49 protein-coding genes (2 of these 49 running past the window's edge) are annotated in these 57,671 nt (G+C 47.5%); 21 read left to right on the top strand and 28 right to left on the bottom strand.

Going from position 1 to position 57,671, the window contains the following annotated elements; translation table 11 throughout:
- Window positions 1-4,650, top strand: partial view of an Ig-like domain-containing protein gene (locus tag B9A32_RS04355; RefSeq protein ID WP_212637720.1) — the 3' portion only. It extends 2,655 nt beyond the left edge of the window; only the last 4,650 of its 7,305 coding nucleotides appear in the window; its start codon lies beyond the left edge, outside the window; it ends in the stop codon at window positions 4,648-4,650.
- Between the two features lie 480 nt (window positions 4,651-5,130).
- On the opposite strand, the gene B9A32_RS04350 is transcribed toward B9A32_RS04355, so the two are convergent.
- From B9A32_RS04350 to serS, 4 genes are all read right to left on the bottom strand, one after another.
- Window positions 5,131-5,829: a tetratricopeptide repeat protein gene (locus B9A32_RS04350; RefSeq protein WP_212637718.1), complete on the bottom strand. Its 699-nt coding sequence runs from the start codon at window positions 5,827-5,829 to the stop codon at window positions 5,131-5,133.
- 85 nt (window positions 5,830-5,914) lie between these two features.
- A complete protein-coding gene (locus B9A32_RS04345) occupies window positions 5,915-7,168 on the bottom strand; it encodes a LysM peptidoglycan-binding domain-containing protein (protein ID WP_084067157.1) in 1,254 nt (417 codons plus the stop codon).
- 21 nt (window positions 7,169-7,189) lie between these two features.
- Window positions 7,190-8,683, bottom strand: coding sequence for a threonine synthase (gene thrC, locus B9A32_RS04340; protein ID WP_084067156.1), 1,494 nt, complete (start codon window positions 8,681-8,683; stop codon window positions 7,190-7,192).
- Entirely contained in the window at window positions 8,670-9,953 is a 1,284-nt protein-coding gene (serS, locus tag B9A32_RS04335) for a serine--tRNA ligase (RefSeq protein WP_084067155.1), read from the bottom strand. Before serS ends, thrC begins: the two co-directional genes overlap by 14 nt.
- 170 nt (window positions 9,954-10,123) lie before the next feature.
- On the opposite strand from serS, the gene B9A32_RS04330 reads away from it, so the two are divergent.
- Entirely contained in the window at window positions 10,124-10,711 is a 588-nt protein-coding gene (locus B9A32_RS04330; RefSeq protein WP_084067154.1) for a 5-formyltetrahydrofolate cyclo-ligase, read from the top strand.
- A gap of 30 nt (window positions 10,712-10,741) precedes the next feature.
- Here B9A32_RS04330 and B9A32_RS04325 read toward each other — a convergent pair whose 3' ends face one another.
- The gene (locus tag B9A32_RS04325; protein WP_084067153.1) at window positions 10,742-11,743 is read right to left on the bottom strand and encodes a potassium channel family protein; all 1,002 of its coding nucleotides are present in this window, start codon (window positions 11,741-11,743) and stop codon (window positions 10,742-10,744) included.
- A 226-nt stretch (window positions 11,744-11,969) separates the two neighbouring features.
- Here B9A32_RS04325 and B9A32_RS04320 point away from each other — a divergent pair, with 226 nt between their 5' ends.
- Genes B9A32_RS04320 through B9A32_RS04310 form a run of 3 tightly spaced genes read left to right on the top strand, consistent with a single transcriptional unit; the run spans window position 11,970 to window position 13,618 of the window.
- Window positions 11,970-12,629: a protein-L-isoaspartate(D-aspartate) O-methyltransferase gene (locus B9A32_RS04320; RefSeq protein ID WP_084067152.1), complete on the top strand. Its 660-nt coding sequence runs from the start codon at window positions 11,970-11,972 to the stop codon at window positions 12,627-12,629.
- Window positions 12,630-12,631: 2 nt separating this feature from the next.
- A complete protein-coding gene (locus B9A32_RS04315) occupies window positions 12,632-13,213 on the top strand; it encodes a YqaA family protein (protein ID WP_084067151.1) in 582 nt (193 codons plus the stop codon).
- Window positions 13,214-13,216: 3 nt separating this feature from the next.
- Window positions 13,217-13,618 (top strand): YkgJ family cysteine cluster protein, encoded by a 402-nt coding sequence (locus tag B9A32_RS04310; protein ID WP_139795703.1) that lies wholly within the window; start codon window positions 13,217-13,219, stop codon window positions 13,616-13,618.
- Here B9A32_RS04310 and B9A32_RS04305 read toward each other — a convergent pair.
- From B9A32_RS04305 to lpxC, 7 genes are all read right to left on the bottom strand, one after another.
- Window positions 13,597-14,502 carry a selenium metabolism-associated LysR family transcriptional regulator gene (locus B9A32_RS04305; protein ID WP_084067149.1) on the bottom strand — a complete coding sequence of 302 codons (906 nt, stop codon included), beginning with the start codon at window positions 14,500-14,502 and terminating at the stop codon, window positions 13,597-13,599. The genes B9A32_RS04310 and B9A32_RS04305 overlap by 22 nt on opposite strands.
- 4 nt (window positions 14,503-14,506) lie before the next feature.
- Entirely contained in the window at window positions 14,507-15,007 is a 501-nt protein-coding gene (gene coaD, locus B9A32_RS04300; RefSeq protein WP_084067148.1) for a pantetheine-phosphate adenylyltransferase, read from the bottom strand.
- Between the two features lie 204 nt (window positions 15,008-15,211).
- The gene (rsmD, locus tag B9A32_RS04295) at window positions 15,212-15,781 is read right to left on the bottom strand and encodes a 16S rRNA (guanine(966)-N(2))-methyltransferase RsmD (protein WP_084067147.1); all 570 of its coding nucleotides are present in this window, start codon (window positions 15,779-15,781) and stop codon (window positions 15,212-15,214) included.
- A complete protein-coding gene (locus tag B9A32_RS04290) occupies window positions 15,778-17,145 on the bottom strand; it encodes a sigma-54-dependent transcriptional regulator (protein WP_084067146.1) in 1,368 nt (455 codons plus the stop codon). The genes rsmD and B9A32_RS04290 overlap by 4 nt, the downstream gene beginning before the upstream one ends.
- A 197-nt stretch (window positions 17,146-17,342) precedes the next feature.
- Window positions 17,343-19,583 (bottom strand): sensor histidine kinase, encoded by a 2,241-nt coding sequence (locus B9A32_RS04285; protein WP_084067145.1) that lies wholly within the window; start codon window positions 19,581-19,583, stop codon window positions 17,343-17,345.
- 13 nt (window positions 19,584-19,596) lie between these two features.
- Window positions 19,597-20,178, bottom strand: a complete 582-nt coding sequence (locus B9A32_RS04280; protein WP_084067144.1) for a DUF4390 domain-containing protein — start codon at window positions 20,176-20,178, stop codon at window positions 19,597-19,599.
- On the bottom strand, window positions 20,175-21,056 hold the full coding sequence (gene lpxC, locus B9A32_RS04275) for a UDP-3-O-acyl-N-acetylglucosamine deacetylase (protein WP_084067143.1): 882 nt from the start codon (window positions 21,054-21,056) through the stop codon (window positions 20,175-20,177). The genes B9A32_RS04280 and lpxC overlap by 4 nt, the downstream gene beginning before the upstream one ends.
- A gap of 310 nt (window positions 21,057-21,366) precedes the next feature.
- Here lpxC and B9A32_RS04270 point away from each other — a divergent pair, with 310 nt between their 5' ends.
- From B9A32_RS04270 to B9A32_RS04240, 7 genes are all read left to right on the top strand, one after another.
- Window positions 21,367-22,905 carry a YifB family Mg chelatase-like AAA ATPase gene (locus B9A32_RS04270; protein WP_084067142.1) on the top strand — a complete coding sequence of 513 codons (1,539 nt, stop codon included), beginning with the start codon at window positions 21,367-21,369 and terminating at the stop codon, window positions 22,903-22,905.
- Between the two features lie 106 nt (window positions 22,906-23,011).
- On the top strand, window positions 23,012-23,935 hold the full coding sequence (locus B9A32_RS04265; RefSeq protein WP_084067141.1) for an Hsp33 family molecular chaperone HslO: 924 nt from the start codon (window positions 23,012-23,014) through the stop codon (window positions 23,933-23,935).
- Window positions 23,932-24,591, top strand: coding sequence for a metallophosphoesterase family protein (locus B9A32_RS04260; RefSeq protein WP_084067140.1), 660 nt, complete (start codon window positions 23,932-23,934; stop codon window positions 24,589-24,591). The genes B9A32_RS04265 and B9A32_RS04260 overlap by 4 nt, the downstream gene beginning before the upstream one ends.
- Window positions 24,592-24,806: 215 nt before the next feature.
- A complete protein-coding gene (locus B9A32_RS04255; RefSeq protein ID WP_084067139.1) occupies window positions 24,807-25,118 on the top strand; it encodes a hypothetical protein in 312 nt (103 codons plus the stop codon).
- Window positions 25,119-25,352: 234 nt separating this feature from the next.
- Entirely contained in the window at window positions 25,353-27,206 is a 1,854-nt protein-coding gene (gene iorA / locus B9A32_RS04250) for an indolepyruvate ferredoxin oxidoreductase subunit alpha (RefSeq protein ID WP_084067138.1), read from the top strand.
- 12 nt (window positions 27,207-27,218) lie between these two features.
- Entirely contained in the window at window positions 27,219-27,812 is a 594-nt protein-coding gene (locus tag B9A32_RS04245; protein ID WP_084067137.1) for an indolepyruvate oxidoreductase subunit beta, read from the top strand.
- A 13-nt stretch (window positions 27,813-27,825) separates the two neighbouring features.
- Entirely contained in the window at window positions 27,826-28,443 is a 618-nt protein-coding gene (locus B9A32_RS04240) for a TIGR04211 family SH3 domain-containing protein (protein ID WP_170923697.1), read from the top strand.
- Between the two features lie 189 nt (window positions 28,444-28,632).
- Here the strand turns inward: B9A32_RS04240 and ubiE are convergent, their stop codons facing one another.
- Window positions 28,633-29,334 (bottom strand): bifunctional demethylmenaquinone methyltransferase/2-methoxy-6-polyprenyl-1,4-benzoquinol methylase UbiE, encoded by a 702-nt coding sequence (gene ubiE, locus B9A32_RS04235; protein ID WP_084067135.1) that lies wholly within the window; start codon window positions 29,332-29,334, stop codon window positions 28,633-28,635.
- Window positions 29,335-29,666: 332 nt separating this feature from the next.
- On the opposite strand from ubiE, the gene dnaJ reads away from it, so the two are divergent.
- Both dnaJ and queD read left to right on the top strand, forming a co-directional pair.
- Window positions 29,667-30,770 carry a molecular chaperone DnaJ gene (gene dnaJ / locus B9A32_RS04230; RefSeq protein WP_084067134.1) on the top strand — a complete coding sequence of 368 codons (1,104 nt, stop codon included), beginning with the start codon at window positions 29,667-29,669 and terminating at the stop codon, window positions 30,768-30,770.
- A 19-nt stretch (window positions 30,771-30,789) separates the two neighbouring features.
- On the top strand, window positions 30,790-31,179 hold the full coding sequence (gene queD / locus B9A32_RS04225) for a 6-carboxytetrahydropterin synthase QueD (RefSeq protein WP_084067133.1): 390 nt from the start codon (window positions 30,790-30,792) through the stop codon (window positions 31,177-31,179).
- A 337-nt stretch (window positions 31,180-31,516) separates the two neighbouring features.
- Here queD and B9A32_RS04220 read toward each other — a convergent pair whose 3' ends face one another.
- From B9A32_RS04220 to B9A32_RS04205, 4 genes are all read right to left on the bottom strand, one after another.
- The gene (locus B9A32_RS04220) at window positions 31,517-32,278 is read right to left on the bottom strand and encodes an enoyl-CoA hydratase/isomerase family protein (RefSeq protein ID WP_084067132.1); all 762 of its coding nucleotides are present in this window, start codon (window positions 32,276-32,278) and stop codon (window positions 31,517-31,519) included.
- A 221-nt stretch (window positions 32,279-32,499) separates the two neighbouring features.
- Window positions 32,500-33,627, bottom strand: a complete 1,128-nt coding sequence (locus B9A32_RS04215; protein WP_084067131.1) for a sodium ion-translocating decarboxylase subunit beta — start codon at window positions 33,625-33,627, stop codon at window positions 32,500-32,502.
- A 32-nt stretch (window positions 33,628-33,659) separates the two neighbouring features.
- Window positions 33,660-34,079 (bottom strand): OadG family protein, encoded by a 420-nt coding sequence (locus B9A32_RS04210; RefSeq protein WP_232367036.1) that lies wholly within the window; start codon window positions 34,077-34,079, stop codon window positions 33,660-33,662.
- 73 nt (window positions 34,080-34,152) lie between these two features.
- Entirely contained in the window at window positions 34,153-34,602 is a 450-nt protein-coding gene (locus B9A32_RS04205; protein WP_084067129.1) for a cyclic nucleotide-binding domain-containing protein, read from the bottom strand.
- A 550-nt stretch (window positions 34,603-35,152) separates the two neighbouring features.
- Here B9A32_RS04205 and B9A32_RS04200 point away from each other — a divergent pair.
- The 4 genes from B9A32_RS04200 (at window position 35,153) to B9A32_RS04185 (ending at window position 40,707) form a co-directional block, all read left to right on the top strand.
- Entirely contained in the window at window positions 35,153-36,307 is a 1,155-nt protein-coding gene (locus B9A32_RS04200; protein WP_084067128.1) for a BMP family ABC transporter substrate-binding protein, read from the top strand.
- A 241-nt stretch (window positions 36,308-36,548) separates the two neighbouring features.
- Complete coding sequence (locus B9A32_RS04195) at window positions 36,549-38,066, top strand: ABC transporter ATP-binding protein (RefSeq protein WP_084067127.1); 1,518 nt, start codon at window positions 36,549-36,551, stop codon at window positions 38,064-38,066.
- Between the two features lie 268 nt (window positions 38,067-38,334).
- Entirely contained in the window at window positions 38,335-39,423 is a 1,089-nt protein-coding gene (locus B9A32_RS04190) for an ABC transporter permease (RefSeq protein WP_084067126.1), read from the top strand.
- Between the two features lie 363 nt (window positions 39,424-39,786).
- Entirely contained in the window at window positions 39,787-40,707 is a 921-nt protein-coding gene (locus B9A32_RS04185; RefSeq protein WP_084067125.1) for an ABC transporter permease, read from the top strand.
- A gap of 13 nt (window positions 40,708-40,720) precedes the next feature.
- Here the strand turns inward: B9A32_RS04185 and B9A32_RS04180 are convergent, their stop codons facing one another.
- From B9A32_RS04180 to rpmH, 9 genes are all read right to left on the bottom strand, one after another.
- Window positions 40,721-41,533: a 50S ribosomal protein L11 methyltransferase gene (locus B9A32_RS04180; protein ID WP_170923696.1), complete on the bottom strand. Its 813-nt coding sequence runs from the start codon at window positions 41,531-41,533 to the stop codon at window positions 40,721-40,723.
- 41 nt (window positions 41,534-41,574) lie between these two features.
- Window positions 41,575-41,931 carry a hypothetical protein gene (locus B9A32_RS04175; protein ID WP_084067123.1) on the bottom strand — a complete coding sequence of 119 codons (357 nt, stop codon included), beginning with the start codon at window positions 41,929-41,931 and terminating at the stop codon, window positions 41,575-41,577.
- On the bottom strand, window positions 41,924-42,574 hold the full coding sequence (locus tag B9A32_RS04170) for a YkgJ family cysteine cluster protein (protein WP_084067122.1): 651 nt from the start codon (window positions 42,572-42,574) through the stop codon (window positions 41,924-41,926). Before B9A32_RS04170 ends, B9A32_RS04175 begins: the two co-directional genes overlap by 8 nt.
- Before the next feature lie 80 nt (window positions 42,575-42,654).
- Window positions 42,655-44,034, bottom strand: a complete 1,380-nt coding sequence (mnmE, locus tag B9A32_RS04165; protein WP_084067121.1) for a tRNA uridine-5-carboxymethylaminomethyl(34) synthesis GTPase MnmE — start codon at window positions 44,032-44,034, stop codon at window positions 42,655-42,657.
- Between the two features lie 4 nt (window positions 44,035-44,038).
- Entirely contained in the window at window positions 44,039-45,187 is a 1,149-nt protein-coding gene (gene jag, locus B9A32_RS04160) for an RNA-binding cell elongation regulator Jag/EloR (protein ID WP_084067120.1), read from the bottom strand.
- Window positions 45,188-45,201: 14 nt separating this feature from the next.
- The gene (gene yidC / locus B9A32_RS04155) at window positions 45,202-46,872 is read right to left on the bottom strand and encodes a membrane protein insertase YidC (RefSeq protein WP_084067119.1); all 1,671 of its coding nucleotides are present in this window, start codon (window positions 46,870-46,872) and stop codon (window positions 45,202-45,204) included.
- An 87-nt stretch (window positions 46,873-46,959) separates the two neighbouring features.
- Window positions 46,960-47,172, bottom strand: a complete 213-nt coding sequence (yidD, locus tag B9A32_RS04150; protein WP_084067118.1) for a membrane protein insertion efficiency factor YidD — start codon at window positions 47,170-47,172, stop codon at window positions 46,960-46,962.
- Window positions 47,169-47,522, bottom strand: a complete 354-nt coding sequence (rnpA, locus tag B9A32_RS04145) for a ribonuclease P protein component (protein WP_084067117.1) — start codon at window positions 47,520-47,522, stop codon at window positions 47,169-47,171. The genes yidD and rnpA overlap by 4 nt, the downstream gene beginning before the upstream one ends.
- A gap of 16 nt (window positions 47,523-47,538) precedes the next feature.
- On the bottom strand, window positions 47,539-47,673 hold the full coding sequence (gene rpmH / locus B9A32_RS04140) for a 50S ribosomal protein L34 (RefSeq protein ID WP_084067116.1): 135 nt from the start codon (window positions 47,671-47,673) through the stop codon (window positions 47,539-47,541).
- A gap of 581 nt (window positions 47,674-48,254) precedes the next feature.
- On the opposite strand from rpmH, the gene B9A32_RS04135 reads away from it, so the two are divergent.
- Window positions 48,255-49,673: a diguanylate cyclase domain-containing protein gene (locus B9A32_RS04135; protein ID WP_084067115.1), complete on the top strand. Its 1,419-nt coding sequence runs from the start codon at window positions 48,255-48,257 to the stop codon at window positions 49,671-49,673.
- Window positions 49,674-49,704: 31 nt separating this feature from the next.
- On the top strand, window positions 49,705-52,197 hold the full coding sequence (locus tag B9A32_RS04130) for a GspE/PulE family protein (RefSeq protein WP_084067114.1): 2,493 nt from the start codon (window positions 49,705-49,707) through the stop codon (window positions 52,195-52,197).
- Window positions 52,198-52,207: 10 nt separating this feature from the next.
- Here the strand turns inward: B9A32_RS04130 and B9A32_RS04125 are convergent, their stop codons facing one another.
- A complete protein-coding gene (locus B9A32_RS04125; protein ID WP_084067113.1) occupies window positions 52,208-53,776 on the bottom strand; it encodes an Rne/Rng family ribonuclease in 1,569 nt (522 codons plus the stop codon).
- Window positions 53,770-56,307, bottom strand: a complete 2,538-nt coding sequence (locus tag B9A32_RS04120; RefSeq protein WP_084067112.1) for a TIGR03960 family B12-binding radical SAM protein — start codon at window positions 56,305-56,307, stop codon at window positions 53,770-53,772. The genes B9A32_RS04125 and B9A32_RS04120 overlap by 7 nt, the downstream gene beginning before the upstream one ends.
- Window positions 56,308-56,438: 131 nt before the next feature.
- On the opposite strand from B9A32_RS04120, the gene asnS reads away from it, so the two are divergent.
- Window positions 56,439-57,671 carry the 5' portion of an asparagine--tRNA ligase gene (asnS, locus tag B9A32_RS04115; protein WP_084067111.1) on the top strand. It continues 147 nt past the right edge of the window, so only the first 1,233 of its 1,380 coding nucleotides appear in the window; its start codon is at window positions 56,439-56,441; its stop codon lies beyond the right edge, outside the window.

Here is a 57,671-nt window from a genome sequence, read left to right as displayed (position 1 = left end):
ATCAATGCCCCTGCCGTGGGGGATGTGTCCCTTACGGCTGATCCCACAGCCATACCGGCAGATGGTGCAAGCTCCACCACCCTCACTGCCGTGGCCCTGGATGTGGGGGGCAATCCTGTGCCCCAGGGTACGCCCATTCGTTTTGCCACAGAGACCCTGGGTATTCTGGATCCTAATAATTTGGATGGAGACAGAAACGCCCGTACATTGATCTTGGAAACAGTGGATGACACAGGCACCCTGGCTGTGTCCCTCATTGCTGGCAATACGCCTGGGTTTACACAGGTTACAGCCACTGTGGGTGGCGTTTCCCAGGCTGTGATTGTTACTTTTACTGACATTGATGCCCCTGATGTGGGAAATATCAAGCTTACAGCTGATCCTGAAACTATTCCGGCAGACGGAACCAGTTCTTCCACTATCTCAGCTGTTGTCTTGAGTGTGGGGGGCAATCCTGTACCCCAGGGTACACTGTTTTATTTTTCCACAGATCTTGGCACCTTTTTTCCGGATAATCGGGATCAGGATAATGATCCCCAGACGCTGACCCTGGCCACTGTGGACGATTCCGGTACCTTGATAGCTTCTTTGATCGCCGGAATCACTCCGGGTGATGCCAAGGTCACAGTTGTGGCTGGAGGGGTCTCCCAAAGCACCACGGTGTCCTTTGAAGGTGCTGTAATCCCTGAGGTTGGTAACATTACCATTGATGCGGCATCTGACACCCTTCCTGCGGATGGAAGCAGTTCCACTGCCATTACAGTTACCGTGACTGATGTTGAAAATATGCCCATGCCAGCAGGAACACCGGTGACACTGACAACGACACTGGGTACCTTTCCCGGTGGCATAGATCCAGATGGTGCAGGCCCGATTTCCAGCCGCCGTATTTTCAATATCAGTGGTACTAATGGCCAGATAAACACCTCTTTGATTGCTCCTTTATCACAAACCGGAACAGCTGTGATAACTGCCACGTCTGGCGGTGCATCCCAGTTACAGGAAATTACAATCACAGTGAATGGAAATGGTGAAGTGTCATTGGTGGCATCCCCCACTTCCATTATTGCCAATGGCTCATCCACAGCCACTTTTACTGCAACGGTATTAGACGGTGGTGGAAATCCTGTGGCAGGCGTTCCTGTGGTGTTTAAAAATCTCACAGGTCAGGGATTGACCACGGTGGAAACCAATACCTTTGAAGGAACGGGTATAACCGACACTTCGCTTTTTACCCACAGCGGGGGGGCGTTGACTCTTACAATGACGCACACAGGTTCTTCAAATTTTTGGGTGCAATTGTATGATAATAATGGCAATTATCTCGATCTTCTCAAAAATACAACTGGACGCATAACAGAAGAAACAACGATAAAACAGGCTCTACCGGCGGGCGAATATTATTTGAGTGTTCATGCGGATGGTAATTGGACCATTAAATTGGAAAGTGAGCTTGGCGGCACCGTCGTAACAGATGACTTTGATGAGTTGCCCACATTGCTCACCCAAGCTACCAATGCTGTAGGGCAGGCAATATATACCTATACCAGTACCCGTGTGGCGCAAGTGGTGACAATTGGTATTAAAGCAAATGATGTACTGGCTGATACTTCCATTGAACAGATTGCCGGGAACGCCGAATCTATGTCTGTTTCTGCTTCACCCAATCCCATGCATCCTGGCACTGACACCATTGTGGTTGCCAGGATTGTTGATGCTAACAATAATCCAATTTCCGGGGAATCCGTTGACTTTGCAATCACTGTCAATAACAGTGGAGGTAGCTTGGCTGCCACCAGTGCGGTGACAGATTTAGATGGGCAGGCCAGTGTGATTTATACAGCAGGTTTCACCACTCCGGTAACTGACCGTATTACCATGACCAGCGGAGGATTTTCAGAGGTACAGGATGTGGAAGTGGATGCCAACGCCATTGTGGTGAGTATGGTGACTTTGACTTCCGATGAGAATCAACTTCCGGCGGATGGAAGCAGTTCAACTGCAATAAGAGTTAGTGTCCTGGACACCAATAATACGCCGATGCCTTCAGGAACGCCAATTATATTGACCACCACCATAGGTACTTTTCCCAATGGTGTGGATCCGGATGGTGCTGGCCCGATTTCCAGCAGAGTTATTTTGAATACCGGTGATGCATCAGGTCAAATTGTGACCTCATTAATTGCCCCATTATCGGAAACAGGGACGGCTGTGATAACTGCCACTTCTGGTGGTGTGTCCCAGCGTATTAATATCACTATTGAAGGAAGTGATATCGAAATTGCAGATTCTTTATTTCTGTCCACATCTAAGACATCTATTATAACAGATGGGGTGGATTCGGCCATCATCACCGCTCGTGTACTTGATGTTGGCAGGGTCCCCATAGAAGGCATTACCGTCAGTTTTGCAGCCACTGGCGGTCAGATCAGCACAGCATCGGAGGTCACCGATGAAAATGGTGATGCCATGGTCGTACTTTCCTCTGGTGGTGACAAAACCAATGCCACTGTAACCATCACGGCAACGGTTCAGACTGATGTGATTGCAACTATCCCGATCCAACTTTCCGGCAGCACTGTTGAACTTAATATTGGCACCACTTCATTGCTGGAACCTGACGATGGGGACCCTGATAACATAATTTATGATAAAACGACCCTTACCGTAATTGTAACTGATGGCGGCGGGGAACCGGTTTACAACGCATTTGTTGATACCGGGGAACAACCGGTTTACAAGGCATTTGATGCTGCCGATTTATCAGGTAAGAAGATTGTCCTCGTGGTTACTGATCCTGATGCATATGATGAAAATAAAGATCCAACGGGACCTTACACTGATGTAAATGGAATGCTTGAAATAATGGTTTTTGCTGTGGCGAGTTCAGGGCCAGAGGGTGTCGATTTGACGGTGAAAGCCTTGGAAGATAGCGAAGAATTGACTTTGACGGTTGATGGTGAGCCTTTTCAAATCAAAGATCCAGCAACGAGTTCGATTTCAAAAGATATAGGCACAACGGTGAATATTGAGGTGCAGACTCCCTCAAACAATAAAGTTAAATTTATAACAACAATGGGGTCGTGGAGCCACAGTGACCCCAACGACATTGTCGATGAATCTTCTTGGGAAGGAGAAAAGGTGGTTACCATTGATCCTGATGGGGATGGGATAGTCACAGCTGTGTTTAATACGGGAAATACAGCCGGTGTGGCGACCATTCGCGTGGAAGAGTTAGATTCTGAATCTCCTCCCAATATATTGGCTTTCGATACCCTTTCTGTTGCTATTTCAGCCCCATCAATTGATGCTGCCCGCCTTTCTCTTCAGGTGGCACCCTCGGTTATTGCTCCTTCCACGGGTGGGACTACCAACGTAACTACGCTACAGGCTACGGTGAAAAATACATCCAATCAGGTTGTTTCAAACGCACCTGTGATGTTTACTTTGTTCCGGACCACCGGCGGAGGAGAGGCGATCAACCCGCCCATTGTTTACACCGATTCCACAGGACAGGCCCAGAGCACCTTTGCCTCGGGAACCCTTGTTTCTGATTCCAGGGGAGTGTTCTGTTTAGGGCGCATTGCCGGAGCGTCTGTGGCAGGTCCAGATAATGGTTTCTCTTTTGTTGAGAATTATTATCTTCCAGATAGGATTACCCGTAGTAGCGGTGATTTTGAGGCAGATGGCTTTGTTGCGGGTGATGTGATCACTGTGACCAACTCAACCTCTAATGACGGCACCTATACCCTTGCTGGGGTAACGGCAGACACATTAACCCTTATCTCCGGTGATACTCTTCCGGCAGAGGAAGATGACCCTGCAACGCTTCAGATCACTGCCGGAGCGGTGGCGGTTTCAGATAACGTATTTGAATTTATTTCTGGCGTCTCTTCTGGGGGGGGGGGAATCATTCGCAGTGATAACGGCAATTTTGATACGGACGGTTTTGATGTCGATGATGTGATTCGCGTGAGTGGTTCAAGTAGCAACGACGGTACTTACACCCTTTCTAGTGTGACGGGTGATGCTCTGGGACTTAGCGATACATTGATAGAAGAAGGTTCCGGAGCCTCCCTGGTCATTGGTACTGCCGAGGATACCGACGTGGTCTCAGTGGTGATATCCGGTGATGCCAGTTCCGTTGCCATCGGCGGTGCCACGGTTATTCAATCCTACGACGAAAGCACGTATAAATATCCCATGTCGGTGCTTGTGTCAGATTCCAATGGCAACCCGGTGGCTGGGGCCATTGTGAACTTGAGCCTCTGGCCCACCATGTATTACCAAGGAACTACCGGAGTAGATGGCCCGGTACGAAATGGGGATGGTTTTCCCAATGAAGATCTTAACAGGAATCAGCGCCTGGATGTTGGGGAAGATTCCGACGGTAACGGGCAGATTGATCCTGCAAAGTCTACAGCAGGTAGTGTGCCTGCAACTGTTACCACCGATGAAAATGGGGTGGCTCAGTTTGATTATCTTTATTTGAAGAATTATGCAGGCTGGCTTGATGTTGAAATCAGGGCGACCACCTTGGTGTATGGCAGTGAAACTTCCTCTATTTTGGAGTTTGCCCTTGGCTGGATGGAGGGTGAGAAAAAGAATATTCCAAGTTCACCCTGGGGATCTGGAACATCAACCCCATAAGTATTTTATGGAGTTGGAAGTATAAATAAAAAGGGGCGTCACTCTTATGGGGTGTCGCCCTTTTTTGATTTTATAATTATTGTCTTTGTAATTGAGTGTTAAGGGTTTGTTTTATGCTTTATTGTAATATAAAAGGCGTTTGGGGAGTATGATGGATGGTGCAGTGGGTAATTTTTTCAAGGCTTTTTCGTTGATTGAACTGCCATACGGGAAGCCGTGGAAATTGATTTTTTCGTAATCATGAATTACAGGCAGTTTTTTTCAAAATATTGTCTTGATTAAGGCGTAATTTCAAAGCTGTCGGGTTATACCGCTTAATTCCAACACCCAATGGTTCTATAAATATCTTTTTATTTGAAACTCCCCGCAAATCCATGGAGAGTTTCTATTTCTTTTGTGGCCAGATCGAAATTAGAACAAGGTCCACCCGTGGCGGTTATATAAGTATTACCCAAACAGTGGGCTGCCGATGTAAAATGTTTACTTCAATCGCTGTCGAGCTTCATCAGCCAGATTGCTGTCCGGGGCAAGCTGAATAACCTGTTGCCAGGAAGCCTTTGCCTTGGTAAATTGCCCTCTTATTTCAAGCGTTTTTGCAAGATCTGCATGGAGAACAGTGGCAGAGGGGGTCTTTGAGATGGCCTTTTCCAGCAGTAACCGGGAGTTCTGCGATTGTCCAGTGGTAAGGTAGGTGGTGGCAAGACCATGGATGGCATTTATAAAGTCCGGTTTGCTTCTTAATGCCTTTTTAAAGCTTGTTTCCGCTCTCATGTAATCGTTTTTTCCCAGATAAGCCCATCCCATGTTTGACAGAGGATAGTGGGGGGTGGCATAGAGCAGGTTGCCGCTGGTTTTTTGAAATTGTGCAATGGCAGCATCCCATTTTTTTTGTCTCATAAAAACCACCCCAAGACTGTTCATGGCTGCTGTGTAATTTTTTTTCATCTCAATGGCTTTTTTTAGGTGGATTTCTGCCAGGTTATATTTTTCCCGGGCCATGTATACCAATCCCAGATCATATTGAAGAAAAGGATCGTGCGGCATCATTTTTTCAGCATTGAGTAATTCTTTAAGGGCGGCAATGTAGTTACCCTGGGCCATATACGCTTCGCCAAGGGACTTGGTGGAGGTGGCAATTTCTGTTTGTTCCACCGAGTGGGATGCACACCCGGTTATCATAAAAAATATCAGTAGAATATATAGCGCTCTTTTTTGCATTAATTGCCCCGGCTTTGATAATAATTCGGTGTCTATTGGTTTGGGTTTAGTTTTCATGAACTTGTAACATAATTATACGATTTTTTGCAAGAAAGTGTTGTATGGCAAGATTTAACTTTTGGGAAGTTATAAATAAATTTTTACCATCACCCACAAAAAGTCCTGGAATGGGTATGGATCTGCGGCTGGTTCTGTTCATAAAAACAGGATTTACCACGGTGGAAACGCCCAATGCGTCAAACAGCTTTTTACCCATTGCCTCCATACGATCGCCTGGCAAAATGGAGAGGATGCGAAATCCCTGGTTTTTTAGAAGGGTCAACGCCTTACCATAAATGCTTCCCAAAACGATCAATAGATCCGGCTGGTGATCTCTGGGTATCCGGTGGGCCTTAACAGTAATATTAATGCCATCTGCCAACGGTAAAGTTGTTTCATAGGGTATGAGGTCAAATTTTGATTTTTGGGCAAACATTGCCAGGGCCGAAGGTCTATCCTTGGGGATGGTGGAAACAATGGGGGGATCTGCTACTTTTTTTCCCACTGCGTCCATGTCCATAAACGTGATGTTTGGCCAAATGCCCTTAAGTGATTTGAGGAAATCCGCCTGGGGGAAGTCATGGGGTAGTAAAACAATTTTGGAATTGTTTTTCAGTTGAATGATGGGGGTTGTGTTTAAATTCAGCGGTATATCTTTCTGGCGGGGGCCGGGTAAATAGTAAGTGCCTTTGTTTATTAATTTCCCCTGGATCATGGCCGCATATTGTTCTATTTTTTTCATGTTTCGGGTGGGAGTATTCAGATGACTTTGCATGGCAGGGAGAATGGGCTCTGGCGGGCTTTGTGTGGGGTGTGGGGTTTTTACCTGGGGGGGCAGGGGGAATTTGTTGATATTAATTTTTTTTGAAAGTTCACTCATCTGAAGAATGGGAACAACAAAATTTCGTTTTGAACGGGATGCCATGTCATTGGGGGCTAATTTTTTCAGGGGAATGGAAATTTGTTGCCCCGGACTGATATCATTGGGGTTGGAAATGTGGGGATTAAGGTGTTTAAAAATGGTCATAAAAAGGGGAAGATCCATTTTTGAAAGATTCCCCTTTTTTTTGAAAATTTTATAAATCCAGTCGTTTTTTTGAACCTGGTAGGGCTCACACAAAAAATTCATGCCCTTCCAGGTGCCAACTGTGTAGGTTTTATAAGCGGTTTTCAGAATTCGCGTGTCTGGTCGACAACGATCAGGACACAATATCATGCCTGTGAAAAACAATATGACAAGCAGCCGTCCTGACCGTTTCATGATCACCTTGCGATTCTGATTTTAGAGATTGAGTTCCGATGCAATGCGTTGGGCAATATCGCCGGCAAAGGTTTTAAATTCATCATCACTTAACGGCGCTCCCTGGGCCGGGACTTTTTCCGGGTCCCTGGGTAGCACCAGCCGGGGGGCGTTGATAAGTTCCGGCTTTGAGGTAATACCATACTCTTCAGGAATACTCCGGGTGTAATAAAGATCCTGGAATCCGGAGAATTTCATGGCATGGGCCGTGGCATCCACAATGGCAGTTTCATCTTGGTGGACAATGCCCTGTTCTACAGCACGCGCAAGGCCTGCCAGGCATTCCCCCCCCTGGGTGCAGGCAATGTGGCCATTGCGATTGGCCTCAAGGCCCCAATCCATGATCTCCTGTTCTGTGACCTGGGTGACAAAAACCCGTTTTTCACCGGCTGCGGCATTGTATTTTTCCACAAGCTGCATCACCCGGGGCATGGATACGGGGTTACCGATCATGGCGGCCTGGGCCACACTGGGTTGAACGGTGACAGGCGTAAACACCCTTTTATCTGCCTCCGGTTCCAGGTAGTAGCGATACACCGGATCGGCATGTTTTGATTGAACCCCGATGATTTTAGGCAGTTCATCAATGATACCAACGGCATGAAATTTCATGAATCCGTTCATCACCGCAGAAATATTCCCGGCATTGCCAATGGGAACCACCACCACCTTGTTTTTCATGTCATAGTCAAAGTCCTGGGCAATTTCATAGGAGTAGGATTCCTGTCCCAGAATGCGCCAGGCATTTTTGGAGTTCAAAAGGGCCACAGGGTACTCTTCTGACAATTTTTCAACGATTTTCATGCAGTCATCAAAAACCCCGGGGATTTCAAAAACCCTGGCACCGCTTCCCAAGGGCTGGGACAATTGCTGGGGGGTGACCTTTTTATGGGGCAGCAGCACCGCAGATTTAATGTGGGGCTGCAGATAGGCGGCATAAAGGGCCGCAGCGGCCGAGGTATCGCCGGTGGAGGCGCACACGGCAATGACATCAGAGACCAGATCTTTATTAATAAGATGGTTTATGTAGGACAAAGCACTTGCCATGCCCCGGTCCTTAAAGGATGCACTGGGGTTCTGGCCGTCATTTTTATAATAAAATGCAACGCCTGCCTTTTCCTGCAACGGGGCATTGGCCGCCACCATGGGGGTATGCCCTTCACCAAGATAGAGAATGTCGTCAAGGGGAAGCGTGGGACCAATGAATTCATGGAACCGGTATATCCCCTTCAGGGCCGGAATATTGAGCATGCGTCGATAATCAAAAATCTGCTGCCATGTACTGCCGGAGAGATTTTTTAAATCGTCAAAATTTTTGTTTTCAATGAGCAAAACCTGGCCGCACCGGGGGCAGACATAAAGCAGTTTTTCCATGGAAAACTGCCCGGAACAGCCTAAGCACTGGTAATAAAGTTCGCCTTTGGGTTCCGGTATAAGATGGGGTTGAATGTTTTTGGGGAAATTATCGGGTTTCATTGGTGATAGCCTTTTTGCCTCCCATGTAGGGTATCAGGGCCTCGGGGATTTTAACCGAGCCGTCTGGTTGTTGGTAATTTTCAAGAATGGCGGCAACGCACCGTCCCACGGCAAGGCCTGATCCATTCAGTGTGTGAACAAGTTCCGGTTTTTTCACACCGGTCCGTCGAAATTTAATATTGGCCCGTCGGGCCTGGAAATCCACACAATTGCTGCAGGAGGAGATCTCTCTGTAGGTGTTCTGCCCCGGCATCCACACTTCAATGTCATAGGTTTTTGCCGCTGAAAAGCCTAAATCTCCAGTGCACAGGGTCACCACCTGGTAGGGAAGTTCCAGCCGTTTTAAGATGGTTTCTGCATTGTTAAGAAGGCTTTCCAGTTCCGCATAACTGGTTTCCGGGGTGGTGTATTTCACCATTTCTACTTTGTTGAACTGGTGCTGCCGGATCAGTCCCCGGGTGTCCCTGCCGTGGGAACCGGCTTCGGATCTGAAACAGGGGGTGTAGGCCGTGAATTTAATGGGCAGCTTATCTTCGGTAAGGATCTCTTCACTGTAAATATTGGTCAGGGGGACTTCTGAGGTGGGAATCATGAAATAATCGGAATTTTCCAGCTTAAAAAGATCTTCTTCAAACTTGGGCAGCTGGCCGGTTCCTGTGAGGCTTTTTCTGTTGACAATGAAAGGCGGCAGGGCTTCGGTGTATCCATGCTCATTGATGTGAATGTCGAGCATGAAGTTGATCAGGGCACGCTCCAAGCGGGCACCGCTGCCAAGGTACAGGGGAAAACGGGCACCGGTTATTTTTGCAGCCCGGGGGAAATCCAGAATGCCAAGGGATTCTCCAATATCCCAGTGGGCCTGGATGGGAAAATTAAATTCCTTTGGGGTTCCCACCTGTCTTTCCAATCGGTTATCGTCCTCAGTGAGTCCCTGGGGGACATCGGGGTGGGGAAGGTTGGGCATGGATATCATGAACCGGTGGATCTTTTGCTCCACATCTGACAGGTTCTGATCCAGTGATTTTATGGTTTCTGACACCGTTCGCATCTCTTTAATACTGGCATCGGCATTCTGGCCCGATTTTTTCATGGTGGCAATGTCATCTGATACCACATTGCGCTGGTGTCTTAAGGTTTCAATTTCCTGGAGAAGCTCTCTTCGTTTTTTTTCTGCGTGGGTAAAAGCATCAAAATCAAGGGCGTTTCCCCTTTTACCCAGTGTTTGTTTTATCTGGTCTATATTTTCCCTAACATATTTTATTTCCAGCATTTCAATCCCTGTGTGTGGTCGGTAAAAACTTAATTATTATCAGTTAATTGAATCAATTCGAAAAAAAATATCATGGCCGTGGAAATCCGTCAATCATTATTGAATATTGACAATTGTTTCGGGCTGTATAATATTCCAGGAAACTGTTTTGAGCGGGGAGTGTTTTATATATGCAAGAGACCAAAGATAGCAAGAAAAGTATTTTAACTGGGATATCAGAACGACTGGCAGCCTTCTCTTCAGAAGAGATGGCAAAAAAACAGGAAATCATTGAAGAAAAATTGTTGGAATTTGCCAATTTTCTGGAAGCTGAGCTGGCACTTCTTTATGTGAAACGGGCAAGCGAAATGCCAACGGATAAAATTCTTCGCATCAGCCTTGCTGCAAGAAAGGGCATTGTTTTGCCCTCTTTTTCCGAATCCAAGCACGCCATTTCATTGTTTCGCATTAATGATTTGGATGCGGATTTAAGAAAAAGCTCATTCGATCGCATGGAGCCCAACCCTGATTGTTGTAAAAAAATTTCTTTGGAAGAGATAGATATTGCAATTATTCCAGGGCTTGCCTTTGATGAAAAGGGAGGAAGGATCGGATTTGGGGAAGGATTTTACAATCGAGTGATTGCAAAATTGCCGGAGACCACCCGGAAGATTGCCATTGCCTTTGAAGAGCAGATTGTGGAACATGTTCCCATGGAGTCAAGGAAACACAATCTGGACATCATCATAACAGACCAACGAACCATTTATAAAATATGACTCAGGCATATGCCCTGGAACCATGGTGATTTATTTTGGATTCAGGGCAGCCTCAAATCGTGTGAGATTTTCATGCTGCCCCATGACGATGACGGTGTCTCCTGATTCCATTCTTGTATCAAATGATGGATTAAATATCATTTCGCCGTCTTTTTTTCGAATGGCAATGATAATCAAATCAAAATTTTGTCGAATACCGGAATCCTTGAGCATGATATTGGCCAGGGGGGCATTTTCGGAAACCAGCGTTTCCTCAATTTGGATGGCTTTCTTTTTCCGGGACAGGGCAATGTCCAGAAAACTGCTGACACTGGGGCGTAGCAGCTTTAATCCCATGGACACTGCACCGATATCATAGGGAGATTCCACCCGGTTGGCACCGGCTGCCAGTAGTTTGCTTTTAACATTATTACTGCCGGCCCGGGCCATGATGTTAATGCCGGGGTTTAGCTGCCGTGCGGTGAGGACCAGAAATACATTGTCCATATCCGTTGCCAGGGCTGCAATGAGGTGTTTTGCCTTGTGAATGCCGGCTTTGATAAGAAGGGACTCTTCCGATGCATCTCCATTGAGGTAAAGCACTCTGTCTTTGTCCATTAAGGGATTTAATGCGTCATTTTTTTCCAGCACCACCAGGTTGGGTGCCTGGTCTTTGAGTTGATCGCACAAAATTCTTCCAATGCGGCCATAGCCGCATACGATATAATGGTTTTTAAGTTTACTGATACTGGTATCCAATATTTTTCTCCCAAGGATGGATTTTATTTCTCCTTCAACCACAAATTGCATGATCACACCGGCAAGGTATAAAAAATAGCCCACCCCTGCAAAAATTAAAAAAATGGTGAAAACCCGACCTGCTGTGCTGATGCCGTTTACTTCGGAAAAGCCCACGGTGCTGAGGGTGATGGCGGTCATGTATGCGGCATCAATGAAGCTCCATTTCTCAATGCCCATGTATCCGATGATGCCGATGGCAAAAATGGTGGATGAAATTATAACTGCCAGGGTGATTTGTTGAATTTTATTCATGGTTTGAAATTTATAACGGTTACTGGATTAAAAATCAATACTCCATCCATGGTTTTGATTTTTATTCGGTTTTGGTAAAGGGTATCTGCATTGTTTAAAGGGCGTTTTTATGCAGAGATATCGGTCCATAAAATCAAGGCCGTCACCCCGTTATCCATGGGTTCCGGGCCATTTGAAATTTCATGCCCGGTGGCCCCTTCATAAAGGGTAGAAAAGTTAAGATATCATGAACATGGACCATAGAAAATTTGAGTTTTTAAGACAAAATATGGTGGACAAACAGATTGTGGCCAGAGGAGTCACGGATGCCGCTGTCATCCAGGCCATGTCCAGCGTACCAAGGCATCTGTTTGTTAGTGAGGCCCTGGCTGACAGTGCCTATGAAGATTTTCCCCTGCCCATTGGGGAAGGACAGACCATTTCCCAGCCCTACATGGTGTCCGAGATGACCCAGGCCCTGGCATTAAAGGGGGGAGAGCGGGTGCTTGAGATTGGGACAGGATCGGGCTTCCAGGCCGCAGTGCTGGCACACATTGTTTTTCGTGTTTATACCATTGAACGAAACAATACCCTTTTCATGCGGACGCGTAAGTTGTTTGATCAATTGCATTATCATAATATTGTCACCCGTTGTGGTGACGGCACCCTGGGCTGGAAAGATGAAAGTCCCTTTGATGCCATTATTGTCACTGCAGGGGGACGGATTATTCCCCGGCCCTTATTGGATCAGCTGGCCCCGGGGGGCAGATTGATCATGCCTGTGGGGGGGCTGATGAGTCAGGAGCTTTTACTGGCCAGAAAGGACAGGCAAGGCGTTGTCTCCATTGATAACCTGGGGGGATGTCGATTTGTTAAACTCATTGGCCAGCATGGGTGGAAGGCGTAATTATGTTAAAAAAAATGTATGATTGGGTATTGGGGTGGGCCCAGCGCCCCGGCGGTGCATGGGCTCTTTTTCTTCTTTCTTTTTGTGAATCTTCCTTTTTTCCCATTCCCCCGGACGTTCTTCTCATTGCCCTTGCCGTGGGGGCTCCTCAAAAGGCGTGGCGGTTTGCTTTTATCTGCAGTGCAGGCTCCCTTTTTGGGGGGTGTGTCGGGTACCTCATTGGCTGGCAGTTCATGGCGGTTGCAGGCAACGCTATTATTGAATTTTATGGGGTGGCGGACAAGGCGGACTACATTGCATCCCTGTATCAGCAATGGGATGCATGGGCCGTGGGGATTGCCGGATTTACACCCCTTCCATATAAGGTGTTCACCATTTCTGCGGGTGCCTTTGGGGTCAGTTTCCCGATTTTTTTCATCTCCTCTGCCGTGTCAAGGAGTTTGCGATTTTTTCTGGTGGGGGGCTTGATTGCTTTTTTTGGACCGGGTATCCAGCAGTTCATTGAACGGTATTTTAACTTGCTTGCCACGGCCTTTAGCATTCTTCTGGTGGTGGGGTTTGTGGTCATTGGATATTTATTTTAAGTGATGGAACGAAAAATATTACGCCGGGACGGCTTTGATTTTGGGTTTAACCCAGATGCTTGTAATAATTGCCAGAGCCGATGCTGCCGCGGGGCTTCCGGCAATGTCTGGGTAACTTCCCGGGAAATGGCGGCCATTTGTGAATTCTGCGGCATCAACATCATTGACGGGCTTGAAACGTATTTTGTTAAACGCCATAACCGTTTTTCCGTCCGGGAAAAAGTGCGGCAAGGAGAGTGGCAGTGTGTTTTTTTAGATTCCCTTTCAAGGTGCACTGTCTATCCGGTGCGTCCCCTTCAGTGTCGGCAGTTTCCTTTCTGGTCTCATTTTAAAGCAGATATTTCCGGGCTAAAAGAGGAGTGCCCCGGCGTGGTTGTTAACCCTCATATTTCGGGTGTTTTGTAACAGGCCTTGATGAATTTAATAAAAAGAAGGGCCAGGGGGGAACAGGTACGTTTACTGTGGGTTGTTACAAAAAAGTGCCGGGTAAGATTCAATCCTTCTATTTCCAGGGCAAACAATCGTTTATGTTGAATTTCATCAGCCACGGCAATGGGGGAGAGGATGGATACCCCGGCATGATTCAGTATGGCCTGGATCACAGCGGCTGTGCTGCCAAGGGTGGCAATGACATTTAACCGGTCCGGGTGCATGTCTGCTTTTTTCATGCTGCGGGTGACGGCATCCCAGGTGCCTGAGCCCTGGGTCCTTGCCAGAAACGGCACTGTGGTCAGTTGTTTCCGGTTGATTTCTTTAAGACCTGACCAGGCATGGCCGGCAGGCACAATGAGTTTCATCTCATCCTTTAATATTTTTTCCTGCTGAATCTGCGGGGATGTTGACTTTGCCCCCACAACCCCCACTTCCACATCTCCTTTAAGCACTTTTTCTATTATTCTGGCACTGTTCCGGGTCATTACCGATAAGGAAATGTCAGGGTGCCGGCGGTTAAACGGGCCGATAATTCTGGGGATAATGTACCCTGCAGGTATGGTGCTTCCCCCGATGGTGAGGCGGCCCCTGGCATGGCCTAAAAAGTGGGAAAGTGCTGTTTCTGTTTTTTCCTGGAGCTGTAGCATTTTCATGGCATGTTCATAGAGCAGTTCTCCTGCTTTGGTGGGTACAGCTTCCCGTCCCAGTCGATCAATGAGTCTGCATCCAAAATGGTTTTCCAGGTCTTTTATGTGGCTGCTGACCGTGGGCTGGGAAAGAAATATGGTTTCTCCGGCCCTGGAAAAACTTTTTTCCTTGATTACATTGACAAACACTTTCAGCTGCCATAAATCCATGGTTTCAGCTCTCCGCTGGAGTGAATTTTTTTGTCATTTGTTGCTTTACCGGTCCGGGAACCATCCCAGTAATGTCACCCCCAAATGTTGCCACCTCCTTGATGATGGAAGAGCTTGTGAAGATCCATCTGAGCCCTGTCATGAGAAAAATTGTCTGAACATCCCGGTTCAGTCGTCGGTTCATCAATGCCATTTGAAATTCATTTTCAAAGTCTGATATGGCCCTCATTCCCCGGATGACGGCAACAGCCTCCTTTTGTTTGGCATAATCCACAAGCAGGCCGTCAAAGGCATCCACCTTGAGTCCTTTTTGATTGGGAAGACTCTCCCGGATCATTGCCATGCGTTCTTCCACGGAAAACAATGCTTTTTTATTGGGGTTGTGCAATATGGCCACAATCACATTGTCAAAAAGACGCAGTGCCCTTTGTATGATATCCAGGTGGCCGTTGGTCAGGGGGTCAAAGGAGCCTGGATAAATGGCTGTTTTTTCAGTTTGATTCATGGGACAGGGTTCCTGTGTTGGGGGCCAGTGTCAACAGCCCATGGATGTGACATCAAGTTGGCTGGAATTAAAACTGACCTGTGTGATTGATTTTGGCGCAGGTTCTTTGGGATTGCCCGTCACATCACGTAAGCGGGAAAATTTAAAAAGTACATGACGTATGCAAATGAAAATCCAGAACCCATGATTGTTGATGACTTTGTTTTAATCCTTAACCTGCCCGGGGGCAGGCCTTAAAAACGAAATCAGGGTTTTTCCATATTTCCTTTGGTCATGAATGTCAAGCCCTGTTATTGGATGGGGAAGAGATTCTTTAGTGGAATGTTCTGCTATAACCATGCCGTCTGTTGTCAACAGGTCGGTGAGGATACCACTGCTTAAGGTCTCTTTAAAAAGGGGGCTGGCATATGGCGGGTCCATGAATATGAGTGAAAATTTATTATTTTTGAGTTGTTCCGGTGGCAACGTTTGGGAAATATCATGGCAGATGATGTCACAATGCTCCTGGATACCACAGCGGAGGGCATTTTTTTGAATAAGTTCACAGGCCTGTTTTGAAGCATCCACAAAGGTTGCCCGATCTGCCCCCCGACTCAACGCCTCAAGCCCCAATGCACCGGTTCCGGCAAAAATATCCAGAACGGCGGCACCGGATAGCCGGTTTGAAATAATGTTGAAGACGGCTTCTCTGACCCGGTCAGATGTGGGCCTTATACCGTTGACAGACACCGATTCAAGTCGTCTGCCCTTGTACTGTCCAGCGATAATTCTCATTTTATGTCCTGTTTTTTAGGGGTGGATTTTTCAATGGTATCTTCCACGTAGCCTGGATCAATACCCAGTTTTTCGGCTGCTGCCTGGATGTCTCCGCTTTCAAGGGAGATTTTATTTTTTAAAAAGGCAATCTCAAATTGCTGTGTTGCCTCTTTGAGGTTCTCAATGGCAAACAACCCGGGGCAAGGCTGTGTGTTTTCCCCAACATGGTAGGGGTGGGGGATGTCGTTGGCGAAAATGGTGTCACCGGGTACCATGATGTGGAGCCGTTCCATGAGATTTTTTAATTCTCTCACATTGCCCGGCCAGTCGTAATTGTGCAAAAGGGCCATGGCATCTTTATGGATGGATTTTGCTGAATTTCGGGCATCCTTGGCGCATGCTGAAAGAAAAATTTGGGTCAGGGTGGGGATATCTTCTTTTCTTTCCCGCAGGGGCGGTACATGGACAGGGATCACATTGAGCCGGTAAAAAAGTTCTTCCCTGAAATTTCCTTTTTTGATTTCAGTGGCCAGGTTTTTGTTGGATGCGGCAATGATTCTCACATCGGCATGTATGGTTCTGCCTCCCCCCACTCTCTGGAAGGTTTTACTCTCAATGGCACGTAACATCATGGCCTGGGTGGCAAGATTCATATCTCCGATTTCATCCAGAAAAAGAGTGCCGCCGGAGGCCAGTTCAAATTTGCCTTTGTTTTTGGCCACGGCTTCGGGGAATGCTCCTTTGTCATGGCCAAACAGCTCGCTGTTGATGTTGTTTTCCGGAATGGCCGCGCAGTTGATGATGATAAACGGCCCTTCGGGGCGGCCGCTGAAGTGGTGCAGGGTTCTTGCCACCAGCTCTTTGCCTGTGCCGTTTTCTCCTGTGATGAGAACGGAGGCCTCCGAGGGGGCTGCGTGCATGATTTGCCGGTTCAAAGATTGAATGGCAGCACTGAATCCATTGACTGAATGTTTTTCAATGCTTTTTTTTCTTAAATAGCGGTTTTCTTCTTCCAGACGTCTGAAATTTAAGGCATTATTGATGGTTACGATGACCCGGTCAATGGACAGAGGTTTTTCAAGGAAGTCAAAGGCTCCGGATTTGGTGGCATCCACTGCCGATTCAATACTGCCATGACCTGTGATCATGATCACAGGAAGATGGGGGTACTCTTTTTTAATTTCCTTAAGGGTTTCAATACCGTCCATGCCGGGCATCCAGATATCCAGAAGTACAATATCCGGTGATTCTGTATGGATTTTTTTTAATGCTTCATATCCGTTATATGCATGGAAAACTTCAAAACCGTCATCGGAAAGAATGCCTTCCAGGGAGTCGATGATGGATTTGTTGTCATCAACGATTAATACTGCAGGAAACATGGTGTCACCTATGATTGTAAAGGTTTTTTATATGAAAAAGTGGGTGCTGGGTGCTCACAGCAACTATTTTTTCATTATTTGTTGTGGCTGGTACTTACAGCCATGTGGGTTTTATATGAAATACTCCGAAAATATAAGGCGTATTTCAAACTTTGTTGTGGGCAGACCGAGGTCAGAATAAGGTCTGACCATGGCAGTTATACGTTAACTGGAAGCTCGATAATAAAAGTGGCACCCAAAGGGGCATTGTCCTTTACCCGGATCATTCCGTCGTGGTCGGAGATAATGGAGTTCACAATGGCAAGTCCCAGGCCCATCCCTGATTTTTTTGTTGAAAAGTAGGGTTCAAACAGTCGGGTTTTTTCCTGGTCTGAAATTCCCTTACCTGTATCAGATACCTCAATTCTCACCCGTTTTAAAATGGTATCCAGGGAAACATCAATGGTGATGCTGCCACTTTTATGAATGGCGGACACTGCATTGTCTATGAGATTAATAAAAGCCTGCTTCATCTGCTGCCGATCCAGGTTTAAGGCAGGCAGATCCGGGGCAATGGAAACAATAAAGGAGACATGTTCCAGCCCTTCACGGTACAGGGCCACTGTTTCTATAATTAATGCTTCCAGATCGCAGGGTTTCATCAGGGTGTCGGGGAATTTGGCAAAGGTTGCAAATTCATTGACAAGGTTGCGGATGAGATCCACATGCTGCACAATCATTTCAGTGCACTGATCAAAAATTGTTTCATTGATCTGTTTTGAATATTTTCTTTTTAATCGCTGGGCCGATAATTTTATGGGGGTCAAGGGGTTTTTAACTTCGTGGGCAATGCGCCGGGCCACCTCCCGCCATGCAGCCATGCGCTGAGCCTTTTCAAGCTCTGTGATGTCGTCAAACACCATGACGGCCCCCATGTTTTCCTGTTGTTCGTTTTGCAGCGCATTGAAATGGGCGGCAAAATGTTTCGGGCTTCCATTGATGGTGATGGACAGAGGAAATGCCATGCTGTTCAATGACCGGGGAATTTCATGGCTGATCTTTTCTGCCAGTTTAAGATGATCTTTTTCAAGGGTCTCCCTGAAATTTTTTCCAAGAATTTGATCAGAAGAAATTCCCAGCATGGCTTCGGCAGCTTTGTTGATGGTGGTAATGGTGCCGGAAGCATCCACAGAGATCACTCCGGCAGAGATATTTTTTAATACCACCTCCATATATTGACGGCTTTTTTCGATTTCCAGGTTCTGTTGCCGCATTTTTTTTTCAGACAGGGCAAGCTTCTCGTTACCCATGGCAAGCTCCCTTGTCATGGAATTAAAAGAATTGATAAGAATGCCGATCTCATCATCCGAGGTGAAATCAATCTGATAATTCAAATCCCCCCGGGTGACTCTTTTTGTCCCTTCTGCAAATTTCATGAGCGGAATGGTAATGGATCTGGCAAGATAAAATCCAAACCACACAGCACAGAAAACCGCCAGGAGCGCCACAATGGAAAGGGCCATATAGTTGGACCATTGGATGGGTTTTTTGAGCATTTTTAATTGGCGATAACTGTCTGTGCCCTGGGAAATGGATACAAGACTCTGGGAAATATCCCGGGGCAGCACAGTGGTGGTTACCAGAAATCCCAAGGTTTTTTCCGGTGGGCCGTTAACAGGTATGCGACTGATGGTTCTGACAATTTCTCCGGCATTGATATTTTGAACAATGGACCTGCCGGTTTGATTTCCATGAAAATTTAAAAGCTCATTACTGGTGAGTATGCCAAAATAATGCTGCCCCAGCTCATGGGTAAGGGAAAGGGCAAGACGTTTGGCATCCGGGGCATATATTTCTACGCCATGGAGGTTGAAAGCCCGCTGCAGTACCTGGATATAGCGGTTGAGATCCTTGCTTTTTTCCGGGGAAAGCAGTTCCTGGGACTCAATGTGGTAGGCGGCCCGGGTGGCAAAAAATAAATTTCGATCTTCAATAAAGTCATACACCTGACGGCCCAGGGTCAAGGAGGTGTCAAGGGTCTGTTCCACCGGGACATCAAACCAGAAGGTGAGGCTGCGGGAAATAAAATGGATGGAAAAATAGAAAAGCACCGTTGTGGGTAACAATGCCAGAGTAACAAAGGCCAGGACCAGCTTTGTTTTGAAACGGGTGCCAAAAAGCTTATTCTTTTTTTCGTAATACAGTTTGGCAAGATTTCTGAATACCAGCAGAATAAGGGACAGCAGCAGCAATAGATTGGTGTTGATGAGAATAAACACAAGCACTGCATTGGAAATGGGAAAGTGCTCCCCTATGTCCGTAATACGGGTCTCTGCAAAGGTCAATATTCCCACCAGGACAATGATCATACCCATGAGCCCCAGCTCTTTTTTTAATCGGGATTTTCCCTGGGTGTTGTCCGTGGCGGGTGGTGTATAAAATGTGTGGGGATCGGTCATGGCAAGGGCCGTATTAATAAATAAAATCCATGGTGTACCAGTCCGTTTCAAAATTCCAAAGGGAGAGAAAAAAGAAAACATGGTGCAGATATAATGGCAGTTTTATCTTTTTCATTTCAGCTTTTATGCGGACTTGATATTTTTTTCCCCGGATCAGTTGCCCCATGGGAGCAATGGTGAAGCCGGTGATGGCGGTCATTTTTTTTTTTGCGGTGTCAAAGGATTTAACCAACAGGGTATCCTTTGATTCCCAAGGTCTTGACAGGGAAAAAATTTCCCTGAGGGCATTGTATTTAATGGTGCTGGATACCTTGTGACTGGATATCTTTTTATCAAACCAGCTCTCCCTGGCCCGGTACAATGAAATGTGAAAGGTAAATGTGGTGGGAACGCCGTTGAGAATGGCCTCTTTGATTTTTGTCGTGAACGCATTTTGGACGCTAAAGTAGGTAAGGAGGTTATCCCGGGTATTGGTGACGGTCACATTGTCCAGAAATGCTTTTTTTGCCATGACCGTTGTGGAACAAAAAAAGAGCAGACCAATGCAGGTCATGACAATCAGAAAAATATGGCGGTAATTTGTTTTTTGAATCATGGGATGGCTGCCATTTCAACGGGACGTGTTTCCCAGGCATCGGTTGTTTCCAGAAATTTTTTGATAAATGCATGGTTCAGGGCATGGCCGGATTTGCGGGTGATGATATGGCCCTGGATGGGCATGCCCAAAAGGGAAAAATCTCCCAGGCAGTCCAGAAGTTTGTGCCTGACAAATTCATCTGGAAACCGAAGTCCTTCTTTATTAAGAATTTTATCGTTATCAACCACCACGGCATTGTCCAGGCTGCCCCCCCGTCCCAGGCTGAATTGTTTAAGATAAACAAGATCCTGGGTAAACCCAAAGGTTCTTGCGGGACTGATTTTTTTTCTGAACGCTTCGGCACAAAGGCAGAAGGTTCGTTCCTGGGTGCCGATGAGGGGGGACTCAAAGGTGATGGAGCAGGAGATGGTCAGGCCGGGGGCCGGTTCAATGGATACATATTTGTCGCCATCTGTGACTTTAAGGGGATGGGTTGCCACAAAAAACCACCGGGGTTTATTTTGGGGTGTCACACCTGCCCGGGTCAATTTTTCGCTGAAAATGCGGGCGCTCCCATCCATGATGGGCATTTCGTATCCATCAATTTCCACCAGGGCGTTGTCAATGCTAAGCCCGGTGAAGGTGGCCATTAAATGCTCGATGGTGGAAACAATGGCCCCCTGGTTACCTATTACCGTGGCAAGGCTGGTATCCACCACCATTTTGAACAGGGCGGGAATATCCGGCGTGCCGGGCAGGTCCACCCGCTTAAACCGAATTCCGTGATTTTCCGGGGCCGGATGAATGGTGATGGTGGCCTTTTTACCGGAATGTACGCCAATGCCCGAGCAGGTGAGCTTCCGGGACAGGGTTTGTTGGGGATAGTACTGCACCATATCTGTGTAGGTCCGGCGTCGATGTGACGTCTGGAACGCTCCTTAATGTTTGACTTAAATCAATGGGTATTTAAATGACTGCTTATACCTGATTTTACTGATGAAAGCAAAATAATTGCTAAAATAATCTGCCTGTATTCTTATTTTGCATTGAGTGTGCTATATTTAAAAATTGTATTTATGACTTTGAATACCATAATTAAGTTTTTTTATATGCAATGCTCCGCAGATCAGGGCTCTATTTCAAGCTTTTTGGTGGGCAGAACCGGATTAGAATAAGGTTTGCCCGTGGCCATTATAAGGAGGGAGGGTGCTTGCAAGGATAAACTGCAGTGTTGTTTCCGGCGTTGACGCTTGTTTTGTTGAGGTGGAAGTGGACATATCCTATGGGCTACCGGCATTTAATATTGTGGGGCTGCCGGAAGTCGCTGTGCGGGAGAGTCGCGAGCGGGTCAAGGCCGCAGTGAAAAATTCCGGATACACCTTTCCTCCGGACAGAATCACAGTGAACCTTGCCCCTGCTGATATCCGAAAAGAGGGTACAGGGTTTGATCTGCCTGTGGCCATGGGGATTCTTGCTGCATCCAAGGTTATTTCAGCGGATCTTTGTTCCCGGTACAGCATGGTGGGGGAGTTATCCCTGGATGGCAGGGTGAAACCCGTACCCGGGGTGGTGGCGGCGGCCCTGTCTGCCAGGGAAAAAGGTTTGCAGGGTATTTTGGTACCCATGGAAAATGGAAAGGAAGCCTCTGTGGTCCAGGGAGTGGAGGTGCTGCCCGTGTCCTCTTTGTCCCGGGCCGTTAACTTTTTTTCCGGGTTTGAGAACATTGCGCCCCTTGCCTGTGATTTGAACACTGTTATCGGTGAACTTCATGGGAAAGAAGACGTTGATTTTTGCCATGTAATGGGTCAAAATAATGTAAAAAGAGCTCTGGAGATCGCTGCCACCGGGGGCCATAATCTTCTTATGACCGGCCCACCGGGGTCAGGTAAAAGTATGATGGCAAAAAGCCTTCCCTCCATACTTCCGGAATTGACCTATGAAGAGGCAATGGAAACCACTCGAATTTATTCAGCTGCCGGACTTTTGCGGGAAAATATGCCTTTTATCACCACCCGGCCCTTTCGATCCCCCCACCACACCATTTCTGCGGCAGGACTTGTGGGGGGCGGCCTTCGGCCCCAGCCCGGGGAGGTTACCCTGGCCCACAATGGGCTGCTTTTCCTTGATGAGCTTCCGGAGTTTCGGCGCAATGTGCTGGAGGTGCTGCGTCAACCCATGGAGGACGGCAGGGTTACCATATCCCGGGCCGGTAATCGGTTGAATTATCCGGCCGGGTTCATGCTCATTGCGGCCATGAATCCCTGTCCCTGCGGCTATTTTGGGGATTCCCGCAGGGAGTGTTCATGCACCCATGCCCAGATACAGCGCTATCGTTCCAGGATTTCAGGTCCCCTGCTTGACAGAATAGATCTTCACATAGATGTGCCTGCCGTTTCATACAGAGAACTTTCAGACAAAGAAGTACCTGAGTCCTCTGAAGTGATTCGGGACAGGGTCAAGGCGGCAAGGAAAATTCAACTGGATCGATTTTCCGGGGAAAATATTTTTAACAATGCTGCCATGGGACCCCGGCAGATTAAATCGTGCTGTGTTTTGGACAGCAGAGCATCACAGCTTCTTGAAACAGCCATAACCCATCTGGGGTTTTCCGCCAGGGCGTACAATCGTATTTTGAAAATAGCCCGAACCATTGCGGATCTTGGGGCGTCCGATGAGATATGTGAACAGCATGTTGCCGAGGCCATTCAGTATCGTACCCTGGACAGAAAAAACGGATATGTGTAGTTGTCGCAGGTGATCCCGTTTTTACCTGGGACATGGAAAAAAATAAAATTCGGGCCTGAACATGGTAATGCCAAGCCCTGAAAATTAATAAATCTGGATAAAATTTATGATAAAAAAAGATGTATTTAACGGTGATGTAAAGGCCCAGCTTAAAGCCGCTGCAAATGATCGACTCCATCGTTTCATGATGGCTGACGGAATGATCCGGGGTGCCGTGGTCAACGGCACCAGAATGGTTATGGAAATGCAGGCCAACCATGAGCTTGGTGGGCCGGAAACCCTGGTATTGGGCCAGGCTTATATTGCCGGGGCCCTGTTGACTGCAAATTTAAAAGGAAAGGACAGGATCAGTATAAACGTTCAATGTTCCGGGCCGGTGAAGGGGCTGGATGTGGAGTCCAATGTTTTTGGTGAAGTGCGGGGCAGTTTGAAAAATAACGTTTTCCCCCTTGATTCAATTGTAACAGATTCTGGACTTCCCGCCCTGTTTGGGGCAGGATTCTTAACGGTGACCAAATACCTCGAAGATGCCAAGAAACCCTATTCCGGTCAGGTCATGATGGAATTTGGCACCTTGGCCCAGGATCTTGCCAATTATTTTGTCCAGTCAGAGCAGACCCCCTCGGCCTTTAATTTAAGTGTTTATTTTAATGAGCAGGGCGGGGTGAAAGGCGCAGGCGGACTTTTTCTCCAGGCCATGCCGGGGGCTTCAGACAACATTATTTCCGATGTGGAGCACATTGTGTCAGGTCTTCCCTCCCTGGGGGATGTCTTTGCCCATGGTACCGGAGCCCAGGAGTTGATCATGGGGCATTTTGAATCCATGATGCCCATTTTCCTTGGAAATCATCGGGTGGAGTTTTTTTGTCGCTGCACAGAGGATCGCATTCGGGGTTATCTTTCCCAGCTTCCGGCCGGAGAGATTGCAGATATTTTGGAAAATGGTCCATTTCCCCTGGAAATAAGATGCCATAACTGTAATACCATTTATGGTTTCACCCGTGCAGATATTCTGGCCCTTGAACCGTGAGAATTGCTGTTATTTCCGATATCCACAGTAATAGTCAGGCCCTTTACCGTGTGCTTGAGGATATTGGACAAAACGGTGTGGATGGAACAATTTCCCTGGGGGACACCATTGGATATGGGGATGATCCCTGCGGTGTTCTGCAATTGTTGAAAAACAATAACATTTTGTCCACGCTTGGAAACCATGAGCTGGCATTGCTGAATTCCCGTTACCGGGAAAGATTTCGCGGGGGGGCAAGGGCGGCCATTGAACATCACTTGTCCCTTATCCCCCGGAACGATCTGGATTCCATGGCAACCTGGCCCTTTTTTTTGGTTGAATCCGGTGGCAGGTTTGTGCACGGCCTTCCCCCGGATTCTGTCATGGGTTACCTCTCCCGTACCCCGGAGCATCAATTGGCAGGGATCATGGCCCTTCTTCCCCAGACCGTTTCCTTTGTGGGGCACACCCATCTTCTGGGAGGCGTTGTCTTGGAAGACCGGATGGTAACACGGTTTTCCCTGGGAAAAAAAATTCTATTTCTTGACAAAGCGTGCAGATATATTATCAATGCGGGGAGTGTGGGGCAATCCAGGGATTGGGATGGCCGTGCAAAGTATATCATTTGGGATGTTTTGTCCGGTACGGTGGAGCCTCGCTATGTAACGCTGGTATGAATGCCGTTGTCCACCATTTAATTATGAGCTTGTCAGTCATAGGTTCTTTAATTTACCACCATATAATGTGTTGTTTTTACAAATGAACACATCCCATGTGGTATAAAAATGAGAACTTCGGACTCATGAGTTATGAAAACAGGAAAGTGGGGATCATGCCACACAGGCGGATTTGGTGATGATTTTCAGTTTTTCCTTCTGTTAAGGAGTTTGTTATGTGTAATAACTGTAGTGAACACGCCCATGATCATCATCACCACCCTGAAATTGTGCAGATCATGCCGGTTCAACAACCCCTTTATGCGGTGTACCATGGGCAGGCACCCCTGGAATATGCCGTTGAGAACGGTTTGGGTGGATTAAGCCTTGTTCCGGTGTTGTTTCTGGGGCTGATCAAACACGGTGAAAAAAGCATGGTGGAGGGCTTTTTTGCATCCAATTCTGTTCAGTCCTGTGAGGATATTGAAGGGTTTAAAGGCTATGCCTCATCCCTTTCCGATGCTGAAAAGCTTTACAATAAAGATTAGATCGATTTAACACTCTTTCATGCTTTGTTGTGGGTAGACCAAGGTCAGAATAAGGTTTGCCTGTGGCGGTTTATATGAAAAAGTAGGTGAATCTAATATTTTTTCATGCTTCGTTGTGGGCAGAACCGGATCAGAACGCGGTCCGCCTGTGGCGGCTATATGGCAGGGCCCCGTGGACGACCACGGAGGCAAAACCAGGATCACTATTTGAAATAGTTGAGGACGTAAACGAATATGCATAAGCTGTTAAGTGAAAAAATCAATGAAGACCTTCTGATGCTGGGCAATGAAGCCATTGCAAGGGGGGCAGTGGAGGCCGGGGTGGGGTTTGCAACCACTTATCCTGGAACACCTTCGTCAGAATTGTCGTTGAACCTGTTTCAGATTTCCCGGGAAACAGATCTTTATTTTGAGTACAGTACCAATGAAAAAGTGGCACTGGAAGTGGCTGCAGCTGCTGCCAATTCCGGTGTAAGAACCATGTGCATGATGAAGCATGTGGGGCTTAATGTGGCGGCAGATCCCCTTGTCACCCTTGCGTACATCGGGGTCACAGCAGGGCTTGTGATTCTCACCGCCGATGATCCTGCCATGTTTTCCAGCCAGAATGAGCAGGACAATCGATATTACGGCAAGCTGGCAGGCCTTCCTGTGCTGGAGCCCTCTTCTGTGGAAGAGGCAAAGGAAATGACCCGGGCGGCCTTTGAGCTGTCTGAAGCCCTTGGTGAGCCGGTGCTGCTTCGCACCACCACCCGTATCAACCATTCCAGCGCCTTTGTCACCCTTAAGGAAATAACACCTCCGGTGCCCAAGGGAAACTTTGTCCCTGCACCCATGAGTTATGTGACAGTGCCGGCGGTGTCAAGAAAACTCCATGTGAAACTGCTGGACAATTTGGCAAAGGCCTCTGCACTGTCCGATGCATCTGATCTGAATTTCATCACCGGGCAAGGTCCCCTGGGGGTGATCTGTAATGGAGTGAGTTATCTTTATGCCAAAGATGCCGTGAAAGATCTTGGGCTTGAAGAGCAGGTTAAAATATTGCGCATTGGTTTTTCCAACCCCATGCCCGAATGGATGATCAAGGATTTTATTAAGGGCTGTAAAAAAGTGCTTGTGGTGGAAGAGGGGGAACCCTTCATGGAGGAGGCGGTAAAAGCTTTTGCCCAGGAGGCGTGTGAAACCCTTCCCATCCAGGGCAAGGCAGATGATCTTTTTTCACGGCTTTCCGAGTTTGATCCTGCCATGGTTCGGGAAAATATGGCCCGTTTTTTTGATGTACCATACACCCCTGCAGCGTCTGTGAACACAGCCGATTTGCCGGAAATTCCCCAGCGTCCCCCAAATCTGTGCTCCGGCTGTTCACACAGAGCCACTTTTTATGAAGTAAAAAAGGCGGCAAAGGCCATGGATGTGATGTGTCCTTCGGATATCGGCTGTTATACACTGGGATTTCTGCCCCCTTTGTCCATGGGAGATTTTGTGCTTTGCATGGGCGCTTCGGTGAGCAGTGCCTGTGGATTTTCCAGGGCCACAGACAAAAAAGTGGTGGCCTTTATCGGAGATTCCACTTTTTTTCATTCCGGCATCACAGGTCTTGTGAATGCGGTGTTTAACAATCATAATTTTACCCTGGTGATTCTGGACAACGGCATCACTGCCATGACCGGGCACCAGCCCAATCCCGGCGTGGATATGGATCAGATGAATCTGCCGGGATACAATGCCATCTCCATTGAAAAACTGGTGCGATCCCTTGGGGTGGGCCATGTCACCTTGATTAAACCTTTTAAGGTGAAAAAAAGCATTGCCGCCATTGAGGAGGCCCTGGCCTTTAAAGGGGTGTCCGTGATCATTTCCCAGGAACCCTGTGCCCTGCATGCCAAGGGCTTGAAACTGTTGAAACCCAGGGCCTTTACCGTGACAGACAAATGTCTGGATCATCGGGATTGTATCAATGAAATTGCCTGTCCTTCTTTTTATCTGGATAAGGGACGGGTGCACATTGATGCAGATACTTGTGTGGGGTGTGCCGTGTGTGCACAGATTTGTCCTGAAAATGCCATTATGCCGTTGAAGAAAAAATAGGATTAACACAATATGGAAACCACAAGATTAATTGTTGTTGCCGTTGGCGGCCAGGGAAACCTCCTGGCTTCAAAGGTACTGGGGGAAGCTGCACTTCTTGAGGATGTGCCGGTGCGCATGAGTGAAATACACGGTATGGCCCAGCGGGGGGGAGTTGTTGAGTCTGCCATCGTGTTTGGGGATGCCGGAAGTACCATTATTTCAGATGGTGAAGCTGATATCCTTTTGGGGTTTGAACCTTCGGAGGTGGTGCGGGCCATGGGGCGGTGTAATTCCCGGACCCGGGTGATTACCAATACGGCCCCCCTGCGTCCCTTTACAGTGGCCATTGGACAGGGGGTTTACCCTGATGTTGACGGGATGATGTCCCAGGTACGGGAACGGGTTGCAGACCTCATTGCCATTGATGCCCTGGCACTGGCCCGGCAGGCGGGTAGTCCCATGACCATGAATATCGTGCTGCTTGGGGCATTGATTGCTTCAGGTGCCCTGGGGCTTTCCCGGGAAAGTGTGGAAAAAGCCATTGCCCTGCGTGCCAAAAAAGCCTTTGTGGAGATGAATTTAAAGGCCTTTCGTCTGGGGGAAGGGGCAGTGACCACCGCTTAAAATGGAGGTGTGGATGACGCGGTTTGCAAAATGCAGTTTTATTGTGCTGGTGTTCAGTTTTGTTTTGTTTGTGGGAATTTCCTTTGCAGAAACCGTTTATGTGGGTGGCGTGATGAAAATCACCATGAGACGGGGACCCGGCACCAAACATAAAATCATTGCCATGGTGGCCACCGGGGACAGTCTTAACATCGTTGAGAACGGCAGGGACTGGACCCGGGTGCGTAATTCTGCAGGAAAAGTGGGGTGGGTCTTGACCCGCTTCATCACCCGGGATGTGCCCATGAAACGTCAGGTGGAGGTGCTGGAAAAGAAAAATAAAGATTTGACCCATCTGTTGGAAAAAATCAAACAGGAAAATAGAGATTTTCAGACCACCCGGGAAAAGCTTGCAGTGATCGAGGATGCCTATAATCGATTAAAGAAAAAATCCGCTGATTTCCTTGCCCTTGAAGCGGCCCATGAAGAGATGGCCCAGGCATTTACCCAGCAGAAAGATCGAATTCTTACCCTTGAAAGCCGTTTAAATAAAGAGGATATCAAATGGTTTCTAAGCGGGGCCGGTGTCCTTGTGGTGGGGATTCTTCTGGGGGTGAGTACCCGAAGAAAAAAGCATCGTTCCCTTTTGTGATGCAACGACCCTGCGGGGTCAAAAAGAGTTGAATTTGTTTATGGCCATCCCGGATGGATGGGGATGGCCAAATAGATTCTCTCTGATAAACTGCCACAGGAAGGCTATCCTCTGATCCGGTTCCTATTGCCCATCGGGGGGCGGCTCTGCTGAGGTTGCCTTGGATGTTGCCTTTTCATATAAAAAAAATTATTTGGTTCCCACAAAAAGGGTGACAATGCCCAAAGTCATTTTTTTCCATTGAATGTTATTGAATCCCGCTTTTTCCATGCTGTTTGCAAAGTTGCCTGCCCCGGGAAATTTTAACACCGAGGCCGGTAGATAGTGATAAGCATTTTTATTTTTTGAAAAAAGACCGCCGATGAACGGTAATATCTTTTGAAAATAGGTCATATAAAGCCTTTGAAGACTTCCCTGACGGGGTGCGGAAAGCTCAAGTATGACCACTTTGCCGTTTTTTTTCAAGACCCGGTGAAAATCCACCAGTGCCCCTTCCCGGTCCATGATATTTCGGATACCAAAGGCAATGAACAGGGCATCAAGACAGTTGTCTTTAAAGGGAAGGGCCAGGGCATTTCCGGCAGTAAGTTCAATGTCCATGGTACCGCAGCGGGAAAGGATTTTCTGTTTGCCAAGAAGCAACATGCCCGGGGAAAAATCTGTGCCGGATATTGTCACCTGATCTCCTTTTTGCTTTTTGATTTCCAGGGCCACATCACAGGTGCCGCAGGCAACATCCAGAACCACGCCTCCATGGGGTATGGTACCGGCTTTTACCATCTGCCGTCTCCACATCACATCCTGCCGAAGACTTAAAAAACGGTTCAGGAAATCATATTTTGGCGCAATGCTGTCAAACATCTCTTTAATAAAATCAAGTTCCATATTCATATTGACATTCCTGATTTATGTTTTAGTTTTAAACGTTTATTGGGGATAGACCTGGAGCACCTTTCATGCCAGGCCTCCAATTGCTTTTTAACCTGCTGATTTTCCATGCGTCCTTTGTCGGATGACACAATGACAACAGCGGTTAAAAAGGGATGTCAGTGTTTCCTGATGTATCCGGAATTGTGGGCATTGGGTAACACAATCCATTTAATTTATCAATCATTATGAGAGCCGTTGCAGCCACAATACCGTTTGTTTGGTATTAAACTATTGTGTCAATGGGCTGCACCGTGATCAAGCCCGTTAATTTCAGCAATTGAGACAGGGAATATATGTCAGATAAACGTGATTATTATGAGATTCTGGGGGCTTCCAGGGATGCTTCCAAGGATGAGTTAAAGTCTAAGTATCGCAAACTTGCCATCAAATTCCATCCGGATAAAAATCCCGGAGACAGCGCTGCTGAGGAGAAGTTCAAGGAAGCCTCAGAAGCCTATGGTGTTCTTTCTGATGATCAGAAACGGCAAATTTATGATCAGTTTGGCCACCAGGGATTGGAAGGGGCCGGGTCGTCAGGCGGTGGCGGATTTGAAGATGCTTTTTCCAGTTTTGGGGATATCTTTGAGGATTTTTTTGGTTTTGGGGGTTCAAGGGGAGGGCGGGGTGGTAATCGTGTACAGCGGGGATCAGACCTTCGCTATGATATGACCCTTGATTTCATGGAAGCTGCCTTTGGAATTGAAAAAATTATAGATGTTAAAAAGCTGGATAATTGTGATGTGTGCCAGGGAACCGGCTGTAAAGAGGGAACCTCTCCTGAAACCTGCAGCCATTGTAACGGCACCGGGCAGTTCATCCAGAGCCAGGGATTTTTCAAGGTAAAAACCACCTGTCCCTATTGCCGGGGCAAGGGTAAATCCATTCCCCATCCCTGTCCCAAATGCGTGGGAAACGGCAGAATGGAGATTTCAAAAAAAGTGTCTGTCAAGGTGCCTGCCGGGGTGGATACCGGTGCTAAACTCAGGTTAAACGGTGAGGGAGAAAGCAGCACATCAGGGGGCCCTGCCGGAGACCTTTATGTTTTTATCAATGTTAAACCCCATAAATTGTTTAAGCGGGATGGAAACAATATTATTTGTCTGGTGGACATTTCCTTTGTCCAGGCAGCCCTGGGCGATGAGATTACCATTCCCACCCTTGAAAATGAAAAAGAGCTTACCATTCCCAAGGGAACCCAGTATGGGGATACCTTTCGGTTCAAGGGAGAGGGGATTCCTTCCTTGAGATCCGGCCGACGCGGAGATCAGATTATCCAGGTGGATATTAAAACCCCCACACGATTGTCAAAAAAACAGGAAAAGCTGTTGAGGGAATTTGACAAACTGGATTCGGATAAAATTTCAAATAAGCTGAAACGACTTTTCAGAGGGATGTGATCATCCTGGGGAGAAACCGATGTTTGAATTAAAGGTAAAAACCGATTTTGCCGCTGCCCATCAGCTGACCATGGTGGGAGAAAAATGCGAGAACCTCCATGGACACAACTGGAATGTGGAGGTGTATGTTGCAGGAGAGCATCTCAATGCCGCCGGTGTGCTGGTGGATTTTGGAGACATAAAAAAACATGTGCGGGCCATCATGAAGGAACTTGATCATAAGTTTTTAAATGAGCTGGATGCCTTTAAGGGGATTCAACCCTCCTCGGAGCAGATTGCCATTTATATTGCCAATCGGTTACAAGGCTATTTGAAAGATGACAAGCTTGATGAGACTGTGCGGGTTTCCCGGGTGTCTGCCTGGGAATCGGCTGATGCCTGTGCCACTTATATACCTCCGCAGGATTGATTGAAAAAATGCGGATCTGAGCTCCTGTTCAGATGGGTTTTTTTGTGATTTTATCCATTTTTGAAAATAACTGCCACAGGCACACACTGTTGTGATTAGCGGCTCTGCTGAGGTTGCCTTGGAGGCTGCATTGTATATAAAAACCCACATGGCTGTAAGTACCAGCCAACGAATAATGAAAAAGTAGTTGCTGTGAGCACCAAGAACCTAATACCCAGCACCCACGTTTTCATATAAAAAAAACGTCGTTTCCATTTTAATGGATCGACGTTTTTTTATTGGTGCCCGACAACTGTTTTGTCTGGAACGGAAAAGGGCGGAGGCTCTGCTGAGGGGCCTATGCCATGGAGGCCTGGACCCGGGCCATGGAGGCTTTGACCTCTTTATTCAGAAAAAAGTCCAGTTTCTGATACCGCTCTTTTTCTGATACCCTTTTTTCAAGCAGGGCTGTGGCCTCTCGTTTAAGCTCTTGTTTTAATCGTATAAAGGGGGTTCCCGGGGTATTCATCCATGAGGATACAATTTTTTTGGCCCGTTCCATGAGAGTTGCCGGATCAAGGATTTCATCCACAACATGTTGCGCCAACGCGTCTTCACTGTTGATGAGTTTGCCAAAGTACATCAAATTTCGATAAACCCTGTCGGAGTCAAGGCCAAATTTCATGATGTTGGTCTGTACGGCGGACAGGGGAACACCGATATTGATTTCCGACATGCCCACCTTGGTTTTGGGGTGGTTGGATAAAATACGGTAATCTGCTGCCATGGAAAGAATCAATCCGCCGGCAACGGCGTGACCGTTCATGGCACACACAACCGGTTTTGGGCATTTGAAAATATTTAAAAACACCTGGTCGGCAAAGGCAATAAAATTTCCTGCCTGCTCCAGGGTTTCAAATCCTATAAAGCTGTTTAAGTTAAATCCAGTGGAAAAAAAACGGTTTTGTCCGGTTAGAATCATTCCTTTAATGTCATCGTCACGCTCTGTCCGGTCCACGGCTTCTTGAAGGTGTTCCAGGGTTTCACGGTCCATGGCGCTGGTTTTGTCTCCTGTCAATGTACCAATGAGAATATTGTCTTCAATGCGTGTTTCAAGCATGGATACCCCTTTAAATTTTATTTTTCATATAACCGCCACGGGCGGACCGTATTTTGATCCGGCTCTGCCCACAAGAAAGCTTGAAATACATCCCCGGTTTGCGGGGTATTTCATATAAACGGGCATGTCCTGTCGGACACAACGAATATTGAAAATGCTATCATGCCACCCCCGACGGCTGCCCTGTTCGGAACGAAAACGTCGGGAGCATTTTCAATGGTTTATGACATGAAACTCCAGAGCACACCGGCGGCCACAGCTGATCCGATAACGCCGGATATGTTGGGGGCCATGGCATGCATGAGCAGAAAGTTTGTGGGATCTTCCTGCTGTCCCACCACCTGGACAACCCTTGCAGAATCAGGTACCGCAGAAACACCCGCAGCCCCCAGAAGGGGATTGATTTTGCTTTTTAAGAACAGATTCATGAATTTAGCAAACAGCAGGCCGCACGCGGTTGCAATGCAAAAGGACAGTGCCCCCAGAAAAAAGATTCCCACGGACTGGCTGGTGAGAAATACATCGCCCTGGGTACTTGCACCCACAGTGACACCAAGAAGAATGGTGACAGAATCAATAATGGATGTCCTTGCGGCCACGGCCAGACGCTCGGTTACCACGGCTTCCTTTAAAAGATTGCCAAAGCAGAGCATGCCGAGAAGGGGCAGGGCCGCCGGTGCCAGAAAACAGCACAGAAGAAAAGCAACAATGGGAAAGAGCATTTTCTCTCTTTTGGTAACTTCCCGGGGCTCTTCCATGCGGATAAGACGTTCTTTTCGGGAGGTAAGAAGTCTCATGATGGGGGGTTGGATCACCGGTACCAGGGCCATGTAAGAATAGGCTGCCACGGCAATGGGGCCAATGAGTTTTGGTGCCAGTTTAGCGGTGAGAAAAATAGCAGTGGGGCCGTCGGCACCACCGATGATGCCGATGGAAGCGGCTTCGTTGGGGGCAAAACCCAGGGCCAGGGCACCCAGGAATGTGATGAAAATACCTGCCTGGGCCGCAGCCCCCAGAAGCATGAGCACCGGGCGTGCCAGCAGGGTGGAAAAGTCGGTCATGGCACCGATTCCCAGGAATATGAGCGGGGGGTATAATCCCTGGGTAACGCCAAAGTATAGATAGTGAAGAACGCTGTTATCTTCGTAAATTCCCAGCCCCAGACCATGGAACACGGGAATGTTTCCCATGAGCATGCCAAAGCCGATGGGAACCAGTAAAAGGGGTTCATAATCCTTGGCAATGCCAAGGTATATAAAGGTCATGCCCACAAGGATCATGACGATGTTGCGGTAATCACATAGAAAAAAACCGGTGTTTTGAAAAAAATCTACAAATAGGTGCTCCATAGCGTATGCCTCTGCGTGGATGATTGATGTTTTTAAGAAACCAGTGTGTTAAATCGTGCCATGTCCAAAACATGGTACCCCTGGGTATCCGATACAATGATGTCTGCTTCAAGAAGCGTTGCAAGGGTTGCATGGGGGTGATCAATGCCGCTGATTTGGGCCAGTTTTAAAAGCCGTGGCAGTGAAAAATGGTCATTCAAGGTTTCTGCCAGCAGCTTAAACTGCCTTGAACTTTCCTTTTGCCCCGGGGTGAACGCCACCAGGGGCTGATCCGTTGCAGGGGATTTTTTCTTGAAAAGGGAGAGTTCTTTTCTGTTTTCCCATAGATCCAGAAGTTTATGGAGCTGGGAGATGGCCATGGATAAGGTCACAAGGCCGGTGAACACAATGGTTACGCCCACAACGGAGATTGCCCATCCGTTGTATGCATTGATTGCATCTAAACCGTACACATTTGCCTCCATATTATTTAGATTATCAAAAAATGGCTTGTTTTATGAATATAAAAAGACGCGGAACACCATGTTAATACTGATAATCCATGTCAGGTGTATCCAGTTCCGGTAAGAAGGGGAAGGTGTGGGAACGATAGCTGTTCCATGCCTGCATAAAGCTTGCGGCGGCAGGGGAGTCATTTTGAATAAATTCCAGAAATGATTTCCGCGGAATGACCACGATTTCGCAGGGGGTCAGTGCTGTCACAGTGGAGATGTATATCCCCTTTGATGATAACAGTTCAAGGCCGATGAAATCGCCTGTTTTGTTTAGTACAGCAGATTTTCCATCACTCAATGCAACCAGCAGAGTTCCTGCTTCCAGAACAAAAAAGAAGGTAGCCGTGTCTCCCTGGGTTGCCAGGACTTCACCTTCCTGTACACTCCGTGTCTCCAGGGATTTTCCCATTGCCTCAAGGTCTGTCTCTTCAACGTTTGTGAAGAGCTCGTTTTTTTTAAGGATGTTAATAGCTTTTTTCATTCTCTCCTCATTCGGGGTTGATCATACCATTGTCCGGTTTCATGGCCAGGCAGCTCAATTTTATGATTAAACCACCTCAGTCAATCGTATGGGGAATTGATTTAATACAAAATAATTAGATAAGCATAAAATGCACCATCTGTCGATATAAATTTTTTTTGACCCGGAAAAATATTAATCCATGGAGTTGCATTTATTTGGTAAATTGGGTTTTGTGCGCCACCCCGTTGAGATAAAATCATCCAACCCGGATGGTGCGACTAAGGAATAATAAGGCTGAGTTGATGGATCATAATGGTTGACGACATTGGGAAAATTATCGTAAAATGCACAAATTTATTTTAGACATAATGGTCAGGTTTTTTATATTGGCATCCCATTGATGGAATATTTTTTGATTGATGGAATATTCTTTGAAAATTTGATCATCAGGGAATAATGTTATTGCCGGAAAGGAATGAACCGGGATACACAGTAGTTTTACTGGTATGGCACATGGGATGTCATGGGGAATTCCATGTGAACAACACTTAAACAACAGGAGTATGACATGAATTTGGCCCGACGGATACTGTTCTTTTGCCTTTGTCTGGTTTTTGCTGCGGGAAGTGCCTTTGCCGCTGATAAGAAAATTAAAGCCGGTTTTATCTATGTGGGACCGGTGGGGGATTATGGCTTTTCCTATGGTCACGACCAGGGACGACAATTTGTGCAAAATAAATACCCATGGCTTGAAACGGTTTACATTGAATCGGTTCCGGAATCTGACTCCGCAAGGATCATAGATCGGTTCATCCAGGAACAAAAGTGCGATGTGGTGTTCACCACCAGTTTCGGTTACATGGACGACACTGTGGCTGCGGGTAAAAAATATCCCGATAAAAAATTCATGCATTGCTCCGGGTTTAAGCGGGGGGACAATGTTGGGACCTATTTTGGGGACCTTTATCAGATATATTACTTAAACGGGCTCATGGCCGGTGCGCTGTCTAAAACCCATAAAATCGGTTATGTGGGGGCCTTCCCCATTCCAGAAGTGGTTCGCCACATCAACGCCTTTGCCCTGGGTGCCAAGGCTGCCAATCCTGCGGTGACAGTGGATGTGCGCTGGATATATGCCTGGTATGGGCCGGATAAGGCCAAGGAAGCCACCGAGTCTCTCATTGCATCGGGGTGTGATGCCATTGCATTCACAGAAGATACCCCGGCTGTCATTGAAGTGGGACAGGATCATTGTGAGAAAGGGGAACAAATTTATACTTTCAGCCATTACAGTCCCATGCAGCCCTATGGAAAGGACTCTGTTGTTTCAGGGCAGCTCATGAACTGGGGCGGCATGTATGCCAAAGTCCTTGAAGATATCCATAACGGCACCTGGACAAATGAGGATATCTGGTGGCTTGCTGCAGAGGGTGCTGCCCTTCTCGGCGGCAGTGAGGATGAGCTGATTAACCCGAAATTTGTGGATGATCTTAAAAAGATAGAAGTCAGCACCCAGGATTTGGGTAAGCTTTCTGTGTATGATCTTGTGCTTAAACGCTACGCCCAGATGAAAGAAGGGGTGGATGTTTTTGATCCCTTTGCCGGACCCATCAAAGACAATGCCGGAAACCTTAAGGTAAAGGCCGGGGAACGTGCCTCCAAGGAAGATTTGTTGAGTATTATGTATTATGTTGATAATGTAAAGGGATCTGTTCCCAAATAATAAATATTCGGGCTTGGTTCGGCAGTTTTACACCATAAGTCAGATTCCATGGGGGATGTTTGAATGTGAATCCGATCTTAATTATTTGATCCCCATGGAATGTGTAAGGTGCTGAAAATACGGAATCAGGCGTAACACAAAAAAGGACCGGATGACATGTGCCGGATGAAGGCAATGGGCGTTATAATTTGCCTTTAATCATCCCTGATCAGGTCATTCGGTCCTGTTTTGTAGGAGTCGTATGAAAAAAATTGACACACTTGAAATGAAGGGTATCTCTAAATCATTTCAAGGGGTTTTCGCAAACCGGGGAATTGACCTTCAGGTTAAATCCGGTGAAATACTGGGGCTTCTGGGGGAAAACGGTGCCGGTAAAACCACGTTGATGAATATCCTTTATGGATTGTACCAGCCCGATGGCGGGGAAATTTTAATCAACAAAAAACCGGTGAAGATCACTTCTCCCACGGAATCCATTGCCCATGGGATCGGCATGGTGCATCAGCACTTCATGCTGGTGCAAAACCATTCTGTCATTGAAAACATTGCTTTGGGATACAAGCACACCCCTTTTTTCTTTCCCAAGATACGTATCCGGGAGCAGGTGGTGGCCTTTTCAAAAAAGTTTAACTTCAGCATTGATCCTGCCAAAAAAGTGTGGCAGCTTTCCGCCGGTGAACAGCAGCGGGTGGAGATCATTAAAGCCCTTTTAAACGGGGCGGATCTGTTGATATTGGATGAGCCCACCTCGGTGTTGACCCCCCAGGAAATTGAGGAGCTGTTTCGCATCTTAAAGGACATGAAGGCCCAGGGACACATGGTGATTCTCATCAGCCATAAACTGGATGAAATCATGGATGTGTGTGATCGGGTCACAGTGCTTCAGAAGGGAAAAATTGTGGGTAATGCCGACACTGAAGGAATGAATAAACAATCTTTGGCCCGCATGATGATTGGCAGGGATGTGCTTTTTAATGTACACCGGGAAAAAATTCCCCGGGGAAAAAAGGTGCTCAGTGTTGAAACGCTTAATGTCCTGGGGGATAAGGGGCTTCCCAGTGTGAAGGATGTTTCCTTTGATATCCATGCCAGTGAAATTTTCGGTGTGGCAGGTGTGGCCGGAAATGGACAACGGGAACTGGCCGAAGCCATCACCGGCATACGACGGGTGTCATCGGGAAGGGTTTTTTCCCAGGGAGTAAATATTACCAATATGTCCCCCCGGCGTATCTATGACAGCGGGGTGAGTCATGTGCCCGAGGAGCGCATAAAATTTGGCATTGCCCCGGGGCTGTATCTCTATGACAATGCTATTTTAAAACAGCACCACTTAAAGAAATTTTCCCGGAAAATGTTTCTGGAGTATGGGCGCATTAAAAATCACACCAGTACTCTGGTGGAGGATTACCGGGTGGCCACTCCGTCCATTGATGTGGAAATTAAAAATCTTTCCGGTGGCAATATTCAAAAGTTGATACTGGGGCGGGAAATCAGTGAAGCCCCTGCCCTTCTGGTGGCCTCCCACCCCACCTATGGCCTTGATGTGGGAGCCACGGAATATTTAAGGGAGCAGCTGCTCAAACGACGTAAAGAAGGCGGCGCAGTGCTGCTGTTCTCAGAGGATCTGGAAGAAATTTTTGAACTGTGTGACCGCATTGCCGTGATGTTCCAGGGGGAGTTCACCGGAATTCTGGATTCGGCAGATGATAAACGGGCCGCGGACATCGGTTTGATGATGGCGGGTTCCTTAAGATTTTAAATGTCCTTTCAATGGCGTCATGCAACGCTTTCTTCTGTCATAGGGGACTCAGATTTTATTGATTTATCTTTTAACCATACCAAATTGATATGTTTTATGGATAAAATTTCGGATAAACGGTCAATTAAAAAACTGCGGACTCCCTAAGTTATTCTGTTTTGTGTCACATAATATATTTTTTTGAAATTGAAAATATCCCATGTGGTATGAAAACTTCCTACGCATGAGCAAGTATAATGATTTCATAAAAAGGTCCTGGATAAAAAATATGCTTACAATAAAAATAAGTGATCGGGATCGCATCACACCCATTCAATCCCTTGTCACCAATGTGCTTTCCCTTTTAGCGGCCCTTGGGGCCGTTGGTCTCATATTCCTGGTGTGCGGGGTAAATCCTTTTTTTGCCATTTCAAAGATTTTCATGGGCTCCTTTGGCTCCATGTACGGGTTTAAAGAGACCGTTACCAAGGCCATCCCACTGGTGCTCATCGGTGGGGGGCTGACCCTGGCGTTCAGGGCCAAATTCTGGAATATCGGGGCCGAAGGTCAGCTGCTCATGGGGGCCATTCTCGGAGGCTGGGTGGGGCTTGCCTGGGGGGATACTTTACCCTCCGTTGTAATTGTGCCGTTGATGTTTGCCGCAGGATTCCTGGGGGGGGCGTTGTGTGGTCTGGTACCGGCGTTTTTGAAAATAAAATTTGCCATCAATGAGGTGATCTCCACATTGATGATTAATTACATTTGTGCTGAGTTTCTTACACTTCTCATTGTGGGGCCCTGGAAGGGAAAAACCCGGTTTGGATTTCCCGGTACGGATAATTTACCCGATAATGCCATACTGGGGGTGATTTCAGGCTCAAGGATTCATTATGCCACCCTGGTGCTGGCTTTGATTTCCGTTGTGATCCTCACCATTGTGGTTTATAGAAGCCGCTTTGGTTATGAGGTTCGGGTCATTGGCGAAAATCCCGAAGCAGGGCGTTATGCCGGCATTAATTTTTTTAAGACCAGCATGCTGATCATGCTCATCAGCGGCGGCCTTGCCGGTTTTGCCGGGGTGGGGGAGGTGGCAGGCATCCACCACTACCTTGGATATCCCGCATCCATCTCTTCCGGGTATGGATTCACCGCCATTATTGTGGCTTGGCTTGCCAAACTCAATCCCTTTTATGCCATTGTGTCGGGGCTGTTTTTTGCAGGTATTCTGGTGGGGGGGGATGCCATTCAGATGTCTTTGGGCCTTCCTGCCGCCACAGTGCAGATTGTCAACGGTACCCTGTTGGTTTTTTTAATCATGGGGGATTTTTTCATGAAAAACAAAGTCACGATTCAGCGCAGGGCATCGGTTGAATCATAACCGGAACAAACACTGCATATTTGCTGAGCAGACCGCATGGTGATCCGGCTTTGCCCACAACAAAGCTTGAAATACGCCCTGATCTGCGACGTGTTTCATACAACAGGCGTGCCCTGTGGGACACAACAAATATAGGGTCGTAGACGCGGAGTCAAATGGTATTATACCGCCGCCCCCCGACGGACAATGGGCCCGGACCGGAACTGTAGACAGCTCAATTGTCCGGTTCCTATTGCCCGTCGGGGGGCGGCTCTGCTGAGGTTGCCTTGTAGGTTGCATTGTATATAATTGCCATGGGCAGACCTTATTTTGCTCCGCTCCTGATTTTCGGAGTAATTAATATAAAAAAAGATAGGAATCCATATGGATGATGTAATGATTTCAGTGCTTCAGCGTACCATGGTGGCTGGAACCCCTTTACTTCTGGGAACAGTGGGGGAGGTAATCTGCGAACGGTCGGGGATATTAAATCTGGGGGTGGAAGGGGTGATGTCCCTGGGAGCAGTGGTGGCCTTTATTGTGACCTACACCACGGGTAATCCCTGGTTTGGGCTCATGGCTGCCATTGGTGCCGGGATGGTGATCTCCCTTATTCATGCCTTTGCCTCGGTGACCCTCCAGGCCAATCAGGTGGTTTCCGGACTTGCATTGACCATGATCGGGCTTGGGCTTTCCGGCATGCTGGGCAAACCCTATGTGGGCAGACCCCTTGCCGAAAAAATGAATGATGTGGCCATTCCCTGGCTGTGTGATATTCCCGTTGTGGGGGCTGTTTTTTTCAGACAGACTCCCTTTTTTTACATGGCGGTTCTTTTGGCCCTGGTGGCATGGTTTTTCCTTGAACGAACCCGCTTGGGGATCAAGGTGCGCTCCACCGGGGAACATCCTCGGGCCGCAGAAACCCAGGGAGTGAATGTGACCCTGATTCGATATGCCTGTGTAATGATCGGAGGGGGCTTTTCCGCCATGGCCGGGGCACACCTGTCCACCTCTTACAGCAAATCGTGGATTGAAGGCATGACCGCAGGCAGGGGGTGGATTGTCATTGCGTTGACCATCTTTGCCCTGTGGAATCCGGGCAAGGCCATTGGCGGCGCTTTTTTGTTTGGTGGGATTTTTGTACTCCAGTATCTGCTGCAGCCCCTTGGTATTTCTCCCAATTTTCTGGCCATGCTCCCCTATGGGGCCACGCTCTTGATTTTGATTATCATTGGCCTGGGGGACCAGAGAAAACTCAGTGCACCGGCCCAGTTGGGGGAACCCTATAAAAGAGGTGAACGCTGATAGGCAAAGGCCGTTAACCTGTTTTTACCATGACCGCCCCGGACCAGTTTTTTTCCTGGGCCTGCCATGTGGTTGTAAATCCCCTGGAGCCATACAGCGCCACCAGGGGTGGCAGTTCTTCCGGTCTGATGCCGGACAGAATCAGCACGGCATTGTCCAGGGTGATGCGCCGGAAGAGGTCTGCCATTGATTTCAAGGTGGGGTAGCGCAGATTGGCACAAACCATGGCAAGTGGGGTGGCAGATGCCTTAAGTTCCTCACAGGAAACGGTTATGCCATGGCTCAGATGGTTCAGTGATACATTTTTTTCAGCTTCGGCAGCGGCAACAGGGTCATTGTCCAGGGCAAAGCAGTGGGAGATGCCTGCCTTGACTGCGGCAATGGCAAGAACCCCGGACCCGGTCCCCACGTCCACGGCATGGTGCGGTGTTTCACAGGATTGCAGCAACGGGGTATCAATGAGGGCGTGCCCCATGGCCCGGAGGCACAATCGCGTGGTGGGATGACGGCCTGATCCAAAGGATATCCCCGGCTGAATGCAAATGTGGATGTTATTTTTTTTTTCATCCGGGGTGACGCCCGGAGGAAATAGTGTAAAATGCTTTGTTATTTCAACCGGTTTTGCAAAGGACGGTTCAATGCAGGTGGCACCAAATACATAGGTATAGCTCAGGGTGCCGTTGTCCAGGAGGGTACGGATGGCAGATCTGGCCTGCCGGGTTGATACCCCCCTGTCCCTTGTGGTTTGTTTAATCAGGGCCTGGGGGGTGAGCCGGGTTTCAGCCTCTGTGACGGTGGTGTGGATATATTCAAGAAGGGGGGACAAAAGAGCCTCTTTTCCCGGAGTGATTAAAAAATGGCGAGATCCTATTTAAGTGTTTTTCCCTCTTTTTTCAACAGCGCACTGTACCATTGGGAAAATTCAAACATTCCTCTTATTTTTTCATCATCATTGATGATCCCCAGACACATCTCAAAGGCGCCCTGGGCAAAGGAGTTGGAATAATCGTCATGGCTGGACTGCTGGAGAAATTCACTGATGAGCATCTGGGAGGTGCGTTTGGTACCATCCATTCTGATATCAATGGGGTCCTTGGGGGTTTGAATGGGATCCCAGTTCTCATATCCGATTTTGTTTAGGATCTGTTTTTGACCCCTTTTTCCCATGGCATCAAAAATGGCTTTCTTTTTGGCTTCAATTTCTTCCGGGGTAAAATTATCCATTATCTTCCACTCCAAAAAAGGTTTCGTTGAAATCGGTGATCAAAGCCATGGAAACCGGGATGAGCATCTCACAGGCTTTGACATTGGTTGCCTTTATGGCTGCGGTCATCTCCGCTGAAATGAGCTGGAGCTGGGAGTAGAGGGTATCCATGTTCAATGTGGGATATTTTCCCCCCTGCTCAAACCCGGTTTGACCGCAGATGTGACTTTTTCCGGCTGTGGCCGTGGGAATACCGTAAATTCTACAGGTGATGGGCCGTGATTCATATAGAATGCAAAGATTGTCTTCCCCCAGGAGTGGACATCGAATGCGTTCCTGGGACATGGTGGCCACGATTTCCAGTTCTTCTTTTCCTGCCTTGACAGCCTTATGGGCTTCCCGTTTCATTTTAAACAGTGCCCGGTCAATTGTGGCGGCCTTGTCAATGATGCGGCTTTTTTCTGTGCCGGAAAATTTTTCCCTGAATTTGTGGTTGAGATAAACAGCCTCAATGATGGGAATATCAAATATGGCATAGCAGCAGTCACAGCATTTCTCCTTGCAGGAAACCTCCTTGGGATATTCTGATTTTACCTTTTCAAAAATGCCGTCAATGATGGAGACCAATGCCTCGTATTTTGCAAAATGTTCTTTAAAATCCATGGACGTTTAATCCTTATTATGTGCCGGGGAGGGGTTTATGTGCTGCCCCCCTGAAAGCTGTTTTAAATTTTTTTGTATGCTTATTTTCCAATGCAGAACTGACTGAAAATTTTGTCAAGGATGTCAATGTCTGCGGTATCTCCTGTGATTTCCCCCAGTGCCTCTGCTGCCATTCGAATGTCTATGGCAAGGGTTTCCTCTTCCCTGTGATGTATCAGATTCTGCCTGGCACAGGAAAGGGCGTTTTTTGTTTTTTCCAGGGCCATCTTATGTCTCAGGTTGGGGACCACACCGGTGGGATCTGTTTTGTCCGCAGCAGACAGTGACAGAATCTGTTTTTTAAGGTTCTGAATCCCCCGGCCCCTGCGTGCAGATATCAGCGCATGGGGAATTTTTTGAATATCAGCCGGGATAGTGGGGGTGAAGCCTTCCGGCATGAGGTCCATTTTGTTAAACACAATGATCACCTTTTCATGGCTGGGGACAACAGCATCAATTTCCTGTGCAGAAATTGTTTCCCCGGCGGGTTTCATGAAAAGGATCATGTCGGCCCGGGTGATGGATTCCTTTGCTTTTTGGATGCCGATCTGTTCCACCGGATCTTTGGTTTCATGCATTCCGGCGGTGTCGGAGATCACAAAGGGTACACCGTCAATGTTGATCCCCTCTTCAATGAGATCCCGGGTGGTGCCGGGTATGGCTGTGACAATGGATCTTTCAGACTCCAGAAGGCAGTTCATGAGACTGGATTTGCCCACATTGGGGGAACCGCAGATGGCAAGTTTGATTCCATCCCTTAAAAAATGAGCCTCTTCATAGGTGTTGATGCCCTGCCTGCAGATGGCAATGACCCTGTCAATGTGTTCCAGAACTTGTTTTTCCTGGATCAACTCATCCCCTTCATCGGGAAAATCAATGGCCGCTTCAATTAGGGTTAACAGAGAAATGAGTATTTCCCTGGCATGGGTAATATTTTCTTTCAGTTTTCCCGTGGCCTGGACTGCTGCCATCTTCATTGAAGCCGTTGATCTGGCAGAAATGATGTCAGAAATGGCTTCAGCCTGGGTGAGATCAATGCGGTTATTTAAAAATGCCCGCTTGGTGAACTCTCCGGGTTCTGCCAGTCGAACCCCCAGGAAAATGATGCTTTCCAGAATGGCCCGCATGACCATGGGACCGGCATGGGCATGGATTTCCACCACATTTTCCCGGGTGTAGGATCGCGGTGCCAGCATGGGAACCAAGAGAACCTCATCCAGAACGATGTGCTCCCGGGGATGGAAAATATATCCATGGACAACCCTGTGGGATTCCAGATTGAGGCAATCCATGGGGCCCTTAAGGGTGTTTCCAAACAGTCCGGATATCACAGGCAGGGCCTGATCACCGGAAATACGAATGATGCCGATCCCCCCCATACCGGGGGGGGTGGCAATGGCGGCAATGGTGTCGTGGATCATGGAACTACTTTTGGGTGTTCCTTCTTTTTTTATATGCTCTTTTTTTGGGGAAAATCACAAGTCTTCTGTAATAGCCGTCTCCCATGCTCTGGGTCCTCACCCGGGCATCATCCTTTAACGCCAGGTGAACAATGCGACGATCCTGGGCTGTCATCTGGTTGATGGTGGCCGGTTTTCCGGTTTTCTGGGCCTTGTCAGCCATTTTGTGGGCCAGGGCTCTTAAGTTGTCTTTCCGGGTCTCCATGTAGCCTTCAATGTCCACCTTTAGCCGTACCCGGGACTCGCTGTAACGATTGATAATTTTATCGGTGAGGAACTGCATGGCTTCCAGGGTTTGTCCCCTTCGACCGATGAGTACACCGGAGTTGCCCCCTTCCACTTTTAAAAGCAGGCGGTCTTCATCACTTTGGGCAACCACTGTGGCATCGGATGTAATAAGATCCACCATTTTTTGGAGGGTCTGCCGTCCCAGCTCCATGGCTTCTTCCGGGACATCCACTGCAATTTCGTCCACGTATTTGGGGGGAAAGCCCTCATCCCTGTCATCAACAGGTTCTGTCTTTTCTTTTTTCCGGGGTGGGGTGGTGACTTCCTTTTTTTTAAATTTCTTTTTTCTTGATTTCTCAGGTGGACGGGAAGGCTCCCTGGATTTTTGTGTCTTCTCCGGCACCGGAACCCCAGACGTTTCCCGGGGTTTTTCCACAGGAGCCTCTTGGGGCACGGATTCTTTTTTTAAATCTTTTTCCGGTTTTTTTTCCGATTCTGTGGCTTTGGGTTTGTTCTTTTGCCTGGGGGCCGTTTTCCTGGGGGGTTTTTTCTTTGCCGCAGGAACACTTTTAAATTTTTTGCCGGCCAGGGGCACCTCAGGCTCAGGTATTTCTTTTCCAAAGGCTTCATCCACAATGGACATAACGCCCTGTGGATCTGCTGAATCTTCTTCATGGGAAGATACCTGATCATCCACTGTATTTTTCTTTTCCGGCAGGGTAACCCGTATTCTTGCTTTTTTTACACCGACAATGCCGAAAATTCCGGATGAACCTGAGGAGATTATATCATAAACCAGTTGTTTCTTGGTTACATTTAACTCTGAGCAGGCTTTGGCAACGGCTGCATCAATGTTTTTTCCATCAAATTCCTGGGTCTGTTTCATTATACCTCCGTGGTTTAAGCGAATTTCCTTTGAATGTAATACTGCTGGCCAATGGAGAGAAGATTATTAACAAGCCAGTAAAGAACAAGTCCGGCAGGAAAGTTAATGAAAATAAAGGTCATGAACAGAGGCATGAGCATCATCATTTTAGCCTGGGTGGGGTCCCCTGTGGTGGGGGACATTTTTTGCTGTAAAAACATGGAAGCTCCCATGATGATGGTCAGAACCGGTATACCATAGGGGGCCTGCATAAAAGGAATGGCAAAATCAAAACTCAACAGGCGATCCGGTGCGGAAAGGTCGGTGATCCAGCCCATGAACGGGGCATGTCTCAGTTCAATGGCCTGGTAAAGCATGCGATACAAGGCAAAAAAGATGGGCATCTGGACAAGCATGGGAAGGCATCCGCTCATGGGATTTACCTTGTAGGTCTTGTAAAGCCCCATCACTTCCTGGTTCATACGCTGTTTATCATCTTTATACTTTTCCCTGAGTTCCATCATCAGGGGCTGAAGCCTTTTCATGTCACTCATGGACTTGTAGCTTTTGCTGCCCAAGGGCCAGAAGAGAATTTTAATCAAAAGGGTTAAAAGGATGATGGCAATGCCGTAATTGGGGATGATATCATGGATGAGATTCATACCGATGAGGCAGGGCTTTGCCAGGATGTCAAACCATCCGAAATTAATTGATTTTTTAAGGGTGTTGTCATAGGCGCTGAGGATTTTCAGGCTTTTGGGGCCCATGTAAAGTTCAAATGAAAGGGTTGCCTGCTGTCCCGGATCAATACGGTCCATGGATTTGATATAAGAAGAGGTAATCAGATCCCCGTCCATGGCAAGTTTAAATTGAGCGTCCCAGGGGGTGGCAGGTACCAGGGCCGAGATAAAGTATCTGCCACTGTTGCCCACCCAATCAATTTTGCCGGTGAAGGTGTCCTTTTCTTCAATGTCATCAGAATCAATTTCTTCCAGCTTGTTATTAATAAAGGCCACAGGCCCGTTAGCCCCAAATCGGGCCGCACCGGATTTATCCTGATCCATTCGGTGGGGAAGACAAATTTTAAGGGCATCTTTCAGGGGCATGGAAGAGGTGTTTTTAACGACAACATCCATTTCCACAAGATAGGTGTTTGCGGAAAAGGTGAATATTTTTTCAACGGTGATGCCATGGGGAGAGTCCCAGGAAAATACAATGACCTTTTCTCCATGGTTCAAACGGTTTTGCAAATTGTCTGTGCGGGCAGTAAAAACAGCATCCTCAAGCCCGGGAATGGTTTTTCCTTCAAAATCCACAGAAAATAAGCCCACATCAAGACCCGGGGGAATCAGCTGCTTAAAAGGGGCATCCGTTTCAACTGTTTCACGGTAATTTTTAAGGGTAAAGCTTGTTACTGACGCACCGTATTCAGATATGGAAATGTCATAAAGGGGGGTTTCAACGGACAGCAGCCGGGCATTTTCTTTTTTAAGGTTGGGCTGGGCTACAGCGTTGGCTTCAACTGCGTTTCCCTTAAGTTGTCCTGCTGTGGGGGATATATTCTCAACCGTTGATCCCGGGGAAGTCTCCTGGGCGGTTTCCAGGGGGTCTATTACTTTCTGGTCACTGACAAAAAAGGTGTTCCAGCCAACAATAATAACTATAGAAAGGATAATGGCAATGAATAAGCGCTTTTGCTCTTCCATCTTGTCTCCCGCAATGCGTGATAAATATTATGGTATCTGTTTAGGAATGAAAGGGACAATGGGGAAGAGATCATGGTGTTCGTTTCTTCAGGGGACAGGGTCAAACCCTCCCGGGTGGAAGGGGTGACATTTCAGTATCCGTTTGACAGCAAGGAAAACGCCTTTAAGGCTGCCATGTTTTTTGACAGCCTCAAACGCATATTCTGAACATGATGGATAGAAACGACATGTCGGTCCTGTCAGGGGGGATACCAAGAGTTGATAAACTTTTATAAAGAATAGGATTACCTGCTGGATCATTCAGAGGGCCTTTTGATTTTCTTAAAAAGTCTGCCAAGTTCATCGGGAATCTGACGGTTGGTCAGTTGGGCGGCATATTTCCTTGCAATAATATTGATATCCCACCTTCCCGGCAGAAGGTCCTTATTATGCCTGTAATATTCTCTGACCATCCGCTTGATTCTGTTACGCTCCACCGCGTTTCCCACTTTTTTGGATACAGTGATCCCGATGCGACTTTTTTCCAGGGAATTTTCCTTGAAATTGACCAGGAAGAAACGAGTCTGCATCCTTTTCCCATGTCTGGACAAAAATAAAAATTGGGCTCTTTTCAGGAGCCTTTCGTTTTTTTGAAATACGTACTTGCCCAATGGTCAAGTGCCTCTATCAGGCTGTCAACTTTTTACGACCTTTGGCGCGTCTGCTGTTTACAATGCGTCGACCGGCAGCTGTGGACATTCTTTTGAGGAAACCATGTTTTCTGGCACGTTTGATTCTGCTGGGTTGAAAAGTTCTTTTCATCTGTCAATCCTTATTTTACGGTTGGTTTGTGTTTTCTTTTTGCCACAGCTGCTATCCACAGCTGTGGTATGGTCTGGGGCTTGAAACGGCACGGCCCGGACCATAATAAATCAATGTTGCACTGCTTCTTGCCTTGCATTTTTTGGGGCTTGTTTTAAAACAGCAGGCCACAGCCTTTATTCTCCTTTGGAAAATCATGGGGAAGATGTGCGCTGACAAATTGTCTGCCGTCATAAACATGAAACATTAAATCATTATTGGTCAAGTGTCAAGAATCAATTGATTTTTTCGGTTAAAGCCCGGTGTCCATTGGGTTGGCAGAATAAAAAGGGTTGGTATTTGGCCTTTACCCCATTTTCATTTATTGGGGGCGGGCACCTGATCTTCGTATGCTGCGCAGTTCTGGGTGCACAAATGTGGAAAACTTATTCAAACATTTACAAAAAATGATTGCACTTGCCGTAAAAATAATTTTCTGTATACTGATTTTATGTAAGTGTTCTGCAATGGTGAGGTTGCTGTTCAAGGCTTTATCTCCATGGGGCCAGAATTTTAACAGTCTCTGAGTACAGGGGAACAATATGAATGAAAAATTAACTGTTCTTGTGGGGGAGGATCCTGCGGGTGCGGAGTTGTCCATCCAGGACGGACTGGAAAAAATTGGGATGAGGTGCCTTGCCTGTAGCAACGGCATTGACCTTGTACGCAGGGCTATTTTGAAAAATCCGGATATCATTGTGATGGATGTCGCTTTGCCCCGCATGAATGGATATCAGTGTGCACGGATACTCAGGCATGATTCTGTGACCCGGAATACGCCGATTATTCATCTGGGGGCCAATAGCGGCCCTGTGGATCGTTATTGGAGCAAAGTGTGCGGCGGGAACCTGTTCCTTGATGTTCCCCTGGAAAGTGCAGAATTGCATTCCTCCATCCATGCCCTTGTTCCAGGCGGCGGGGTGCGCCCCAGGCCCGTTACATCGGATAATGTCATACCGGAGATGACGGATCAGTCTATTTTGGGGCTTGCCACCAATCTTCTTGAGCAAGATCTGTTGAAGCTCAATATTCTAAAAGAGATCAACATGGTGGATAGCATGGACAATTCCCCGGGGGAGCTCTTTTCTTCCTTATTTGCCATTATTAACTCCCTTTACCCTTTTTCTTCGGGTTCTGTTTTGTTGGTGTATGACAACCATGTTGAGTTCTATTTCTGCGGTGAGGACATGCCTGGAAAGAAACGCTCATCTGAACTTAAAACCTTGATCCTTGACCAGTTACGGCACCGCCAGGATATTCGTATCAATCCTGATGATATTGTTGATGTAATGATTGAATCTGACATTTCCGCTCCCTCCTCCCCCGGAAATGAGGATGTGTATGTTCACATTGGCGAAAATCAGGGGGCGGTGCGTATCGGGCTTGCTTTTGAAAATATTCACCTGGAAGCCTATAATCGGGATGAGAAATCAATTTTTTATCTTGCCCTGGAGCTTATCCGGGGGGTTATTGAAAAGAAAATTTTTTTTCGCATGAATCAGGAGCTCTCCTTGATTGACATCGCCACCCAGGGCTATTCCATCACGTTTTTCATGGAGGTTCTGGGTCGGGAAATGGAGAATGCCACAAGACATAATTATACCATCACCCTTTTTACCATGCTGTTTGCTAACTTTGCCACCATTAGCAGAGAAATGGATAGTTCGCAATTAAAGGCATTACTCATGTCCATTCAGACATCTATTTTAAGGAGCATGAGAAAAACAGATGTGGTAGCCAGATGGAATCAGGCCAATTTTGCGTTTTTATTGACTCACACGACCTTGGAAGGCTCCCGGGAGGCCATGGTGAGGGTGAAAAAAACTCTTTTGAGCGATCTTGCTGAGTCAGGAATTGACGTTGGCCTGATTAAGCTGATGTTTGGTGCATGTCAATTCAATGCAGTTAGAGATAAAACAGCGGAAAATTTTTTTAAAAATGCTATGCCTCGGAAGCAATAATCATTGAGGCCCTGAAATTAGCTGGCAGGACATGATGAAAAATAAAAAAAACGATAAAAAATGGGAAAAACTTAGACTGGGAGAACTTCTGGTGGCGGAGGGCGTGCTTTCCGAGGAACATAAAAAAGAGGCGCTGGCCATCCAGAAAACTCTTTCTATATATAAAACATTGGGCGAAATTTGTCTGGAAAAAAAATTTCTTTCCCGGCGGGACCTGAATCGGATACTGGCAAAATATCACAAACGGATTCCTCTGGGTACGCTTTTAATGAATCTTGGCATGATCAGCCATCAACAGCTCAAGAACGTCCTGGCGGAACAGAGGCAAAGCGGTGAAAAAATTGGAGCCATTCTTATCAAAAAAGGTATGATCAATGAGAAAGTACTTGTGGATACCCTGGCCACACAAATGGGTATCTTAAAAATTTTTCCAGATTTCCATCTCATTGACCGCAATCTTTTAAAGGGGTGGAGCGAAGATTTTCTAAAGAAAAATCTTATTCTCCCCGCATTTAAAGAAAAGAATGAAGTGACAGTGATCATGGCCGACCCCTTTCATCAGGAACTGATTCAAGATGTGGGGCGCATGTTTCAATGTAAAATTCGTCCAGCCATTGCCACCTCCATGGATATCAAGCGTGCCCTTCATCAACATTTTCAAAAGGTCTCCCTTGATGTGATGCCGCGCATGGCCGTCAAAACCGAAGATAACACCAAAGATCTGGTGGTGGGGGACGAAGGCCTTACCAGTGGCGGCCCGGAGGGGGTGGTGGGGGTGCTGGATTTTATCATTAGCAATGCCATTGCAGAAGGGGCCAGTGATATTCACATTGAACCCAAGGAGTCAAGTCTCCAGATCCGGTATCGCATTGACGGCATTCTTCACCATAAAACCGATCTTCCCGTTTCCATGGCCCCGGGCTTGAGCTCCCGCATTAAAATTTTGTGTAAACTGGATATTTCTGAAAAAAGAAAGCACCAGGACGGCAGACTCCGTGCCCAGGTCATGGAGCAGGATGTGGACATGCGGGTGTCGGTGTATGCCGCAGCCTTTGGTGAAAATATTGTCATTCGTATTCTCTATCGTCAGAGTAACTTCATTGATATTGACCAGCTGGGCATCACCCCTGAAAATAAACGAAAATTTCTTGATCTCATGGCATTGCCGTCGGGCATCCTTCTTGTGACAGGTCCCACAGGCAGCGGCAAGACCACCACCCTTTATTCTGCCATTAATCATATCAATGACGGATCTAAATCCATCATTACTGTGGAGGACCCGGTGGAATATGTCATGGAAGGGGTGGTCCAGGGGCAGCTTAATCCCAAACTTGGGCACACCTATGTGGATTTTATCAAATCCATGATGCGCCAGGACCCTGATGTGATCATGGTGGGGGAGGTGCGGGATACTTTGTCTGCCGAGGCTGTGGTCCAGGCCTCTTTGACAGGGCACAAGGTGTTGACCACCCTTCACACCGAAGATGCCACCGGTGGTCTTTTGCGGCTGGTGGAAATGGGCATTGATGCCTTTCTCATCACATCCACGGTGGTGGCTGTGATGGCCCAGCGACTGGTCCGGGTGCTCTGTCCCCGGTGCAAAAAAACCTATACACCGGATGCGGTGCAATTGGGCATACTGGGGGTGGACACCGATATACCGGGGGATGTGAAGTTTTATAAAGCTGTGGGGTGCAGCTACTGTGATCACATGGGTTATCGGGGGCGCACGGGCATCCATGAGTTGCTGTGCATGAATGATAAAGTCAGAGATATTCTGTTAAGCCATAGCACCGGCAGTGACATTCGTCGGGTGGCCAGGGCCCAGGCGGGATTAATGACCATGCGGGAGGACGGATTCTATAAACTGATGCAGGGAATCACTTCTTTTGATGAGGTTTCCCGGGTGCTTCCCTGGCAGGATACGGAAGATGACCTGGTGCGGTCTTCCCGGGAGATCATTGCCATGGCAGAGGGGGCAAAAAACTCTGAAAGCGGTGATGGGATTTTGGCCCCTGTGGATGCCGAGAAGGTTCATAATGGGGAAGAGGAGGTAACCGGCACAGGAAAAGACGGTATGGTTTTCAAGGTGGCTCTGGATATCTCAGCCATGGATAAATTCCGGGATAAGCTGGTTGAATTTTTTGGTATATACCAGCGCAATGCCGTCCATGGTAAGGATGGTGCTCCCCCGGATGTGTCCAGCGCCGAATGCCGGAGGTTCATTGATTTTGTCAACGGCGCCATGAAACATGCCAGATCCCTTGCGGTATCTCCCTTTGCAGAACTTGTGCTGCGTAAAAAGGGAAGGGAACTGGAAATCGTTGTGGAGTTTCTTGTGCGGGAGCCGTCTCCAAAGCGTAAGGGGGATGATACTGTTTATAAGGGACCCCGGCTGCTTAATTTTATTCGGAAACAAAATAATGCCCATGGTACTGCCAGGGGTGTCCATGGCGGTAGTTCGGGCAGCGGGACATATCGAAAAGTTGTGAAAAAAATGTTGTGGGAACCCCGTTTAATTTAGCTGTTTTTGTTTATTTAACCAATGTTTCAAAAATATGGTATTCTTCAATGTGGTAATGGGGTTCTGGATAGATGGCAATGGGGCTGTTCACTTTTATCTCCAGGGAAGAGATAAGGCCTTTTTCTTCTCCGTGGAGGAGCTGGGCAATCTCTGGATGAACCTTAACCGTGAATTTGTTACCCATCATGTCCGAAGCTTCATTGAGAAGGTCTCTATATATCTTATGGCAAATGGACTTGCCGGACAGGAGCATGCCGTCGCCGTTACAGTAAAAGCAGGGCTCGCACAGGGATCTGGTGAGGTTTTTTCTCACCCTTTTGCGGGTCATCTGCACCAATCCAAGTTCAGACAGAGGCAGGACATTGGTTTGGCTTTTGTCTTTCTTCAGGGCTTCATTGAGGTGTGACATAACTTTTTCCCGGTGTTGGCTTTTTTTCATGTCAATGAAATCAATGATAATAATGCCCCCGATGTTTCTCAGGCGGATCTGGTAGGCAATTTCTTTCACAGCTTCCAGATTGGTTTTAACAATGGTTTCTTCAAAATTGTGCTTGCCCACGTACCGCCCGGTGTTGACATCAATGGCCACAAGCGCCTCTGTCTGCTCAATGATGATATATCCTCCGGATTTAAGCCACACCTTTCTTTTCAATGCCCGGGCAATGTCCCCTTCAATATTATACGCATCAAAAATAGGTTCCACACCGGTGTAGTGCTCCACTGATACCTTGAGATCGGGCATGAGTTTTTCAAGGAAATCGAGTACGTTGTTGTAGCCTTCCCGGGAATCAATGATCAGTTTGTCTGCCTCATCATTTAAAAGATCCCGCACCGCCCGGAAGGTGACGGTGAGATCCCGGTATACCAGGCATGGGGCAGACACGGTTTTGTTTTTTTTCTGGATGTCTTCCCAGGTTTTGTTTAAAAAGGATATCTCCTTTTTCAGGGTTTTTTCCTGGATGCCCTGGGCTGCGGTTCTAAAAATATAACCAAAGGTATCTTCCCTGAAAGAAAGGAGCAGCTCCTTGAGCCGGGTGCGCTCTTTTTCATCAACTATGCGCTTGGATATGCCGATGTGGTCCACGGTGGGCATGAGAACCATGAAACGCCCGGGCAGGGAAATGTGGGTGGTGACCCGGGGACCTTTGGTGCCAATGGGGGATTTTGATATCTGCACCAATATCTCCTGGCCTTCGGTGATGAGGTCTTCAATGGGGCAGTCCGTGGTTCTGGCAGACTTCCATCCGGCAGGGGGGGAGAGTTCCTCTTCTTTGATATCTGAATCATCACTGTCTTCTTCCCCGTCTGTGTCATTTTCCTGCTCAAACCGCTGGGCAAGTTCTGCAGTGGTGTCATCAAGTATATCATCCACGTAAAGAAAAGCGGCCTGGTTCAATCCAATGTCCACAAAGGCGGCCTGCATGCCCGGCAGTACGCGTTGAACCCGCCCTTTATAGATATTGCCTGTGATATTGGATTCATCTCCCCGTTCCATGAACAGTTCAACAATGTTGCCGTTTTCCAGCACGGCAACCCGGGTTTCATGTTCTGCTGCATTGACAACCAGTTCTTTCAACATGGTATTTTGTCCTGTTTTTGTTTAACAATCTGTGCCGCGTGGAGAACGGTGTCAGGAACCTTAAGGGCTTCCTGCAATATTTCCGCCGGCCTGATGATTCGATCCTGATATTTTTTTAATACAATTTCCAGGTGAAAATTGTCAATAATCTTAAGTTTCTGGGTCACTTTTCGTAAATCTGTGGAACGGGTCTTTCCTTTGAAATTACGTTTTTCCACAATGAACTCCGGGGCCGCCATAAAGGTGTCCACCAGGGCAGGGTCAATGGTATGACCGGGCAGGAAGATGCGATAGCTTGTGGGGAGGTCCTTTGCTTTTTTATTGATTCGGGCCACAGGGATGCAATTAATAATGGTTATTCCCCGGGGGAGTATCTGGTTGAGTTTTTCCACAATTTCCATGGGATCTGTTTTAATATGGGCATGGATATTGAAAAATTCCTCTTCACTTTCCATGCCCACGGGAAGGGGATTGTCAAAGGAGAGCTTCATGGCAGGGGAGAACCCTTTGGAGTATTTTACTGTGATACCAATGCGGCGTATGGCCCGCCGGATGATTTTTGCCAGCTCCAGGTGGCCAAAATGCCTGGCATCTCCCAGGCGTGAATAAAAACAGCGGTATTGGGTAAAATGTTCTGGAAGGTTGTCCCTGGAGGGGCCTTTGTCTTCCATGGTGTCCGGTTCCATGTCAGTGGCAAGGGGAGCATGGAGCACCGGTTGTATCTTTTTAAAATCACAGATGCCGCAGCCGGTGCAGTCGGCTTCCCTGCAATCCGGTGTCAGCTGGGGAATCAGTGCACGCTGGAATTCTTTTTCCATGAATTTGTCTGAAATGCCGCAATCAATGTGGGCCCAGGGAAGGCGTTCTTTGGGGGTGCGCTCCCGGGTGGTATAAAACAGCGGATCAATACCCTGTTTTTCAAAGGCTGCCATCCAGGTATCAAAATTAAACATGTCCGACCAGCCATCCAGCCGGCATCCCATTTCCCATGCCGTCACAAGAACCCGGCTGAGCTTTCTGTCCCCCCTGGCCCATATTCCCTCAAGTACGCTCATGTCGGGATCCTGCCACTTGAGGTTAATGCCGGGGTGTCTGAGGTTTGCCTTTAAAAACAGGAGGTTCTCCCGGGATTTTTCCGAAGGGATCTGGCTGCAGCGCTGGAAAGGTGTATGGGCCTTGGGGATGAAAGTGGCAAAGCTGACATTGATCTGGCTTTTGCCTTTACCGTTTATTTTAATTCCGGCAAGCTGCCGGGCCATGTCACAGATGCCCTGGATATCCTCCTGGGTCTCCGTGGGCAGTCCGTTCATGAAATAGAGCTTGATGCGCCGCCATCCCAGCTCAAAGGCGCTGTTCACAGTATCAAAAATATCTTCCTGGGTGATGTTTTTATTGATCACATCCCGCAGTCGCTGGGTTCCGGCCTCCGGAGCAATGGTAAATCCGGTTTTTTTCACCTTTTTGATGATTTTCATCAACTCCGGTGTCAATCTTCCCGCCCGAATGGAGGGCAGAGAAATGGCTGTACAATGGTTGGGATTCACCGAAAGAAGTTTGTCCATGAGGGTGGCCAGATCTCCATAATCTCCCGTGCTCAGGGAAAGCAGTGAAACATCGCTGTAACCGGTTTCTTTTAAAGAACGCCGGGTGATGTCCAAGAGCTCCTTTGTGGATCTCTCTCTCACCGGGCGGTAGATCATGCCTGCCTGGCAGAATCTGCATCCCCTGGAGCAGCCCCGGGCAATTTCCAGACGAAGCCTGTCATGGACCGGTTTTCCAAAGGGGACCACCGGAGCGGTGGGAAGCGGAGCCGTGGAGATGTCCGGCAGGATGGCTCTTTTAATCCGTCGGTAATCAGGGTACTCAGGGGTCATCTGCTGAATATTCTGTTCGTCATAATGTACCTTGAAAAAAGAGGGCACATAAATTCCCTGGAGGGTGGAAAGTTTCTTTAAAAGTTCGGTTTTATCTCTGCCCCCCTCTTGTTTCCACTGGATCACGGTCCGGGACAACTCCACAATGACCTCTTCTCCGTCACCAATGACAAAGAGATCAAAAAAATCGGCCAGGGGTTCCGGGTTAAAGGCACAGGGGCCACCGGCGATGATCAGGGGAAAGGTGTCATTCCTCTCTTTGGCATAAAACGGAATGCCGGAAAGATTAAGCATTGTTAGGATGTTGGTGAAATTAAGCTCATATAAAAGGCTGAATCCAATGATGTTAAATTCTTTTAGATCCACCCCTGATTCCAGGGAAAACAGGGGAAGACCTTTCTCCAGAAGCGCTTTTTCCATGTCTGGAGCCGGGGTAAAAAAGCGCTCTGCAGCAATGTTCTCCTGCTCATTTAATATGGTATAAAGGATCTGCATGCCAAAATGGGAGGTTCCAATTTCATAAAGATCAGGGAATGCCAGGGCAAAGGTAAGATCCATCCGGGTCAGGTCTTTTTTAACGGCATTGACCTCGGAGCCAAGATATCTGCTGGGCATCTCCACAAAGGGGAGGACGGCTTGTATATTTTTTGGGTTCATGATAGAGAACTTTTAATAAATCCATATTGTTTGATTATTTATAGCAAATAAGAATTATTACATTTTATCTTGGATAAAGCAATGGTAAAATGACGGCCTTGTGAATGAATATCAACTAAGAGGGAGATGCAATGCAGCGAGTAAAAATAAAAGAGCTCCTTGGCAACACCACTGCCATGGATAAGGTGCTGGTAAAGGGGTGGGTGAGAACCAGACGTGACTCAAAAACCTTTTCCTTTATGGAGCTTAATGACGGTTCCTGTTTGAAAAATATTCAGGTTATTGCCGATGTCTCCCTGGATAACTATGCAGAAGTTGTAAAGCTCACCACAGGTTCAGCCATTTGTGTTGAGGGCAGACTTGTGGCTTCTCCGGGAAAGGGGCAAAAATGGGAAATCCACGCAGATCACATGGACATTATCAGTATGGCCCCCGAGGATTATCCCTTGCAGAAGAAACGGCATTCCGATGAGTTCTTAAGAACCATTGCCCATTTAAGGCCCAGGACCAATAAATACGGAGCCATGTTTCGTATTCGATCGGAAATGGCCCTTGCCATCCATCAGTTCTATAGAGAAAAGGGGTTTCGTTACCTCCATGCCCCGGTGATCACCGGGTCCGATTGTGAAGGGGCAGGGGAGATGTTCCGGGTGACCAACCTTGACCTTGCCGGTGTGGCAACCTCCGGAAAGATGGACCCCTCTGATGACTTTTTTGGCCAGGAGGCTAATTTAACGGTGTCCGGCCAGTTGTCTGCCGAGATGTTTGCCCTGTCACTGGGGGATGTGTATACCTTTGGCCCCACCTTTCGGGCCGAAAATTCCAACACCAGCCGCCATGTTGCCGAATTCTGGATGCTGGAGCCGGAAATGGCCTTTTGTGATCTTGACGGTAACATGGACCATGGCGAAGAACTTATCAAATACCTCACCCGCCATGCCATGGAACAATGTGAAGAAGATCTGTCTTTGTTCACCAAGTTTGTGGATAAAGGCCTTTCTAACGTGCTTTCTGTTCTTGTGAATGAGCCCTACGAACGCATCACCTATGCCCAGGCCGTGGATATTTTGTTGAAATCGGGAAAAAGGTTTGAGTACAAGGTTGAAAGCGGCATTGATCTTCAATCCGAGCATGAACGCTTCCTTGCCGAAGTGTATTTTAAAAAGCCGGTGTTTCTCACCCATTATCCCAAAACCATCAAGCCTTTTTACATGCGGGTCAATGATGACAATGAAACAGTGGCTGCCGTGGATCTTCTGGTGCCCCGCATTGGAGAAATCATTGGCGGCAGTCAGCGGGAGGAGCGTCTGGATGTGCTGGAAAACCGTATGAATGAGATGAATCTACCCGGGGAAGCCTATTGG

It is taken from the genome of Desulfocicer vacuolatum DSM 3385 (assembly GCF_900176365.1).
GTDB classification, from domain to species: domain Bacteria; phylum Desulfobacterota; class Desulfobacteria; order Desulfobacterales; family Desulfobacteraceae; genus Desulfocicer; species Desulfocicer vacuolatum.
Note: the sequence above shows the minus strand (reverse complement) of the source record. Positions and strands in the feature narration are given on the sequence as shown.

What these genes read in the sequence shown, in the direction of transcription:
- B9A32_RS04220 (WP_084067132.1), bottom strand. Translation starts at nt 32,278, where the DNA reads ATGCTTGAAACACGCATTGAAGACAATATTCTCATTGGTACATTGACA.
- B9A32_RS04315 (WP_084067151.1), top strand. Translation starts at nt 12,632, where the DNA reads ATGTTAAAAAAAATGTATGATTGGGTATTGGGGTGGGCCCAGCGCCCC.
- B9A32_RS04205 (WP_084067129.1), bottom strand. Translation starts at nt 34,602, where the DNA reads ATGAAAAAAGCTATTAACATCCTTAAAAAAAACGAGCTCTTCACAAAC.
- rsmD (WP_084067147.1), bottom strand. Translation starts at nt 15,781, where the DNA reads ATGAGAATTATCGCTGGACAGTACAAGGGCAGACGACTTGAATCGGTG.
- B9A32_RS04130 (WP_084067114.1), top strand. Translation starts at nt 49,705, where the DNA reads ATGATGAAAAATAAAAAAAACGATAAAAAATGGGAAAAACTTAGACTG.
- B9A32_RS04245 (WP_084067137.1), top strand. Translation starts at nt 27,219, where the DNA reads ATGGAAACCACAAGATTAATTGTTGTTGCCGTTGGCGGCCAGGGAAAC.
- B9A32_RS04280 (WP_084067144.1), bottom strand. Translation starts at nt 20,178, where the DNA reads ATGATTCAAAAAACAAATTACCGCCATATTTTTCTGATTGTCATGACC.
- serS (WP_084067155.1), bottom strand. Translation starts at nt 9,953, where the DNA reads ATGCTGGAAATAAAATATGTTAGGGAAAATATAGACCAGATAAAACAA.
- B9A32_RS04325 (WP_084067153.1), bottom strand. Translation starts at nt 11,743, where the DNA reads ATGAATAAAATTCAACAAATCACCCTGGCAGTTATAATTTCATCCACC.
- B9A32_RS04215 (WP_084067131.1), bottom strand. Translation starts at nt 33,627, where the DNA reads ATGGAGCACCTATTTGTAGATTTTTTTCAAAACACCGGTTTTTTTCTA.
- yidC (WP_084067119.1), bottom strand. Translation starts at nt 46,872, where the DNA reads ATGGAAGAGCAAAAGCGCTTATTCATTGCCATTATCCTTTCTATAGTT.
- B9A32_RS04170 (WP_084067122.1), bottom strand. Translation starts at nt 42,574, where the DNA reads ATGGATTTTAAAGAACATTTTGCAAAATACGAGGCATTGGTCTCCATC.
- queD (WP_084067133.1), top strand. Translation starts at nt 30,790, where the DNA reads ATGTTTGAATTAAAGGTAAAAACCGATTTTGCCGCTGCCCATCAGCTG.
- B9A32_RS04190 (WP_084067126.1), top strand. Translation starts at nt 38,335, where the DNA reads ATGCTTACAATAAAAATAAGTGATCGGGATCGCATCACACCCATTCAA.
- B9A32_RS04290 (WP_084067146.1), bottom strand. Translation starts at nt 17,145, where the DNA reads ATGTTTCCTGCAGTATTAATCGTTGATGACAACAAATCCATCATCGAC.
- B9A32_RS04135 (WP_084067115.1), top strand. Translation starts at nt 48,255, where the DNA reads ATGAATGAAAAATTAACTGTTCTTGTGGGGGAGGATCCTGCGGGTGCG.
- B9A32_RS04285 (WP_084067145.1), bottom strand. Translation starts at nt 19,583, where the DNA reads ATGACCGATCCCCACACATTTTATACACCACCCGCCACGGACAACACC.
- B9A32_RS04255 (WP_084067139.1), top strand. Translation starts at nt 24,807, where the DNA reads ATGTGTAATAACTGTAGTGAACACGCCCATGATCATCATCACCACCCT.
- B9A32_RS04125 (WP_084067113.1), bottom strand. Translation starts at nt 53,776, where the DNA reads ATGTTGAAAGAACTGGTTGTCAATGCAGCAGAACATGAAACCCGGGTT.
- B9A32_RS04330 (WP_084067154.1), top strand. Translation starts at nt 10,124, where the DNA reads ATGCAAGAGACCAAAGATAGCAAGAAAAGTATTTTAACTGGGATATCA.
- jag (WP_084067120.1), bottom strand. Translation starts at nt 45,187, where the DNA reads ATGAAACAGACCCAGGAATTTGATGGAAAAAACATTGATGCAGCCGTT.
- B9A32_RS04305 (WP_084067149.1), bottom strand. Translation starts at nt 14,502, where the DNA reads ATGGATTTATGGCAGCTGAAAGTGTTTGTCAATGTAATCAAGGAAAAA.
- B9A32_RS04310 (WP_139795703.1), top strand. Translation starts at nt 13,217, where the DNA reads ATGGAACGAAAAATATTACGCCGGGACGGCTTTGATTTTGGGTTTAAC.
- lpxC (WP_084067143.1), bottom strand. Translation starts at nt 21,056, where the DNA reads ATGGTGCAGTACTATCCCCAACAAACCCTGTCCCGGAAGCTCACCTGC.
- mnmE (WP_084067121.1), bottom strand. Translation starts at nt 44,034, where the DNA reads ATGATCCACGACACCATTGCCGCCATTGCCACCCCCCCCGGTATGGGG.
- coaD (WP_084067148.1), bottom strand. Translation starts at nt 15,007, where the DNA reads ATGAATCAAACTGAAAAAACAGCCATTTATCCAGGCTCCTTTGACCCC.
- B9A32_RS04350 (WP_212637718.1), bottom strand. Translation starts at nt 5,829, where the DNA reads ATGATAACCGGGTGTGCATCCCACTCGGTGGAACAAACAGAAATTGCC.
- B9A32_RS04120 (WP_084067112.1), bottom strand. Translation starts at nt 56,307, where the DNA reads ATGAACCCAAAAAATATACAAGCCGTCCTCCCCTTTGTGGAGATGCCC.
- rpmH (WP_084067116.1), bottom strand. Translation starts at nt 47,673, where the DNA reads ATGAAAAGAACTTTTCAACCCAGCAGAATCAAACGTGCCAGAAAACAT.
- B9A32_RS04175 (WP_084067123.1), bottom strand. Translation starts at nt 41,931, where the DNA reads ATGGATAATTTTACCCCGGAAGAAATTGAAGCCAAAAAGAAAGCCATT.
- B9A32_RS04345 (WP_084067157.1), bottom strand. Translation starts at nt 7,168, where the DNA reads ATGAAACGGTCAGGACGGCTGCTTGTCATATTGTTTTTCACAGGCATG.
- B9A32_RS04240 (WP_170923697.1), top strand. Translation starts at nt 27,826, where the DNA reads ATGACGCGGTTTGCAAAATGCAGTTTTATTGTGCTGGTGTTCAGTTTT.
- dnaJ (WP_084067134.1), top strand. Translation starts at nt 29,667, where the DNA reads ATGTCAGATAAACGTGATTATTATGAGATTCTGGGGGCTTCCAGGGAT.
- yidD (WP_084067118.1), bottom strand. Translation starts at nt 47,172, where the DNA reads ATGATCCAGCAGGTAATCCTATTCTTTATAAAAGTTTATCAACTCTTG.
- B9A32_RS04320 (WP_084067152.1), top strand. Translation starts at nt 11,970, where the DNA reads ATGAACATGGACCATAGAAAATTTGAGTTTTTAAGACAAAATATGGTG.
- B9A32_RS04185 (WP_084067125.1), top strand. Translation starts at nt 39,787, where the DNA reads ATGGATGATGTAATGATTTCAGTGCTTCAGCGTACCATGGTGGCTGGA.
- ubiE (WP_084067135.1), bottom strand. Translation starts at nt 29,334, where the DNA reads ATGAATATGGAACTTGATTTTATTAAAGAGATGTTTGACAGCATTGCG.
- B9A32_RS04265 (WP_084067141.1), top strand. Translation starts at nt 23,012, where the DNA reads ATGATAAAAAAAGATGTATTTAACGGTGATGTAAAGGCCCAGCTTAAA.
- iorA (WP_084067138.1), top strand. Translation starts at nt 25,353, where the DNA reads ATGCATAAGCTGTTAAGTGAAAAAATCAATGAAGACCTTCTGATGCTG.
- B9A32_RS04200 (WP_084067128.1), top strand. Translation starts at nt 35,153, where the DNA reads ATGAATTTGGCCCGACGGATACTGTTCTTTTGCCTTTGTCTGGTTTTT.
- thrC (WP_084067156.1), bottom strand. Translation starts at nt 8,683, where the DNA reads ATGAAACCCGATAATTTCCCCAAAAACATTCAACCCCATCTTATACCG.
- B9A32_RS04195 (WP_084067127.1), top strand. Translation starts at nt 36,549, where the DNA reads ATGAAAAAAATTGACACACTTGAAATGAAGGGTATCTCTAAATCATTT.